At 65.3% G+C, this 55,412-nt stretch carries 56 protein-coding genes and 1 riboswitch (1 of these 57 cut by a window edge); of the genes, 16 read left to right on the plus strand and 40 right to left on the minus strand.

The features are described from left to right. Positions 1 to 61: 61 nt before the first annotated feature. The 6 genes from B2W55_RS04255 to B2W55_RS04280 form a co-directional block, all read right to left on the minus strand. Entirely contained in the window at positions 62 to 355 is a 294-nt protein-coding gene (locus tag B2W55_RS04255; RefSeq protein ID WP_024578648.1) for a hypothetical protein, read from the minus strand. A gap of 243 nt (positions 356 to 598) precedes the next feature. Continuing rightward, positions 599 to 1,723, minus strand: coding sequence for a serine hydrolase domain-containing protein (locus B2W55_RS04260; protein WP_200894381.1), 1,125 nt, complete (start codon positions 1,721 to 1,723; stop codon positions 599 to 601). A 19-nt stretch (positions 1,724 to 1,742) separates the two neighbouring features. Further along, positions 1,743 to 2,315: a DUF1700 domain-containing protein gene (locus B2W55_RS04265; RefSeq protein ID WP_024578646.1), complete on the minus strand. Its 573-nt coding sequence runs from the start codon at positions 2,313 to 2,315 to the stop codon at positions 1,743 to 1,745. Then, positions 2,312 to 2,641, minus strand: a complete 330-nt coding sequence (locus tag B2W55_RS04270) for a PadR family transcriptional regulator (RefSeq protein ID WP_024578645.1) — start codon at positions 2,639 to 2,641, stop codon at positions 2,312 to 2,314. The genes B2W55_RS04265 and B2W55_RS04270 overlap by 4 nt, the downstream gene beginning before the upstream one ends. 115 nt (positions 2,642 to 2,756) lie before the next feature. Continuing rightward, entirely contained in the window at positions 2,757 to 3,209 is a 453-nt protein-coding gene (locus B2W55_RS04275; protein ID WP_024578644.1) for a MaoC/PaaZ C-terminal domain-containing protein, read from the minus strand. A 148-nt stretch (positions 3,210 to 3,357) separates the two neighbouring features. Next, on the minus strand, positions 3,358 to 4,221 hold the full coding sequence (locus B2W55_RS04280; RefSeq protein WP_024578643.1) for a bifunctional 5,10-methylenetetrahydrofolate dehydrogenase/5,10-methenyltetrahydrofolate cyclohydrolase: 864 nt from the start codon (positions 4,219 to 4,221) through the stop codon (positions 3,358 to 3,360). Between the two features lie 15 nt (positions 4,222 to 4,236). Then, positions 4,237 to 4,316: riboswitch (ZMP/ZTP riboswitch) on the minus strand. A 215-nt stretch (positions 4,317 to 4,531) separates the two neighbouring features. Between B2W55_RS04280 and B2W55_RS04285 the strand changes: the two genes are divergently transcribed. Continuing rightward, on the plus strand, positions 4,532 to 4,930 hold the full coding sequence (locus B2W55_RS04285; protein ID WP_024578642.1) for a hypothetical protein: 399 nt from the start codon (positions 4,532 to 4,534) through the stop codon (positions 4,928 to 4,930). Positions 4,931 to 5,058: 128 nt separating this feature from the next. On the opposite strand, the gene B2W55_RS04290 is transcribed toward B2W55_RS04285, so the two are convergent. Continuing rightward, the gene (locus tag B2W55_RS04290; protein ID WP_024578641.1) at positions 5,059 to 5,595 is read right to left on the minus strand and encodes a hypothetical protein; all 537 of its coding nucleotides are present in this window, start codon (positions 5,593 to 5,595) and stop codon (positions 5,059 to 5,061) included. Positions 5,596 to 5,812: 217 nt separating this feature from the next. Then, complete coding sequence (locus B2W55_RS04295; RefSeq protein WP_043855197.1) at positions 5,813 to 6,427, minus strand: hypothetical protein; 615 nt, start codon at positions 6,425 to 6,427, stop codon at positions 5,813 to 5,815. Between the two features lie 361 nt (positions 6,428 to 6,788). Here B2W55_RS04295 and B2W55_RS04300 point away from each other — a divergent pair, with 361 nt between their 5' ends. Further along, a complete protein-coding gene (locus tag B2W55_RS04300) occupies positions 6,789 to 7,172 on the plus strand; it encodes a VOC family protein (protein WP_024578639.1) in 384 nt (127 codons plus the stop codon). Between the two features lie 13 nt (positions 7,173 to 7,185). Here B2W55_RS04300 and B2W55_RS04305 read toward each other — a convergent pair whose 3' ends face one another. Continuing rightward, positions 7,186 to 7,626 carry a hypothetical protein gene (locus B2W55_RS04305; protein ID WP_244442105.1) on the minus strand — a complete coding sequence of 147 codons (441 nt, stop codon included), beginning with the start codon at positions 7,624 to 7,626 and terminating at the stop codon, positions 7,186 to 7,188. Positions 7,627 to 7,864: 238 nt separating this feature from the next. Here B2W55_RS04305 and B2W55_RS04310 point away from each other — a divergent pair, with 238 nt between their 5' ends. Further along, positions 7,865 to 8,215, plus strand: coding sequence for a GrlR family regulatory protein (locus B2W55_RS04310; RefSeq protein WP_024578637.1), 351 nt, complete (start codon positions 7,865 to 7,867; stop codon positions 8,213 to 8,215). Between the two features lie 55 nt (positions 8,216 to 8,270). Here the strand turns inward: B2W55_RS04310 and B2W55_RS04315 are convergent, their stop codons facing one another. From B2W55_RS04315 to B2W55_RS04360, 10 genes are all read right to left on the minus strand, one after another. Beyond that, positions 8,271 to 9,536: a DUF2254 domain-containing protein gene (locus B2W55_RS04315; RefSeq protein ID WP_024578636.1), complete on the minus strand. Its 1,266-nt coding sequence runs from the start codon at positions 9,534 to 9,536 to the stop codon at positions 8,271 to 8,273. 235 nt (positions 9,537 to 9,771) lie between these two features. Further along, on the minus strand, positions 9,772 to 12,453 hold the full coding sequence (locus B2W55_RS04320) for a PAS domain S-box protein (RefSeq protein WP_024578635.1): 2,682 nt from the start codon (positions 12,451 to 12,453) through the stop codon (positions 9,772 to 9,774). Positions 12,454 to 12,669: 216 nt separating this feature from the next. Further along, positions 12,670 to 13,578: a DMT family transporter gene (locus B2W55_RS04325; protein ID WP_024578634.1), complete on the minus strand. Its 909-nt coding sequence runs from the start codon at positions 13,576 to 13,578 to the stop codon at positions 12,670 to 12,672. 214 nt (positions 13,579 to 13,792) lie between these two features. Continuing rightward, positions 13,793 to 14,593, minus strand: a complete 801-nt coding sequence (locus tag B2W55_RS04330; protein ID WP_024578633.1) for an NUDIX hydrolase — start codon at positions 14,591 to 14,593, stop codon at positions 13,793 to 13,795. Positions 14,594 to 14,595: 2 nt separating this feature from the next. Further along, entirely contained in the window at positions 14,596 to 15,549 is a 954-nt protein-coding gene (locus tag B2W55_RS04335; RefSeq protein WP_024578632.1) for a dihydrodipicolinate synthase family protein, read from the minus strand. 66 nt (positions 15,550 to 15,615) lie between these two features. Next, positions 15,616 to 16,494, minus strand: coding sequence for an SDR family oxidoreductase (locus B2W55_RS04340; RefSeq protein ID WP_024578631.1), 879 nt, complete (start codon positions 16,492 to 16,494; stop codon positions 15,616 to 15,618). 182 nt (positions 16,495 to 16,676) lie between these two features. Beyond that, a complete protein-coding gene (locus B2W55_RS04345; protein WP_024578630.1) occupies positions 16,677 to 17,537 on the minus strand; it encodes a MaoC family dehydratase in 861 nt (286 codons plus the stop codon). A 211-nt stretch (positions 17,538 to 17,748) separates the two neighbouring features. Further along, positions 17,749 to 18,138 (minus strand): Zn-ribbon domain-containing OB-fold protein, encoded by a 390-nt coding sequence (locus tag B2W55_RS04350; protein WP_021080623.1) that lies wholly within the window; start codon positions 18,136 to 18,138, stop codon positions 17,749 to 17,751. Next, on the minus strand, positions 18,138 to 19,295 hold the full coding sequence (locus tag B2W55_RS04355) for a thiolase domain-containing protein (protein WP_024578629.1): 1,158 nt from the start codon (positions 19,293 to 19,295) through the stop codon (positions 18,138 to 18,140). Before B2W55_RS04355 ends, B2W55_RS04350 begins: the two co-directional genes overlap by 1 nt. A gap of 344 nt (positions 19,296 to 19,639) precedes the next feature. Beyond that, entirely contained in the window at positions 19,640 to 23,134 is a 3,495-nt protein-coding gene (locus B2W55_RS04360) for an indolepyruvate ferredoxin oxidoreductase family protein (RefSeq protein ID WP_024578628.1), read from the minus strand. 234 nt (positions 23,135 to 23,368) lie between these two features. Here B2W55_RS04360 and B2W55_RS04365 point away from each other — a divergent pair, with 234 nt between their 5' ends. Then, a complete protein-coding gene (locus tag B2W55_RS04365) occupies positions 23,369 to 24,595 on the plus strand; it encodes a c-type cytochrome (protein WP_024578627.1) in 1,227 nt (408 codons plus the stop codon). Between the two features lie 45 nt (positions 24,596 to 24,640). On the opposite strand, the gene B2W55_RS04370 is transcribed toward B2W55_RS04365, so the two are convergent. Beyond that, positions 24,641 to 25,282, minus strand: a complete 642-nt coding sequence (locus tag B2W55_RS04370) for a trimeric intracellular cation channel family protein (protein ID WP_024578626.1) — start codon at positions 25,280 to 25,282, stop codon at positions 24,641 to 24,643. 142 nt (positions 25,283 to 25,424) lie between these two features. Here B2W55_RS04370 and B2W55_RS04375 point away from each other — a divergent pair, with 142 nt between their 5' ends. Then, positions 25,425 to 25,853 carry a hypothetical protein gene (locus B2W55_RS04375; RefSeq protein WP_024578625.1) on the plus strand — a complete coding sequence of 143 codons (429 nt, stop codon included), beginning with the start codon at positions 25,425 to 25,427 and terminating at the stop codon, positions 25,851 to 25,853. A gap of 69 nt (positions 25,854 to 25,922) precedes the next feature. On the opposite strand, the gene B2W55_RS04380 is transcribed toward B2W55_RS04375, so the two are convergent. The 3 genes from B2W55_RS04380 to B2W55_RS04390 are packed head-to-tail and all read right to left on the minus strand — an operon-like array spanning position 25,923 to position 27,485. Continuing rightward, positions 25,923 to 26,741 (minus strand): isocitrate lyase/PEP mutase family protein, encoded by an 819-nt coding sequence (locus B2W55_RS04380; RefSeq protein WP_024578624.1) that lies wholly within the window; start codon positions 26,739 to 26,741, stop codon positions 25,923 to 25,925. 56 nt (positions 26,742 to 26,797) lie between these two features. Continuing rightward, positions 26,798 to 27,145: an antibiotic biosynthesis monooxygenase family protein gene (locus B2W55_RS04385; protein ID WP_024578623.1), complete on the minus strand. Its 348-nt coding sequence runs from the start codon at positions 27,143 to 27,145 to the stop codon at positions 26,798 to 26,800. 31 nt (positions 27,146 to 27,176) lie between these two features. Beyond that, the gene (locus tag B2W55_RS04390) at positions 27,177 to 27,485 is read right to left on the minus strand and encodes an NIPSNAP family protein (protein ID WP_024578622.1); all 309 of its coding nucleotides are present in this window, start codon (positions 27,483 to 27,485) and stop codon (positions 27,177 to 27,179) included. A gap of 198 nt (positions 27,486 to 27,683) precedes the next feature. Between B2W55_RS04390 and B2W55_RS04395 the strand changes: the two genes are divergently transcribed. Continuing rightward, a complete protein-coding gene (locus B2W55_RS04395) occupies positions 27,684 to 28,379 on the plus strand; it encodes an ArsR/SmtB family transcription factor (RefSeq protein WP_024578621.1) in 696 nt (231 codons plus the stop codon). A 304-nt stretch (positions 28,380 to 28,683) separates the two neighbouring features. Then, positions 28,684 to 28,932 carry a GCG_CRPN prefix-to-repeats domain-containing protein gene (locus B2W55_RS04400; protein ID WP_080890895.1) on the plus strand — a complete coding sequence of 83 codons (249 nt, stop codon included), beginning with the start codon at positions 28,684 to 28,686 and terminating at the stop codon, positions 28,930 to 28,932. Positions 28,933 to 29,032: 100 nt separating this feature from the next. Here the strand turns inward: B2W55_RS04400 and B2W55_RS04405 are convergent, their stop codons facing one another. Continuing rightward, positions 29,033 to 29,278 carry a GCG_CRPN prefix-to-repeats domain-containing protein gene (locus B2W55_RS04405; protein ID WP_024578619.1) on the minus strand — a complete coding sequence of 82 codons (246 nt, stop codon included), beginning with the start codon at positions 29,276 to 29,278 and terminating at the stop codon, positions 29,033 to 29,035. A gap of 67 nt (positions 29,279 to 29,345) precedes the next feature. Further along, entirely contained in the window at positions 29,346 to 29,639 is a 294-nt protein-coding gene (locus B2W55_RS04410; protein ID WP_024578618.1) for a twin-arginine translocation signal domain-containing protein, read from the minus strand. A 275-nt stretch (positions 29,640 to 29,914) separates the two neighbouring features. Here B2W55_RS04410 and B2W55_RS04415 point away from each other — a divergent pair, with 275 nt between their 5' ends. Continuing rightward, positions 29,915 to 30,265, plus strand: a complete 351-nt coding sequence (locus B2W55_RS04415) for a cupin domain-containing protein (RefSeq protein WP_024578617.1) — start codon at positions 29,915 to 29,917, stop codon at positions 30,263 to 30,265. 357 nt (positions 30,266 to 30,622) lie between these two features. Here B2W55_RS04415 and B2W55_RS04420 read toward each other — a convergent pair whose 3' ends face one another. From B2W55_RS04420 to B2W55_RS04430, 3 genes are all read right to left on the minus strand, one after another. Next, the gene (locus B2W55_RS04420; protein WP_024578616.1) at positions 30,623 to 30,892 is read right to left on the minus strand and encodes a BA14K family protein; all 270 of its coding nucleotides are present in this window, start codon (positions 30,890 to 30,892) and stop codon (positions 30,623 to 30,625) included. Positions 30,893 to 31,158: 266 nt separating this feature from the next. Then, positions 31,159 to 31,506, minus strand: a complete 348-nt coding sequence (locus tag B2W55_RS04425) for a hypothetical protein (protein WP_024578615.1) — start codon at positions 31,504 to 31,506, stop codon at positions 31,159 to 31,161. A gap of 106 nt (positions 31,507 to 31,612) precedes the next feature. Continuing rightward, positions 31,613 to 33,145: an acyl-CoA carboxylase subunit beta gene (locus B2W55_RS04430; protein ID WP_024578614.1), complete on the minus strand. Its 1,533-nt coding sequence runs from the start codon at positions 33,143 to 33,145 to the stop codon at positions 31,613 to 31,615. Between the two features lie 158 nt (positions 33,146 to 33,303). On the opposite strand from B2W55_RS04430, the gene B2W55_RS04435 reads away from it, so the two are divergent. Then, the gene (locus B2W55_RS04435) at positions 33,304 to 33,714 is read left to right on the plus strand and encodes a DUF4260 domain-containing protein (protein WP_024578613.1); all 411 of its coding nucleotides are present in this window, start codon (positions 33,304 to 33,306) and stop codon (positions 33,712 to 33,714) included. Positions 33,715 to 33,874: 160 nt separating this feature from the next. After that, a complete protein-coding gene (locus B2W55_RS04440; RefSeq protein ID WP_024578612.1) occupies positions 33,875 to 34,543 on the plus strand; it encodes a PEPxxWA-CTERM sorting domain-containing protein in 669 nt (222 codons plus the stop codon). Positions 34,544 to 34,579: 36 nt separating this feature from the next. Here the strand turns inward: B2W55_RS04440 and B2W55_RS04445 are convergent, their stop codons facing one another. Continuing rightward, positions 34,580 to 35,515 (minus strand): DMT family transporter, encoded by a 936-nt coding sequence (locus B2W55_RS04445; RefSeq protein WP_024578611.1) that lies wholly within the window; start codon positions 35,513 to 35,515, stop codon positions 34,580 to 34,582. A gap of 154 nt (positions 35,516 to 35,669) precedes the next feature. Between B2W55_RS04445 and B2W55_RS04450 the strand changes: the two genes are divergently transcribed. Next, on the plus strand, positions 35,670 to 37,025 hold the full coding sequence (locus B2W55_RS04450; protein WP_024578610.1) for a PLP-dependent aminotransferase family protein: 1,356 nt from the start codon (positions 35,670 to 35,672) through the stop codon (positions 37,023 to 37,025). A gap of 258 nt (positions 37,026 to 37,283) precedes the next feature. Here B2W55_RS04450 and B2W55_RS04455 read toward each other — a convergent pair whose 3' ends face one another. The 5 genes from B2W55_RS04455 to B2W55_RS04475 all read right to left on the minus strand — a co-directional run bounded on the left by B2W55_RS04455 (position 37,284) and on the right by B2W55_RS04475 (position 41,594). Further along, on the minus strand, positions 37,284 to 37,940 hold the full coding sequence (locus tag B2W55_RS04455; RefSeq protein ID WP_024578609.1) for a carboxymuconolactone decarboxylase family protein: 657 nt from the start codon (positions 37,938 to 37,940) through the stop codon (positions 37,284 to 37,286). 80 nt (positions 37,941 to 38,020) lie between these two features. Beyond that, a complete protein-coding gene (locus B2W55_RS04460; RefSeq protein WP_024578608.1) occupies positions 38,021 to 38,833 on the minus strand; it encodes a penicillin-binding transpeptidase domain-containing protein in 813 nt (270 codons plus the stop codon). 70 nt (positions 38,834 to 38,903) lie between these two features. Then, positions 38,904 to 39,167 carry an EscU/YscU/HrcU family type III secretion system export apparatus switch protein gene (locus B2W55_RS04465; RefSeq protein ID WP_024578607.1) on the minus strand — a complete coding sequence of 88 codons (264 nt, stop codon included), beginning with the start codon at positions 39,165 to 39,167 and terminating at the stop codon, positions 38,904 to 38,906. Next, complete coding sequence (locus B2W55_RS04470; protein ID WP_024578606.1) at positions 39,164 to 40,744, minus strand: flagellar hook-length control protein FliK; 1,581 nt, start codon at positions 40,742 to 40,744, stop codon at positions 39,164 to 39,166. The genes B2W55_RS04465 and B2W55_RS04470 overlap by 4 nt, the downstream gene beginning before the upstream one ends. 64 nt (positions 40,745 to 40,808) lie before the next feature. Next, complete coding sequence (locus B2W55_RS04475) at positions 40,809 to 41,594, minus strand: ATP12 family chaperone protein (protein ID WP_024578605.1); 786 nt, start codon at positions 41,592 to 41,594, stop codon at positions 40,809 to 40,811. A 70-nt stretch (positions 41,595 to 41,664) separates the two neighbouring features. Here B2W55_RS04475 and B2W55_RS04480 point away from each other — a divergent pair, with 70 nt between their 5' ends. From B2W55_RS04480 to B2W55_RS04495, 4 genes are all read left to right on the plus strand, one after another. Then, positions 41,665 to 42,120 carry a hypothetical protein gene (locus tag B2W55_RS04480; protein ID WP_024578604.1) on the plus strand — a complete coding sequence of 152 codons (456 nt, stop codon included), beginning with the start codon at positions 41,665 to 41,667 and terminating at the stop codon, positions 42,118 to 42,120. A 493-nt stretch (positions 42,121 to 42,613) separates the two neighbouring features. Continuing rightward, complete coding sequence (locus B2W55_RS04485) at positions 42,614 to 44,266, plus strand: multicopper oxidase family protein (protein WP_204368028.1); 1,653 nt, start codon at positions 42,614 to 42,616, stop codon at positions 44,264 to 44,266. Then, positions 44,266 to 46,446 carry an alkaline phosphatase family protein gene (locus B2W55_RS04490; protein WP_024578602.1) on the plus strand — a complete coding sequence of 727 codons (2,181 nt, stop codon included), beginning with the start codon at positions 44,266 to 44,268 and terminating at the stop codon, positions 46,444 to 46,446. Before B2W55_RS04485 ends, B2W55_RS04490 begins: the two co-directional genes overlap by 1 nt. A gap of 139 nt (positions 46,447 to 46,585) precedes the next feature. Beyond that, complete coding sequence (locus B2W55_RS04495; RefSeq protein ID WP_024578601.1) at positions 46,586 to 47,044, plus strand: GNAT family N-acetyltransferase; 459 nt, start codon at positions 46,586 to 46,588, stop codon at positions 47,042 to 47,044. Positions 47,045 to 47,095: 51 nt separating this feature from the next. Here B2W55_RS04495 and B2W55_RS04500 read toward each other — a convergent pair whose 3' ends face one another. The 6 genes from B2W55_RS04500 to B2W55_RS04525 all read right to left on the minus strand — a co-directional run bounded on the left by B2W55_RS04500 (position 47,096) and on the right by B2W55_RS04525 (position 54,003). Beyond that, positions 47,096 to 48,067 (minus strand): amidohydrolase family protein, encoded by a 972-nt coding sequence (locus B2W55_RS04500; protein WP_024578600.1) that lies wholly within the window; start codon positions 48,065 to 48,067, stop codon positions 47,096 to 47,098. An 86-nt stretch (positions 48,068 to 48,153) separates the two neighbouring features. After that, positions 48,154 to 48,459 carry a hypothetical protein gene (locus B2W55_RS04505; RefSeq protein WP_024578599.1) on the minus strand — a complete coding sequence of 102 codons (306 nt, stop codon included), beginning with the start codon at positions 48,457 to 48,459 and terminating at the stop codon, positions 48,154 to 48,156. Between the two features lie 86 nt (positions 48,460 to 48,545). Beyond that, the gene (locus B2W55_RS04510; RefSeq protein WP_024578598.1) at positions 48,546 to 49,760 is read right to left on the minus strand and encodes an amidohydrolase family protein; all 1,215 of its coding nucleotides are present in this window, start codon (positions 49,758 to 49,760) and stop codon (positions 48,546 to 48,548) included. Between the two features lie 122 nt (positions 49,761 to 49,882). Beyond that, positions 49,883 to 51,169: an RluA family pseudouridine synthase gene (locus tag B2W55_RS04515; RefSeq protein WP_024578597.1), complete on the minus strand. Its 1,287-nt coding sequence runs from the start codon at positions 51,167 to 51,169 to the stop codon at positions 49,883 to 49,885. 130 nt (positions 51,170 to 51,299) lie between these two features. After that, complete coding sequence (locus B2W55_RS04520; protein ID WP_024578596.1) at positions 51,300 to 52,634, minus strand: replication-associated recombination protein A; 1,335 nt, start codon at positions 52,632 to 52,634, stop codon at positions 51,300 to 51,302. 10 nt (positions 52,635 to 52,644) lie between these two features. Further along, positions 52,645 to 54,003, minus strand: coding sequence for a DegQ family serine endoprotease (locus B2W55_RS04525; protein WP_100555272.1), 1,359 nt, complete (start codon positions 54,001 to 54,003; stop codon positions 52,645 to 52,647). 350 nt (positions 54,004 to 54,353) lie between these two features. Here B2W55_RS04525 and B2W55_RS04530 point away from each other — a divergent pair, with 350 nt between their 5' ends. Then, positions 54,354 to 55,412 carry the 5' portion of an OprO/OprP family phosphate-selective porin gene (locus tag B2W55_RS04530; protein ID WP_024578594.1) on the plus strand. The gene runs 540 nt beyond the window's last position, so the window shows 1,059 of its 1,599 coding nt (coding positions 1-1,059); it begins with the start codon at positions 54,354 to 54,356; its stop codon lies beyond the right edge, outside the window.

The raw sequence follows: 55,412 nt of genomic DNA on the forward strand, positions 1-55,412 counted from the left end.
TCTTGCGGTGATGTCGGCGCAGTCGCCGTCACGAGGGCGATGGCGGTGCCGGGCGCTTCGCTCAGTGCTTGCTCGGCTCGAGCGCGATCAGCACGCCGGTCGGCTCGGGCTCGTGCGGCCGAAGCGAGGTCAACTCCGGATCGCTCCACTCGGCAAGACTCACCACCTCACCGGTCTGCCCCGGCATGTCGGAGGACTGGGCGGGTTCGAGGACCTTGAGTCCGCTGGTGTCGACAAAGAATGTGTGTTCGCCGAACACGCTGTTCAATTGCGGCACGGCCGGATGATCGTCCGGAAGCACCTGGGCATTGAGTTGCGTCATGGTCTGTTTGACTTGAGTCGAATTCAGCTTCATCCGCTGCTCCTTCGTGTTGGTTCCGGCCTTGATGTTGGCTGGTTCCTCCCCGCCCGCGCCCTTTGTCGTCAGGGCCTCGAATCCTCGAACCGATCCGGCACCGAAACGTTCCCGAATGCGACGCATTGACCGCATAGGCGTGCAGTTTTGACCGCACGCGTTGCAGGTTCCACATGTAATCGTGGTGATGACCAGTCGATGCGTAAAGGCGCGACAGGCGTGCTGCGTTCCTCTCGCAGCAACTCAGGCCAGGACGGGCAGCACGACCTCGTCGATAACGACGTCGTTGATGCGCCGCTGTTCCGCGGCGGGCTTGTCGTAATTGCCGCAGCACTGCACGACGACGAGGTCGAGCGCAGGGAACAGATAGAGACGCTGTCCGCCCCAGCCGATGCCTCCAGCCCAGCGCTCCGGATGCGGCAACGCGGCGGCGAACGATGCGCCGAGATACCATTGGTAGCCGTAGCGGCGGCCATCTTCCATCATGACCGCCGGCGCGAGCATGCGCGTCAGCCAGTTGCGCGGCACGATCTGCCGGCCGCCCCACGCACCACCGGCGCGCACCAGCTGACCGATCTTGAGCAGATCGCGCGGCAGCAGACGCAGCCCCGACGCCGCGCGATACTGGCCATCGCCCACGCCCTTCGCCCAATCGACGCGACCGAAGCTCAGCGGATCGAACAGCACGCGGCGGCAATAGGCGAGCAGCGGCTCGCCGGTGCCCTGCGAGATGAGATGTCCCAACAGCGCGGTCGCGCCGCCGCAATAGCTCCATTTGGTACCGGGTTCGGCGATGATCGGCCGCTCCAGGATGAAACGGAAGCGCTCGGGCGCGGCCTCCATCGCGATCTCCGAATTACGCAGGTCGCGCCCATAGGGGACGGTGAGTTCGTCCCATTCGATGCCGAGCGTCATCGACAGCACATGATGGATCGTGATGCGGTCGCGGCCCGGCTGGCGCGCGAGATCGGCATATTCGGGAAACTGGTCGTACAGCTTTGCCTCGGGCGGCGGCACCTTGCCGGCGGCGAGCGCGATGCCGTAGACGAGACCGACCACGCTCTTCGACACCGAACGCAGATCATGCGGAACATCGGGACCGAACACGACGTCGTGCAGCGCTCCCCCGATTTCGGATTCGTCGTCGCCCTTGCCATAGTGCTCGAACAGCAGCCGGTCGCCCTGGCTCACCAGCAGCGCGTGCAGTCCGCTGATCCGATCTGCGCCCTCTGCTTGCGCGAGACGGTGGGCGATGTCCTCCGCCGACGGCAGTGCCGACGCGGCCGATGGCATGAGCAGGCTCGCCCCCAGCCCGGCCAGAACGCGACGCCGATCGATCCCGATCCTGAAAGTCTGAGGCACACGCATGGTCACCCTCCTCCGGTATTCAGCCGGCGTGCTGCTCGGGCTTGAGCAATCGGTAATGCAGCCGCGCGTAGCTGCCGAGCCTGCCGACCGCGACATTGACAGCGAACAACAGCAGCAGCGCGATGCCGCCGCTGGCGGATAGCAGTCCGATGCCGGCGACAGTGCGCAGCATCAGCTTCGCAATCGACGCGACCGCGGCGAGCTTGAAGACGCTGATGAGCAGCCCGATCCCGACGATCCCGAGCACGAACATCACGAGACCTAGAACCAGCACGGTGATCAGCGCCGCAAACAACAGCGGCAGCAGCACGACGATGTCGACGGCGGCAAGACCACCGATGGCAAGCAGCACCGATGCCGAGTTGCGCAGGCTGTGATCCTGTTCCCAGCGCTTCAGGCCGGTCTCGGCACGCAGCTCGCGTGCCAGCCACGCCGGATCGCCGAGCGCCGCCGCGACATCCTCTTCGCTGCGTCCATCTGCGAAACCCTCGTCGAAATACGCGTTGTAGTCATCGAGGATGTCCTCGGCTTCACGTGCCGGGAGGCCCGCCAGTCCATCCGAGAGACGTCGCAGGAAGGCCGCCCTGTTCATTTGCGCTCTCCGAGCAGTTGGTCGACCGCGTCGGTAAACACCTGCCATTCGCGCTTCTGGGCGGCGAGCGCGGCACGGCCAGCCGCCGTCAGCCGATAGTATTTCCGCGGTGGCCCGCTGCTCGACTCGACGAGGCGCGTGTCGACCAGCCCGTCATCCTGCATGCGGCGCATCAAAGGATAGATCGTGCCCTCGCCCATCCCGATGCCCGAGGCGAGCGTGCTCGCGATCTCATAGGCATAGCTTTCCCCACGGGCCAGCAGCGCCAGCACGCACATCTCGAGCGCTCCCTTCTTGAGCTGAACCTGGATCGTCGATTCCGCCATCGAACTCCTGCACGTCACAGGAACTGTATATAGCAAGGTACCATGCAATGCAAGGTACTAGTGCAGGCGCAGCGCTCGGGCACGAGCGGCCGCGGGGAATTCCGCGGTGCGGAGGTTAGGACTGCCCGTGCGCCGTAGGCCGCATATGGATCAGCGCATCGAGCAGGAGGACGAGAACGGGGCGCTGCTCGTCGTTGACGAGTTCGGTCTTGAAGATCACCACGGCGTCGCGCCGCTCCGGCCTGAGGGTGATCTTCTGGATTTCCGATTGGCCGGTGAGTGTCGCTCCCGGCCGAACCGGACTGGGAAGCCGGATCTCGAAGCTGCGGCCGACGATGCCCGCCACCTTGGTCCAGATCGCCTCCACGACGAGGCGCTGATAGATCGCCATGGTATTGAAGCCGCTTGCGATCAGCCCTCCGAACGGCCCCACGGCAGCAGCGGCCGGATCGGTATGGATCGGCACCGGATCATATTTTCCGGCGAACGCCAGAATCTCCGCTTCTCCGATCGTGTAGGTGCCAAGCTTGAATGTCTGGCCCTCGGTGAGATCTTCCGCATACAGCATCGCGCGCCTCCATCTGCCGCGCGACGATAGCCGAACGTTGCGGGCTTTCCATTACCTCTGGGGTCATGAACTTCGCGCGCGACCGCCATGCGCGCATACGAGACGCAAGCAGCACCGGCCGCGCGCGTCTCCGAGCGCGCATCCCGCGCTATTGCAGCCGCGCCGCCCTCGCCTTCGCGGCCTTCACGGTGTTCTCCATCAGGCAGGCGATCGTCATCGGGCCGACGCCGCGCGGCACCGGCGTGATCGCACCGGCGACCAGCAGCGCCTCGTCGAACGAGACATCGCCGCACACCATGTAACCGCCGTCCGGCTTCTCGACGCGCGTGGTGCCGACGTCGATCACGATCGCCTGCGGCTTGATCCAGTCGCCGCGCACCAGACCAGCCTTGCCCACCGCGCTCACCAGAATATCGGCCTGCCGGCAGATGGCGCTGATACCGCGGGTGTGGATGTGGGTCTGCGTCACGGTCGCCTGCTCCTGCAGCAACAGCGCGGCCATCGGCTTGCCTACGATGTTGGAGCTGCCGATCACCACAGCATGAGCGCCGGCGAGATCTGGACGGATCGACTTGATCAGCCTGAGGCACCCGAGCGGCGTGCACGGCACCAGCGCATCGTCGCCGTGAAACAGCCGGCCGGCGTTGAGGGCGTGCAGGCCGTCAACATCCTTGGCCGGATCGACCGCGGCCATCACCCGCAGGGCGTCGATATGCGCCGGCAACGGCAGCTGGATCAGGATGCCGTCGATATCGTTGCGGGCATTGAGCGCCTCGATCCTGGCAAGCAGGTCGGCCTCGCCGGCGTCGTCCGGCAGGCGCACGACCTCGCCGCGCAGGCCGAGCCGCTCGGCCATCCTGACCTTGCTCTGGACGTAGATCTGGCTCGCGGGGTCACATCCGACCAGCACGACCGCAAGTCCCGGCGCGCGGGGCAGCCGGTCCAGTTCGCAGGCAACCTTGTCGATGACAATTTGGGCATGCAGATGCCCATCGAGAATATTCGCCGTCATGGCACCTCCATTTCGAAGCGGTGCCCAGGCGCGCGGCGATCAGTCTCTGCGCTCCCCGATGGTGGTCCATCCAAGCGCCAGTCGCGCAGATGGCATCGTCATAGCCGTCCGGTGCGGCAAAGGCAAATCACACGCATGACGATCCAGCGGCGGCGAATTGCCTGTATTTTTGCCGGTGGATCGCGGCCAGGCGGGCCGCCGCTGGGGGTAGGATTCGGGCAAGACTTGCGATAAGCCTCGGCGCTTGCCGGGCTTTTCCGATCCCCGGCGCCATCCTTCCGGTCATCACGCCATTTCGGACATTTTCGACATGAAGCATATCATCCTCGCGCTGGCGCTCCTGTGCCCGGCGGCTGCGCTTGCTCAAGGCATCACCCCACCCCCGGCCGCGGACAAGCCGGCGGCGGCCCCTCAGCCGATGGTCGGCGACAAGCCGCTGGTCCAGGTCGGCAAGAAAGGGGCGAAGAAGGGCGAAAAGCCGGCGCCGGGCAAGCCGCAATCGGTCGCGCAAAAGCTGCAGGCCTGCGGCGACATCGACGATGCCACCAAGGAGCGGCTGAACTGCTACGATGAGATCTTCAAGCCGCAGCCGAAGCCGAAGGCGGCCCCTGCCAAGGGCGTCAACGAGTGCCGGTTCGTCAAGGAAGAGGACGAACGGCTGACCTGCTACAACGGCTTCGCCGACAAGATTCCGCGCCTGCCGCGCTAAGGCGCATTGCCGGGTTCTGATTGAATCGGTACCGCGCTGGCTCCATCACGCGGTCTAGCACCTCGAACATGAAAATGCCGCCGCAACCAAGTTGTGGCGGCATATCGATGCGGACTGCGGGCGCCTGCTTACCAGGTCCCGAAGCCGCTAAAGAAGCCCATGCGCGGCTGCTGCTGTGCGACACGGTAAGGCTGATACATTCCGGGCTGCACCAGCCGCATCGGCTGCTGCTGATAGGGGTGGCTGCGCGCAACCTTGCGCTTCTTCGGCGCCGGCGGCGGGACCAGCGCCGGCTGCTCGGCCGGCTCCGCCTCGGCCACCACCGGCCCCTTCTGTGCGTCAGCCGCCTTCTCCGGCGGGATGAACTGGGCAAACGTATCGCGGACGCGGGACTGCGCGGACGCCTCATGCGGGGCCGACGAAGCTGCCGCAGCCACCACATTCACCTGCGGCGGAACGATGGTCGGCAGGCTGGTGTCATACACCACCCGTTCCGGCAGCTTCTGGGTCGACCTGATGCGCACCATCGTCTTGTCGACTCCGGGCGACGACAGGCCCTGGGTCTGGCCGGGAGCAACCGCGTCCTGCGGCACAATGGCGTTAACAACGAAGAGCAGCGCGAGCAGCACTCCACCAACGAACAGGAAATAACGCGCCACAGGCATCTTGGAAGCTCCCCCCGCGCCACGGGCACGGTTCATCTCGGCGCGACGACAGACGTCATCGCGCAGCGAATTCTTCGTCTGCGCATGATCAGCCGGAAGGTCGCCATCCGCGCTCCTCCGGTCATTCACTAACGGTCGGCTTAGTAGTTAGTTCCTGCCTCTCCGTTACGGTTCACCCGGCCGGTCAATTCCCGGTCACTTTTTCGAGATCAAGGGTTTAGACCCGGCTGGCGGTCACGACCGAACATTTCGCCTTATTCGCGTTAACGTTTACGAACCCGATTAACATCCGTGAATAGGTCTTGCGGCTCCTCCTCGCGATGGTGTCGGGGATCAGTCGCTTGCGCTCGGTCACGGGGCTGCCGTCGCGGCGGATGAAGGCGCAGGCGATCTCGATATCCTTGACCGCGAAATCATTGGCATTGCGCAGCGTCAAGGTGACCAGGACCTTCGAACCCAGCCCGCCGCGCCGCCATGATTGCGAGGCGATCCGCAGCTTGTTCAGCGGCGACCGCTCGGAGCCCGGCTCGGACGGCCGTACCTCCTCCGCCGCCTGCGAAGCGGTAGCCACACCTACCGTGGCCGGCTCATCGGCCGGCACAGCCGGAGTATCCTTTCTCGCCTCGGCAGGCTGCGCCCCGGTCGAGGTGTCTTGCGCGCTCTGGATGACGGTGGAGGACATTGGCCAGACGTCCTCATCTCCGGCGTCACTCGGGTCCGGGAGCATGAACCATGCGGTAGCCCCGGCGATCGCGATCACCGGCAACAGCAGGCCGGCATAGAAGCCGCGCTCACCGAAACGTTCAGCGGCAGATCTCCAAAACGACGACAATCCGGTCCTCATCGTCGCGCCCTCACCCTGGCAGCCCAATCACGCCACCACGCACCTTGCAGCCTTCAAGATGACCGCAGGCCCTACGGCCACGCGAGAACAACCGCCCACCGCCGGAATGGTTTCGGTTCGGGACGACGATCTTGCGGGCACGTCTTGGGCTGGCATCCCAGTCGATCACTCGCCAAAGCGATGCGATCAGGGTGAATCGCCATCGCGCCTTGGACCCCTGTTCAGGCATATTCGGACATGGTGCTCTCGGAAATCCGCTTCGCACTTTTCCGGATCATGTCCTAGATTTGCACCACTCGAGCGCGAGTGCCACGCAGCCGAGCGGCACGAGAATAACAAGGAGTTCGCAATGCCTGTCGTCACCTGGGACCACGTCCATCTGCGCAGTCCCGATCCCGAGGCCACCGCGACCTGGCTGCGCGATATTCTCGGCGGCGAGATCATTCGCGGCCCCGGCCGCATCGACGTTCAGCTCGGCGGCGCCAGGGTGTTCATCGCGGAGGTGGCACAAGGCGACGGCGTCAATGCCCCGCCGGTGACGCCTTATCAGGGGCTCGATCATTTCGGACTGGCGGTGAAGGACATCGACGCCGTCGCGGCCGAGATCAAAGCCAAAGGCGTCGAGTTCACCAAGGAGCCGACCACAATCCGTCCCGGCGTGCGGATCTGCTTCATCCGCGGCCCGCAGGGCATCTCGATCGAGCTGCTCGAGCGCGACAAGAAATACGCGTGAGTGGCGCGCCGCGCTACGTCATGCTGCCCGGCATGAAGCAGCGGATCGTCACGCCCATGTAGCTCTTGATCGGCCAAACCATGGCCCGGCCGGCCCGGTTGGGCTCGGTCACCACGGCCTCGTCGGGGACGTCGATCCACGCACCGTCGAGACGCACACGATAGTGGCCGTCCTTCGATTCCCAATCGACATCGCTGACGGCGCTGCCGTCGGCGTCCGAGCAACACGGTCCCTTGCCGCTGCGCAGGCTGTCGAACCACTCCTTGAGCGGCGAATTGGCGTAGCGGCCGTCAGGATCGCGCGCCTGCGCAAGCTGCACAGCTGCGACCGATACGAGGGCGACCAGACCAAGCGACAGAAACACGCTCGTCCGGCCGCGGCGACGGCCAACCAGGGTTCCGGGATCGTCATTCCGGCCTGCCAAGCGGCCGCCAGCTTCCAACCTGTCTGTCATGTGTGTTGCTCCAGCACTCACCGGCCAGTGCAACCAGAGCTATGCATTTCGCGGGCCAGTTCGATTCGCGCGCACGGTCCGCTGTCATCGCGCCGTCACACCGCCTGGCAGGAACCGAGGGTTCACGGCCTCTCCGGACACCCCGGAATCAACCTGCCGCATTGCACGAGGTTGCTCGCTTTGGCATAAAAAACCAATCCGGATTGCTGCGGGCGCGGCAGCCGGTCCATGGGACGTTATGAAGAACGGGCTGTACTCAATCCACGTCACCCTGCTGGACGGGCGTGTCGGCAAGGGCAGCGGCGTGATTCTGTTTCGCGACGGACAGATTCTCGGCGGCGATGCCTATCTGTATTACACCGGCAGCTACACGGTGAAGGGCGACACCTTCAAGGGCGAGGTGCTGGTGCAGCGCCACACCACGCCGCGCGAGACCGACAATCCGCTGTTCGGCGGGCCGGCGCCGGTCGGCATCGGCGTCTCCGGCACCTTCACCGACACCCGCGGCAACATGAGCGGAACCGCGCTGGTCGGCAAGGCGAGCCTGATCTTCGGCGCGACGCTGCACTGGCTCGCCGATATCAATTAAGGCAACGACCGAGTGGCACGGATTCGGAACGTCAAGCGGGGCTTGCTATCAGGCGTCACGTGCGTCCGACCGCTTCCGAAGCACGCCTTATGCGCTCCTTGTCACCCGCGAACGCGAGCTGAAGCTCCGCACGACCGAGCGCCTCGACTGAATGCCGCCTCGCATTCTGCCGGAAGCGGTCGTCGTCGTATAGCGACAGTACCCGCAGCGCCTTTTGCAACTGCAATCCGACCTCGATGATACCGGCGCCATCGCGTGCGATCGGCACAAAGAGATCATCGAACAGACCTGCGAGATCGATCGGCGGAACATGAACGTTGGGATAGAGAATTTCGGCCTCGAGAGGGTCGACGGGCTCCGCCCAGACCGACAGAACGCGTATGGCTCGCGTGATCACGTCGATCGCAGTGCCGGGATCGTTGACCGCTGGAGAAAGCGCGCGTGATGCGATCTCGGCGAGAACGCAAGCGCCAAAGCGAGGATCCTGATCGAACGAGCGTGTCTCGCCAATCGAGAAGCAACTCCTGATCGCATCCTGATCGAGATCGTGATCCCGCAAGCCGACGCTCCAGGCGACGGGTTCATTGGTCCCCGTCAGTTGTCCCGGGATTGTGCGAACGAATATTTGACCGCCGCCGGCCGTTGCTATCGCCGAGAGTCCGCCGGTGTCGAGATGCTGAACGTACCCAATTGCGGACGGAAAGATCGGACGCGCCGTCGCTGGAACGTCGAAGCTCGCGTCGTTCAGCGGCCGGCAACCGAGAAAGGGGCGCTTACGCCGCGATCGCATCGCCTCGATCGTCACGACTTCGACGCGCGCTGTCGTTTCAGTCACGCGCCCCAGGCTCGAAAGATGATCGATCCATCGCAACAAAGTTACGATGATCAAGACGATCACCGCAATCGTCACCACGAAGAGAACGACGCGACCGCTTTCTCCGTAGGCGCCGGTGCTGAGCGCGATGATCCCGACAAGACTGAACAGAAACGAGCCGACAAAAGTCGCCAGCACATTCTGGGTCGTGCTGTCCTGCATGATAAGCCGTGTCGCGCGCGGCGTCACGCTACTGGTCGCGGCGGAATAGGCCGAGACCATTGTGCTCAACGAGAACGTGGTAACCGTCAGCATGCTGGACGCGATGATGCTCAGGACATTGTCGACGGCGTCCGCGCCTATGCTCGTGGTCCAGTTGCTCGGAATATAGGGTCTGACAAAAATGGCGACCAAAGCCGTGGCAATCGCCAGGAGGGAGAAAAGAGACGCTCGAAACCAGATCCGATGGATGATTTGCGAAGAGAGCCAGATCCAGCGTGACGTCATCGAGAGTTTTCCGTTCCCGCGGTTGAAATCAACTCGACGCCTTCCGCAGCCACCGACCGCAGCCGTCCTGTCGGCGCAAGACCGACCCCAGCGAACATTTCAGGACGATGCTGTCAACCGCACTGCGGTACGCCAGTGTGGATGGCGCCGCGTTTCCGCTCGCTTGCCCGGCGGATACGCACGCAACTCAAGCCGCTGCTGCTTTGCATCCTGCGGTCCGGAACAGCAGGCCAATCTACTCCGCGGCTTGCTCGAGTGGCGCGACGCGCGGCAGGATGATCTGGATGCGCGTGCCGTTGCCGGGCGCGGAATCGAGCGAGAGCCGGCCGCCCAGCCGCGTCGTGACGATGCTGTAGACGATGTGCAGGCCGAGCCCGGTACCACCCTGATCGCGTCGCGTCGTGAAGAACGGATCGAAGGCGCGGCGCCGCACGTCGAGGCTCATGCCGCAGCCATTGTCGGCGAAGATCACCTCGACATTGTCGCCGCCGGCGGCGTGAACCTTGATCTCGACCTCGCCGGGCTTGCCGTCCGGGAACGCATGCGCCACCGCATTGAGGAACAAATTGGTCAGCACCTGGCCATACGGTCCGGGGTAGGAGTTCATCATCAAGTTCGGCTCGCAATCGACGTTGAGCGTCAGATTGTGCTTGCGCAGACCAGGCCGCAGGCTCATCACCACCTGCTCGGTGAGATCGCCGAGATCGAAGGTGCGCTGGTCCGAATAGTTGCGGTCCGCCGCGACCTGCTTGAACGACTGGATCAGTTCTGCCGCGCGGTTGAGATTGGCGACGAGTTGCGACGACGCATCCCGTGCGGTGTTGAGGAAATCGTTGAGGCTCGAACGGCGCAGGTCGCCGCGCTCGACCTGGGCCGCGAAGATCGCAGTCTTGCGCTCCAGCGCCGAGGCCACCGTCAGGCTGATGCCGACCGGATTGTTGACCTCATGGGCGACGCCGGCGACCAGGCGGCCGAGCGCGGCGAGCTTCTCGGCCTCGATCAGCGAGTTCTGCGTCTCGCGCAGGTTGCGCAGCGCGGCCTCGGCGGAATCCTTGGCCTTGCGCATCTCCTGCTCGGAACGCTTGCGCTCGCCGATATCGAGCGCGACCGTGACGATGTTCTCGATCTCGCCCTGCTGGTCCAGGATCGGCAGCTTGTTGACCAGCCATTGCCGCATGTTGCCGGCGGCGTCCTTGTATTCCTCTTCGTAGAAGCCGAGCTCGCGCCGCACCGACAGCACGCGCTTGTCGTTCTCGTCGGTCTTGGCGGCGCCGTAGCGCTGCATCAGCTCGGCGGTGGTCCGGCCGATCGCGTCCTGCGGATCGACACCGAATATGCCCGCCATGTAGCGGTTCATCATCACGTAGCGCAACTCGTTGTTCTTGACGTTGATGACGGCGGGCACCGTGTCGATGACCATTTGCAGCATGCGGCGGCCTTCGGCGATGGCGTCCTCGGCCCGCTTCTGGTCGGTGATGTCGCGCACCGTGCCCTCGTAGCGGATCACCTCGCCCTCGTCGTTGCGCACGACGGTCGCAGAATCCGACAGCCACAGCACGGTGCCGTCACGCGAGCGCACCTGGTATTCGTAGTCGTGTACGGTGCCGTCGCGCTGCATCAATTGCTGGTACTGCTCGCGCGCCGCCGGATCGACGTAGACCGTGGAGGCGATGTCGTCGGTGCCCTTGATCAGGTCCTGCGGCGTGGCATAGCCCATCATCCGTGCCAGCGCCGGATTGGCGTTGAGCAGCGCGCCGCCCGGGGTCGTGACGTAGATGCCCTCGACCGATGCCTCGAACAGCTTGTGATAGCTCTCCTCGGCGAGCCGCTGCTCGGCCAGCGCGCGCAGCGCGGCCTCGCGCGCGCTGTCGGCGTCGACCAGGGTCTGCCGGAACACCTCGGCGGCGCGCGCGATGTCGCCGATCTCGTTGTCGAGATCGGCGCCGGGGATGAAGGCGTTCTTCTCGCCGCCGGCGACCCGGCGGATCGATCCCGCGATCCGGGCGAGCGGTCGGACGGTGCGGCGAACCACCAGCACCGAGGCGAACAGGCCGATCAGCACGCCCGCCGTCCCGAGCACGATGCTCTGCCATTTCGCCTCGGCAAGCGTCCGGGCGAAATCGCGCGACAGCACATGGCCGCGGCGGCTCGACAGCTCGCGCAGCAGCTCGGTCACCTTCTGGATCAGCCTGCCTTCGGCGCCGAGCACCTCGCGGTCGATGTCCGCGATCTGGCCCTCGCGGACCGAAACCGCGGTGATCGCCTCGGCATAATTGTCGACGGCGCTGCGCAGCGCCGGATCGGCGATGCTCATCGCCCGCATGCTTTGCGCGGCCTGCTCGGCGGCGGAGGTGTTGTGCGCCAGCAGCGCGGTGGCGATGCGGCTCTGGATCTGCGACAGCGTGCTCGCCAGCGCCGTATCGTTGCTCTCGGCGACCGCCTTGTCGAAGGCGTCGCGCAGCGGCGGCAGCGCGGCGACGATCTCGGCGCGGCGGCTGAGCAGCGCCGAGATGCGTTCGATCCCGCTGCGATAGGTCGCCAGCCGCTGGGTGACGCCGTCGATCATGTCCTGCTGCTCGGGCGCCAGCTCGATACGGGTCTTCTTCAGGATCTCGCTGAGCGACTGGGCCGCCTCCGCGACCTGGGCGGACTGGGTGCCGGGCTCGGTGACGAAATCGCGCGCCGCGAGCCGCAGCTCGTTGGTACGGCGGTCGATGTCCTCGGCAATGTCGCCGACGCTCTGCAGCCGCTGCAACTCGGCGAAGGTGGTGTCGATGTGGCGGATCGCGATGACGCTGGCCGTGGACGTGATGATGATCACAGCCAGCACCAGCAGGAAGCTGCCGAACGTGAGCTGGCCGATCGAGAGGGAGAACGCACGCGGCGGATGCGAATTCGGCGGCAAGTCAGCGGTCATGTCATCTAGGCCGGGGTCCAATGCACCCCAATATACGGGAAATTACGGGCCTTGGGAAAACATGCTACAGGCCTTGGAGGGTCGGCGATGTGACCTGTGTCACCCGACAACGTTAACGACCGATTCCGGCCCGCCCGCAGGGCGGGCCGGCCGCCGTTCGCAAAACGTCAGGCCGCGGCGGCCTCCCGTGCCGGAATCGTCATCGCGGCGATGACCTCAGGCCGTCGCGACCCTGCGCATGGGAATTGTCATCGCGGCGACGCCGATCACGACGCAGGCGAGCCCGATCCACGCCGTCGGGCTCAGCCGTTCGCCGAGGAATGCGACGCTGAGCGCAACCCCGATCGGCACCCGCAGATAGGCCTGCGCCGTGGTGCCGACCGAGCCGAGGGTCTGGATCAGCCGGAAGTAGATCACGAAGGCGATCGCGGTCGAGAACACCGCAAGCGCCAGCAAGGCGGCGAGCGAGCTGGCCGACGGCGACAGCGTCCAGGGCCGCTCGACGGCGAGGCTGAGCGGGATCAGGATCGCGGCGCCCGCGAGCAGCGAGCCCGCCGCCGGCGCCATCGGATCGAGCCCCTTGAAGCCGCGGCTGAAGATCGCGGCGCAGGCGTAGCAAATGGTGGCGGCGACGATCGCGACCTCGGCCAGGATCCCCTGCCCGACATCGCGGAATGCGTCGACCCCGACGATCAGGCAGATGCCGGCCATGCCGGCAATCACCCCGAACAGTTTCCGCGGGCTGGCGGCCTCATGGCGGGTGATCGCGACCGTGAGCAGGAAGGTGAAGACCGGCGAGGCCGAATTGAGGATCGTCGCCAGCCCGGCGTCGACGAAGCGCTCGCCCCAGGCGATCAGTGTCCAGGGGATCACGCTGTTGAGGCAGGCCTGGAAGATGAAACGCCGCCAGGTCGCCCCGTCCGTCGGCATCGTCACGCCGCGCATCCACATGATGACGAGGAGCAGCAGGCCCGCGATCGCGGTCCGCGCCGCGATCAGCGTGATCGGCGGAATGGTGGCGACGCCGAGCTTGATGAAGGTGTAGGAGCCACCCCAGAGGGTGGCGAGCGCCAGCAGCAAGGCGAGCTCGAAGGCCATGTTGGCCGGCCGCGGGGTAGTGGTCATGGGCTCAGGATTCCGTCTCGATGGTTGAGACGAAATTTACAGCAACGGTTGCCGATGATATTTCGGTACTGACCGAAGTGTGAAAAGAGTGAGCCGTCATCCTGAGGAGCTTGCGAAGCAAGCGTCTCGAAGGATGCATGGCCCGGCTGGTGCCCGTCGATCCTTCGAGGCGCGCGAGAGCGCGCACCTCAGGATGACGGGACGAACGACGGCTCTACCCCATCGCGCCGACGTCGAACACCTCGCCGTCGTAGCCGGCCTCCTTGGGGATGCGGAGCTGGCGGCCGGTGGCGGTCTTGGTCATGACGGGGGTCACGGTTACGATCGACATCTTCCTGGCATCGCTCAGCGCGGCTCCGACATTCGGCTGCTTGCCGAGCCGGATCAGATTGCGCGTGGTCGGGAACGGCAGCTTGAAGCGGCCGCTCTCGCCGCCCTCGAGCGCCTCGCGTGTCGAGACCCAGATCGAGTCGGTCGATTCCTTGCCGTCATGGGCACCGAGCTGTTCGGGCGGCGCGGCGGCCAGGAAGAACCAGGTGTCGAAGCGCTTCGGCATGCCTTCGGGGGTGATCCAGTGCGCGTAGGGCACGAGCTCGTCGAGCGCGAGCACCATGCCGTTGTCGGTCAGCACCTTGAGGAAGCTGATCTTGCCTTCGTTCAGCGCCGCACGATGCGCGGTCGCGATCTCGTTCGCATGCTTCGCGTCGACCAGATCCTTCGATCCGGCCGGTCGCGCCAGCAGGATGCCGCTCTCCTCGAACGTCTCGCGGATCGCCGCGATCCGGAAACCCAGCGCGTCGCCGTCGAGCCCTGCTCCGCCCGAACAGAGCGCGGGATTGGCGGCGATCTCCTTGTCGTTCTTGTCGACGCTGCCACCGGGAAACACCAGCGCGCCCGAGTTGAACTCGATCTGGTGATGGCGGACCATCATGAAGACTTCGATTTCGCGCGACGGCGTTCCATCACGCAGCAGCAGCACGGTCGAGGCTAGGCGTGGAGCAACGATTTCGGTCATCATTAACCTGCTGCACTGGATTGCGGTTGCAGATGGGCGCGGCGGTCGACGCGTGCCACGCGCGACAGCAGATAGTCGACCTCGGCCCTCGCCTGCGGCGTGATCACGGCACCCGGCTTGCGCTGGGCGCTGGAAGAGATGATGCCGCGCTTCTGCAGCACGTATTTGCGCACCGTGAGACCGACGCCGGGCTGCTGCTCATAGCGGATCAGCGGCAGATGCGCGTCGAACAGATCGTGCGCCGCATCGCGTTTTCCCGCCTTCGACAGATTGACGACATCGATCAGGAGCTCAGGGAAGGCATAGCCAGTCATCGCGCCGTCGGCGCCGCGCTCCATCTCGAAATCGAGGAACAGGCCGCCATTGCCGACCAGGATCGACAGCGGCCGCAGCGAGCCGTCCTTCTGGAAGTTGCGCAAGGTCGAGATCTTCTCGAGGCCCGGCCAGTCCTCGTGCTTGAGCATCACGCAGGACGGCGAATCCATCACGATCTTGCGGATCACGGCCGGGGTGAACACCACGGTCAAGGTCAGCGGATAGTCCTGCAGCACCCAAGGAATGTCGTCGCCGATTGCTTCCTGAGCCTGCTTGAAATAGCCGATGATCTGGTCGTCGGTACGCAAATGCGGCGGCGGCGCGATCATGACGCCGGCGGCGCCCGCATCCATCGACTTCCTGGCCAGCGAGCGCATCGTGGCGAAGCCCGGCGCCGAGACGCCGACGATCACCTGCAGCTTCTTCGCCCGCTTGACGAAGCGCAGCGCGACCTGCTCCGCCTCGGCCGCATCGAGCTTCGGCGCCTCACCGAGAATACCCAGCACCGTGACGCCGTCGCAGCCGACTTCGGTGTAGAAATCGGTCAGCCGGTCGATCGATGCTTCGTCGATGCGGCCGTCGTCGTGGAACGGAGTCGGCGCAATCGCGAAGGTTCCTGCGGCCTGGGCGGTGAGTTTCATAATGGGGTCCTCATTGGGTATCCGGGGCGGGCCATCCGGCACCACCCCGGCCCCTATAGCATGGGGTCAGAACCGCCGCGCGCCCATCTTGATCTGCTCCTCGGAGAAGAAGATGTCCTTGGCGTGGGTGGCGATGTCCTCGGCCTTCCAGCCGGTGAAAGGCGGCTTCCAGCCCTCCATTTCCATCATCCGCATCTCGCGGACGCCACGCGGGCCCGAGACGCCGAGCACCTTGCCGGTCTGGTCGCCAGAGAGGTCGCTGACCATGTAGAGCACCGCCGGCGCGATGCCGTCCGGCCCGAGCGCCGCACCCGGGTTCTCCTTGTAGCGCGGCAGGTCCGCGGTCATACGGGTCAAGGCGCCCGGCGCCAGCGTCCAGATCCGGATGTTGTACTTGCGGCCCTCGATCGCCAGCACGTTGGAGAGGCCCCAGATGCCGCCCTTCGCCGCGCCGTAATTGGTCTGGCCGAAATTGCCGATCAGGCCCGAGGTCGACGAGGTGTTGACGATGACGCCGCCGCCATTGTCGCGCATCCATTTGAACACCGGCTGGGTGCAGCAGAAGGTGCCTTTGAGGTGCACCTTCATCACCCTGTCCCAATTGGCTTCCTTGGCCTTGTGGAAGGTCTCGTCGAGCAGGATGCCGGCGTTGTTGACCAGGATGTCGGCGCGGCCGAAATGCTTGATGGCGTCGTCGAACACCGACTGACCGCCGGCCAGGGTCGAGATGTCGGCACCGTTGGCGACCGCACGGCCGCCCTCGGCCTTGATCGCGTCGACCACCTTGTCGGCCATCGACTTGTCGGAGCCCGAGCCGTCGCGCGGCCCGCCGAGATCGTTGACCACCACGGCCGCGCCCTCGCGCGCGAACAGCTTTGCGTAGGCCTCACCCAGTCCGCCGCCCGCGCCCGTGATCAGCGCCACCTTGCCGTCGAGTAATCCCATGGTCGTTTCTCCGTTGTTGTTTCTTCTTCGCCTCTCCTCGCTTGCGGAGAGAGGTCGGATCGCCCTTGCGATCCGGGTGAGGGGGTACCGGTCTCACCACTGTCACGACAGGCGGTGAGAGCCCCTCACCCACCCTCCCCCCGCAAGAGCGGGGCGAGGGAGTCGACGGCCGTCGGATGTGGCTACGCCAGCACCGTCCTGCCGCTCTTGATCACGGTGACGCCGCGCGATTTCACCTTGGCCTCGAACGACACCACGTTGCCGTCCTTCCACAGCTCCATCGTCACGGTCTCGCCGGGAAACACCGGCGAGGAGAACCGTGCCGCATGCTGCTTGAAGGCCGAGGGATCGTAGTCGGCATAGGTCTGCAACACGCCGCGGCAAGTGATGCCGTAGGTGCACATGCCGTGCAGGATCGGCCGCGGGAAGCCGGCCTTCTTGGCGAATTCCGGGTCAGAATGCAGCGGGTTGCGGTCGCCGCACAGCCGGTAGATCAGCGCCTGGTCGGGCCGCGTCGTGATGTCGACCACCTTGTCCGGCGCCCGCTCCGGCACCTTGTGCGGCTCGGGTTGGCCGTCGGACGGGCCGCCGAAGCCGCCATCGCCGCGGGCGAAGCGCGAGGCGACGAGGGTGGCGAGCTTGTCGCCCTTCTCGTCCTTCAGCACGGTCTGGTGACGGATCACCGCGCCCTTGTCCTTGCCCTTGTCGAACACGTCGAGCACGGTCGAGTCGGCCGTGATGTGGGCCGCGGTCGCGAACGGCTTGTGGAAGGTGATGTCGCGCTCGCCGTCGACCACCATCACGCGGTTGAGGTTCATCTCGCCGGGACCGGCGCCCCAGGCTGCGACCGACGCGAACGTCGGCACCACCTTGAGCGGACGCGGTGTCAGCACGCCCTCGTTGACGAAGGCGAGTTCCTTCTCGTCCATCGGATCGGCGCCGAGCCCGATGCCATAGGCATAGAGCATCACGTCGCGGTCGCCGTAGCTGTACTTCTGGCCGAGATTTTTCAGGGCCATCAGCTGTTCGTACACGATTGGCATTGTTGTTTTCTCCCCGAACTCTGTTCTTTCTTCGCCGCTGCCCGTTACTGCGCCCTCTCCCCCTGCGGGAGAGGGCTACACCGGCTTCAAACGCAAACTCGTTTGGGAGAGGGGTTGCCTCCGCAGATGCAGCTCTCCCGTGGAGAGACACCCCTCTTCCGGCAGCCTTCGGCTGCCACCTTCCCCCGCAAGGGGGAAGGTACTCTTGAGGCTAGGCCGGCGTGAAGAACGGCAGCGGGGCGCCATCGGTCGGCTTCCACACCACCTTGACCTTCTGGCCGATCTTCACCGTCTCCAGATCGCAATCGACGATGTTGGTCTGCAGCGACGGACCTTCCTTCAGCGTCACATAGGCGATCGCGTAGGGACCGGTCGGCGACTTCCGCATCAGGCTGTAAGTATAGACCGTGGCCTCGCCGCTCGACTCTTCCCACACCGTCTTGTCGGAGAAGCAGAATGGGCAGATCGCGCGCGGGAAGTAGTGCGCCTCGCCGCAGGTGGTGCAGCGCTTGATCATGAACTTGCCTGCCTTCGCCGCTTCCCAGAACGGCGCGGTCTCCGGATTGGTTACAGGGGCATTGTACTTCTTGGCTTCAGACATCACGCACGCTCCAGAATACAGGTTGAGGCGGCGTGGCGAACGCCGAGCAGGCCGCCGGTGCCGTGGGCGATCGCGAGGTCGCAGTTCTTCACCTGCACCTTTGGATGCGCTTCGCCGCGCAACTGGCGGACGGCCTCGAGGATCTTGGTCATGCCGCCGCGATTGACGGGATGGTTGCTGCACAGGCCGCCGCCATCGGTGTTGAACGGCAGCTTGCCGACGCCCGAGATCAGATTGCCGTCGGCGACGAACTTGCCGCCCTCGCCCTTCTTGCAGAAGCCGAGGTCCTCGAGCTGCATCAGCACCGTGATGGTGAAGCTGTCATAGATCGAGGCGTACTTGATGTCCTTCGGCGTCACGCCCGCCTCCTCGAAGGCACGCGGGCCGGACCACACGCCGGCGGAATAGGTCAGGTCGAGATCCTTGCCGCCGCGCGGCCCCTTCGCCGCCTCGCCATGGCCGATCAGCCGCACCAGCGGCTTCTTCAGGCTCTTGGCGATCTCCGGCGTCGTGACGATCATCGCGCCGCCGCCGTCGGTGACGACGCAGCAATCCATCCGGCGCAGCGGATCCGAGATCATCGGCGAGTTCAGCACGTCCTCGACGGTGACGACCTCCTTCAGCATCGCATGCGGATTGTATTGCGCGTGATGCGAGGCCGCGACCTTGATCCAGGCGAGCTGCTCGGAGGTGGTGCCGTAGTCGTGCATATGGCGCATGGCACACATGCCATAGGCATTGTGCGTGGTAGCCCCGTAAGCCAATTCGAAATCGGCCTCGGCGCCGGAGGCGCGCGGCGCCATCGGGCCGGTGCGCGGCTTGCCTGCCAGCGTGACCAGCGCGACCGAGCACTTGCCGGCGGCGATCGCCTCGGCGGCGTGGCCGAGATGGATCAGATAGGAACAGCCACCGGTCTCGGTGGAGTCGACGTGACGCAGCTTCTTGGTGTTGAAACCGAGATAGTCGACCATCGGCCACAGCCCGCCCGGCGCATCGCCGGCGCAGAAATAGCCGTCGATATCGTCCTTGGTGAGCCCGGCATCCTCGATCGCGCCCTTGGCGACCTCGGCGTGAAGCTGTGCTGTTGATTTATCGGGTGCATGCCGGGTGGGATGCTCGTAGATCCCGGCAATGTAGGCCTTGCCCTTGATGGTCAAATCGCTCTCCGCTGGCGTTTTTCGCTCCAGCGTTTTTCTGAACCGGCGACGCGACCTTGGCAAGCGCGGAAATATTCCGTCAGGCGAGACCGTGGTGAAGGACGCGACCCGATACGATTATAGACCGCAATCGTATCGGGTCGGTGTCACTGAATCGTAGCGCGTGGAGCGCACAGCATTTGCCATAAGACAAGTGTCGTCCCGGCGAAGGCCGGGACCCATAACCACCGCTGTTTGCTGCTGCGCGACGCTGGGGCCACAGCTTAATGCAACAGGACACCCCTGTGGTTATGGGTCCCGGGTCGCGCTTCGCTTGCCCGGGACGACATCTACTATGTGGCGCTCTACTCCGCCGCCATCTGCCGCGGCGCCGGCGGCGGGTTGGCGAGGTCGGCGGCGAGTTGCGTATAGCGAACCTTTGCCTCGTTGACCGCCTTCTCCTTCACCGGGCCGTAGCCGCGGATGCGCTCGGGCAGCGACAGCAGTTCGACCGCGATGTCGTGATTGAGCGGCGACAGCAGGCTCAACACGGTTGCCACATCCTTCTCGTAGCCCGCGATCAGGTCGCGCTCGAGCTTGCGGTCGGCGTTGTAGCCGAAGATGTCGAGCGGCGTGCCGCGCAGGAAGCGGAATCGCGCCATCACCTTGAAGGCGGACATCATCCACGAACCGAAGGCGCGCTTCTTCGGACGGCCCTGGGCGTCGAGCCCTCCGCCCAGGATCGGCGGCGCCAGATTGAAATTGAACTTGAAGTCGCCCTCGAACTGGTCGCGCAGCTGCTTCTCGAAGCGGCCGTCGGTGAACAGCCGCGCCACCTCATACTCGTCCTTGTAGGCGAGCAGCCTGGCGTGGTTGATCGCGACCGCGCGCGGCAGCGCCTCGCCATAGCCGCCCTTGATGGCGGCGTCGCGCACCTGATCGACCAGCTTGCGGTAACGCCTGGCCAACCGGCCGTTCTGATAGTCGGTCAGCAGACCCATGCGATGGGTGATGATCTCGTCGAGCGACATCGCGTCCAGCGACTTGACCGGGGCTGCGTCGTCGTCCTGCCCCTTCATCATCGCAGCGAGCCGCGCCGGATCTGCCGCGGCCAGACGTCCGAGCTGGAACGCCTGCGTGTTCATCTTGATCGAGACGCCGTTGACCTCGATCGCCTGCTGGATCGATTCCGCCGACAGCGGCAGCAGCCCGCGCTGATAGGCAAAGCCCAGCATCATGATGTTGGTGGCGATGGAGTCACCGAGCAGCGCTTCAGCCGGCTTGGTGAAGTCGAAGAACGCGGAGTCCTTGCGCAGCTCCGTCTCCAGCACGCTGTTGACCTTGCGGGTCTGGAAGTTGAAGTCGCGATTGAGGATGAAATCCGCGGTCGGGATGATGTGGCTGTTGATGATGCCGACGGTGCGGCTGGCATCGCAGAGCGTGATGGTGTCCTTCGAGACCGCCACGACCTCGTCGGCCGCGAGCACCAGATCGGCGGTGCCGGTCACGATACGCGAGCAGGTCACGTCTGCCGTATGCTCGGAGAGCCGCACGTGGCTGAGCACCGCACCGCCCTTCTGCGCAAGGCCGGACATGTCGAGGATCATCGAGGCCTTGCCCTCGATATGCGCGGCCATCCCGAGCAGCGCGCCGATCGTCAGCACGCCGGTGCCGCCGACGCCGCCGACCGCGATGTTGTAGGGCCGATCCAGCACCGGCTTCGCTGCCGGCTCCGGCAGAGCGCCGATATCGCCGAGTTCGGTGCGTGCGCGGCGCTTGAGGGCGCCGCCGTCGACCGTGACGAAGGACGGGCAGAAACCCTTCACGCAGGAATAGTCCTTGTTGCAGGTCGACTGGTTGATGGCGCGCTTGCGCCCCAGCTCCGTCTCCAGCGGCTCGACCGAGATACAGTTCGACTGCACCGAACAGTCGCCGCAGCCTTCGCAGACCGCCGGGTTGATCAGCACGCGACGCGCCGGATCCTCCATCAGGCCGCGCTTGCGGCGGCGGCGCTTCTCGGCCGCGCAGGTCTGCACGAACACGATCGCCGAGGTGCCCTTGGTGTCGCGGCACATCTTCTGGACGTTCTCGAGCTCGTCGCGGTGGAACAGCTTGACGCCGGGCGCGATGGTATCGGCCGGATAGGCGTCGGGATTTTCCGAGACCAGATAGATCTCGCGAATGCCCTCGGCATGAAGCTGGAAGGTGATCTGCTGCGGCGACAGGTCGCCGTCGTGACGCTGGCCACCGGTCATCGCGACCGCGTCGTTGTAGAGGATCTTGTAGGTGATGTTGGCCTTGGAGGCGATCGCCTGGCGGATCGCGAGAATGCCGGAATGGAAATAGGTGCCGTCGCCGAGATTGGCGAAGATGTGGTTCTCATTGGTGAACGGCGCGACGCCGACCCACGGCACGCCCTCGCCGCCCATATGGGTGAAGGTCTCGGTCGAGCGGTTCATCCACAGCGCCATGAAGTGGCAGCCGATGCCGGCCAGCGCGCGGCTGCCTTCCGGCACCTTGGTCGAGGTGTTGTGCGGGCAGCCCGAGCAGAAGTACGGCGTGCGGCTGACCGGTGCGGTCGCCTGCATCTGGGTCGACTGGCGGCCGTTGAACCAGTCTGCCTTGGCGCGCAGCATCTCGGCGATTTCGGGATTGAGATTAAGTCGAAGCAGCCGTTCGGTGAGCGAGCTCGCCAGCGAGGCGACGCTGAGCTCGGCGGCGAAGGTCAGGAAGCGCTTGTCGTGATCGTCCATCTTGCCGACGATGCGCGGGCGCACGTCGTCGCGCCAATTGAACAGCTCCTGCTTGACCTGGTTCTCGACGATCTCGCGGCGCTCCTCGACGATGAAGATCTCCTCGAGGCCGACGGCGAAATTGCGTACGCCTTCCGGCTCCAGTGGCCAGGGCATGCCGATCTTGTAGAGCCGGATGCCGATCTTGGCTGCGATCTCGGGCGTGATGCCGAGCTCACGCAGCGCCTGGCGGATGTCCTCATAACTCTTACCGGACGCCATGATGCCGTAGCGCGCGTTCGGCGAATCCATGGTGATGCGGTTGACCTTGTTGGCGCGGGCAAACGCGATCGCGGCGAAGCCCTTGTAGTCCTGCAACCGCCGGTCCTGCTCGAAGCGGTCGTCGGGCCAGCGGATGTTGAGGCCGCCCGGCGGCAATTCGAAATCGGTCGGGATGATGAAGGGTGTCATCTCGTCGGTGAGATCGATCTCGGCCGTGGTCTCGACCGTCTCGGTGATCACCTTCATGCCGACCCAGCAACCCGAGTAGCGCGACATCGCGATCCCCAAGAGGCCCATCTCGATCATTTCATGGATGCTGGAGGGGTAGAGGTAGGGCATCAGCGCAGAAATGAAGGCGTGGTCGGACTGATGCGGGACGGTGGAGGACTTCGCGCCATGGTCGTCGCCCGCGAGGCAGAGCACGCCGCCGTTCTTGGCGGAGCCCGCGGCATTGCCATGGCGGAACACGTCGCCGCAGCGATCGACGCCGGGGCCCTTGCCGTACCAGATGCCGACCGCGCCATCATATTTGGCGCCGGGCGACAGCGCGAGCTGCTGCGAGCCCCAGATCGCGGTGGCCGCGAGATCCTCGTTCACGCCGGGCTGGAATTTGATGTTGTATTGTTCGAGGTGCTTGCGGGCGGCGAACAGCTGCTGGTCGTAGCCGCCGAGGGGGGAACCGCGATAGCCGGAGATGAAGCCTGCCGTGTTGAGGCCTGCGGCGCGGTCACGCCTGATCTGCGCCATCGGCAGGCGGACCAGCGCCTGGATGCCGGTCATGAAGACATGGCCGGTGCCCTGGGTGTATTTCTGGTCGAGGCTGATAGGCCCTTGGTTGATTCCCATTTAGCCCTCTTTTCGCTGGTCGCGACGACTGCATTTTAGCTAGTCATCCGCGCTTGTTAGAACCAGTCTATGTCGGATTTTCCGGCCCGCGCGACACAATTCTGGGCGGCAAGGCCGGCCGCTCAAAAATCGCAATTTCGTGCCGGGAATATTGCAGGCCCGTTTCGGTTTCTGTCGCAGGACAGGCCCGCGGCGAAATGGCGTAACGCGTCTTGTGGACCGGAAGGTGATTGGATGCGGCGACGACATCGGACGACGCGTGCGATTCTGGCTGTCGCGCTGTTGTGCAGTGCGTTCACGGCCGGCGAATGCGCCGCCGCGACGACCGACGACATCGTCACCCGCGGCAAGGCGCTCACCATCGCCGGCGACTGCGCGAGCTGCCACACGGCCGACCCGGCAAAACCGTTCGCCGGGGGCAAGCGGATCGACACCCCGTTCGGCGCGGTGTTCTCGCCGAACCTGACCCCCGACCGCGATACCGGCATCGGCGGCTGGAGCGATGACGATTTCGTCCGTGCGCTGCGCAGCGGCGTCTCGCCTGATGGGACGCATTACTATCCGGCGTTCCCCTACCCTTATTTCACGAAGCTGATCCGCGACGACATCCTTGCGATCCGTGCCTATCTCGCGACGCTGGCGCCGGTCAGCAACAAGACGCCACCGCCGGAGCTGCGTTGGCCACTCGACTATCGCGGGCTGATGCGGGCCTGGAATGCGCTGTTCTTCACACCGGGGATCATCCAGCCGGACCAGAGCAAGGGTGCGGACTGGAATCGCGGTCGCTACCTCGTCGAGGCCCTCGCCCATTGCGGCGCCTGCCACACGCCGAAGAACGCGTTCGGCGCCGACAGGCACGACCAGCCGTTCGCAGGCAGCATGATCCAGGGCATGTTCGCGCCCAGGCTCGACGGCGCGGCGCGCAGCGGGCTCAAGTCCTGGAGCGCTGACGATATCGCCGAATACCTCCAGAGCGGCCGCAACGGCCATAGCCACGCCGGCCCGCTGATGTCGGAGGTGGTGGTCAACTCGACCTCGCAGATGAGCGACGCCGACGTGCGCGCGATCGCGGTCTATCTGAAGAGCCTGCCCGCCGGCGCACCGGAGCCCGAGGTCACGCCGCCCTCGCCCGCGCAGATGGGCGACGGCGAGCGGATCTATCGCGGCGCCTGTGTCGCCTGCCATGAGCTCGACGGCTCGGGCGCACCACGGATCTATCCGCCGCTGCCCGGCAACGCCAATCTGCAATCGGCCAATCCCGCGAGCACGCTGCGCATCATCCTCGACGGGGCGCAGACCGTGACCACGCTGCGCGCGCCCAACTCAGGCTCGATGCCGGCCTATCCCAAGCTCAGCGATCAGGAGGTCGCCGATGTCGCGACCTATATCCGCAATTCCTGGGGCAACGCCGCGCCGGCCGTGACGGCCGACGAGGTCGCCAAAGCGCGCGCAGCGAAGTGAGGGCCCCGCGCAGCGAAGTGAAGGTGCGGACGGCAAAATGACGGTTCAGCGCTCCTCGCCGCTGAACACGAATTTCGGCATCTCCCATTTGTAGCGGATCGCCAGCATCCGGAAGCTGAGGCCGAGCGCGAAGGTCAGCAGGGTCCAGATCGGCGGGTTGAGGTTCAACCCGAAGGCGGTGGCATAGAACAGTCCCGTCACCACGGAGACGCTGGCGTAGAGCTCGCTACGGAATAACAGCGGCACCTCGTTGCAGAGGATGTCGCGCAGCACGCCGCCGGCGCAGCCGGTGATCATGCCGGAGACGATCACGATCGGCAGCGAGGCGTCGACCTGCCAGGCCACGTCGCAACCGGCCATGGTGAACACCACGAGCCCGATCGCATCGAGCACCAGGAAGGCGAGATTGAGCCGGTGAACCAGCCGCGCCAGCAGGATGGTGGCGAAGGCGCCGGCGGCAGCGACCGCGAGGTAGATCGGCTGCGCGACCCAGAGCAGCGGATAATGCCCGAGCAGCACGTCGCGGATGGTGCCGCCGCCGAGCGCGGTGATTGCGCCCAGCATGCAGACGCCCGCCCAATCCATGCTGCGCCGGCCGGCCGCCAGCGCCGCCGTCATCGACTGCGCCGCAACCGCGATGAACGAGAGCACGTGCAGCACCGAATCGGTGGGCGGCATGGTCCACATTGAAAGGGCCTCATGGAGGTTCGGAACCGCCGGGAATCGCGGTTCCTGCATGAACAGGTTGCAACATTGGCGCGGAACATCCTCACGCGCCAGCCATTGTCCCCCGCGTTTAGCTTTGGGGTGCTAACGGAGGAACCTTGCAATGGCTTACAACCCTGACGATCCGTATCGCGCCAACCCGACCGATGACGAAATCCGCCGTCAGGCGCGCTTCAACAGCCTGGACAACGAGTTGCAGCCGGATCCGGAACTCCAGGAGGGACCGGCCAGCGGTACCAAGGTCGCGATGTTCGCGGTTGCGGTGGCCGTGGTGCTGGGCGCGCTGTTCTATGGGTTGAACAACACGTCGGTCAATCAGGCTGGCACCACACCGCCGACCCAGACCGCGCAGCAGACATCGGCCAATCCGGCCGCGCCGCCTCCGGGCATGCGCGACGTGACGCCGAAGCCGAACAGCCAGCCCGGCATGACCACGGGCGCGGCGCCGGCGCAACCGGCCAGCCCTCCGTCTGATATCAACAAGTCGGACATGAACAAGCCGGCGGCCCCGCCGGCCGACAACGCGAAGTAAGACGCAACGACACTGACCAGGCGCAAGCGGCGAGCCCAAATGGCTCGCCGCTTCTTTTTGGTGTGAAGTCTATTTGAACATCTTGTTGAGCTCGCCGCCGGGATAGCCGTTGGCGAATTCGCCGAAGGTGCCCTTCTCCGCCATCTCCTTGGCCGCCTTCATGACGCCGCTCCACGCCATCCGCGCCAGCGCTCCGCCGACGCTGATCCGGCGCACGCCGAGGTCGCCGACCGCTTGCAGCGTTAGTTCGGAGGCGCCGCCGATCAGGAGATTGACCGGCTTCGGCGCCACTGCCTTCACGACCGCCGAAATCTCCTCCTTGGTCGCGATGCCCGGCGCGTACAGGACGTCTGCTCCGGCTTCCGAATAGGCTTGCAGCCGCTCGATCACCAGGTTGAGGTCCTTCTTGCCCCACAGGAACGCCTCGCAGCGGCCGGTCAGCAGCACGCCGCTGTTGTCCGCGTCGATCGCCTTGCGCGCCGCCTTGATGCGCTCGACCGCGAGCTTGTGCTCGAACAGCACATTGGCCGCATCACCGGTGGAGTCCTCGATCGAGAGCCCGGCGACGCCGGTCTTGACGCCACGCGCGACATTGGCCGCAACCTTCTCCGGCTCAACCGCGAAGCCGCCCTCGAAGTCCGCGTTGACGGGAATATCGACCGCCGCGCACAGCGCGGTCAGGTGATCGCAGACGTCATCGACGGTGACGCGGTTGTCGGCCTTGCCGATGGTCCAGGCAAAACCCGCGCTGGTCGAGGCCAGCGCCTTGAAGCCGAGATGTTGCAATGCGCGGGCGCTGCCGACATCGAACGGGTTCGGAATGATGAAGCATCCGCTCTCGTGCAGCTTCTTGAAGGCTGTGCGTTTGTCAGCAGTTGGCAGTGGCATTGGTCGCTCCCTGTGATCGTTGGCCGCGCAGAGATAGGCACGCACCATTCGTGCTGCTAGTGCTCGTGCACCGCGCGACTGTCTTTTGGCGCCTGCTCACGTTCGTTCAAACCGTAGTCGCGCATCACGCTGGCAACGCGCAGGCGGTAGTCGTCAAAAATCCGCGCGCGGCCCTTGGCCTGGGTGCGGCGATGTTCGATCGTGTTGCGCCAGGCTTCGACCGCAGCCTCGTCGCGGAAGAACGACAGCGACACGAACTTGCCTTTTTCGGTGATGCTCTCGAACCGCTCGACCGAGATGAAGCCATCGATCTCCTGGAGGATCGGCTTCAGCTCGGCGGCGAGGTCGAAATATTGCTGGCGGTGTTCCGGCTTCGGCCAGACTTCGAAGATCACGGCGATCATGGGCGCCTCCGCGTGCTGATGTGGTGCGCCACTATAGCTCGACCTTGCGCAGAAATGTCCGCTCCTCGGCGAGGATGAAGCGGTTTTGCTCCGCGAAGTTGAAGTTCGCCATGCCCTCACTGTCCTGGCGCAACCGCGCGCGATAGGCCTCGTAGGCGGCGAGGCTCTCGAACGAGATCAGCGCCGACGCGATGTTGTTGGTGCCTTCATGCGGCATCCAGTAGCCGAGCAGATTGCCGCCGCAGCGCGGGATGATCGAGAGCCAGTTCCGCGCATACTCCTCGAACAGCGCGCGCTTGAACGGATCGAGCTGGTAGCGGATGAAGACGGTGATGGTCATTGACGAACTCCTGCTGGTTCCGTCATTGCGAGCGACAGCGAAGCAATCCATCGCACCGCGCATGCGGAGGGGTGGATTGCTTCGTCGCGGAGCCTGTCATCGGGCGCGCGTTCGCGCGACCCGTTGGCTCCTCGCAATGACGAGGTGGAAGCACACTACCCGCTTGTCCGACCACAATGCTTCGGCTATCATCGAACTATGAAAGCAGGACCCGACATCTCCCGGATCGCCGCCCTGGTCGGCGATCCCGCCCGCTGCAACATGCTGACCGCGCTGATGACCGGCCGCGCGCTGACGGCGAGCGAGCTGGCACAGGAGGCCGGCATCACGCCGCAGACGGCGAGCTCGCATCTCGCCAAGCTCGAGGCCGGCGGGCTGATCGAACCCGAGAAGCAGGGCCGCCACCGCTATTATCGCCTCAGCGATCCCGACGTCGCCGACGTGCTGGAAGGCCTGCAGGGTATCGCCGCCCGCGCCGGCCATATGCGCGTGCGCACCGGGCCGAAGGATCCGGCGCTGCGCCGCGCCCGGATCTGCTACGACCATCTCGCCGGCGATCTCGGCGTGCAGATGCTCGACAGCATGAAGCGGCAGAAGCTGGTGCGACAGAGCAAGCAGGCGATCGAGCTCACCGGCGAAGGCAAGCGTTTCATGGCCGAGCAATTGCAGATCGACGCCGACGCGCTGACCCATCCGCGTCGTCCGGTATGCAAGGCCTGCCTCGACTGGAGCGAGCGGCGGCACCATCTCGCCGGCACGCTCGGCGCCGCGATGATGGACCGCTTCACCGAATTGAAATGGGCCGCGCGCGACGCGGCGCCGGGCAGCCGCGTGGTCAATTTCTCCCGCAACGGCGAGAAGCGGTTCGCAGCACTGTTTGGCGCTGCCGAGTAAGGTCGCGTATTCAAACGGTCGGCGAGATCATTCGCGAGTACGCGATTTCGCTTGTCTCGCTCTCCGATACATTCGGTGCCCTCATCGCTCCGCGCCGTTGCGTTTCAGAAATGTTTCGAATTGATGCTGCGCTTTGCTTGCGGCGCACTGACGCAGGCAGAGCACGCGGCGTTCATGTCGCATTCAGCGGGCAACACTAAGTTCGGCGACAGCGGGCGCGGCTTCTGCAATGATCTGCCCGGGCGAATCGGTAAGTAAATGTTTGTTGCGGTGCCGCAGCGCGGCCCAAAAAAGAGGAGAGACTATGAAGTATCTTTTTGCAGCAGCAGTTTTGGTGACGACCGCATTCGCCGGAATCAGCGCCGCTGACGCGGCTGGTGGCTGTGGCCCCGGCTGGCATCGCGGCCCCTATGGCGGCTGCGTCAGGAACCGCGGCCCCGTCGTCGTCGCTCCGGGTCCCGTCGTTGTGCGCCCGCCGGTCGTGGTGGTGCCGCGTGGCCGCGCCTGCCCTTACGGCTTTGCCTGGCGCTACGGCCGTTGCCGCCCGATCTGATCGCGGCAGAGACGATCAAACAAAACCCCGCCTCGCGCGGGGTTTTTCTTTTGTGACGCGATGATCGCGGCAGCGTGCGTGCCGGACCGCGATCATGATCCTACCAGTTGCGGAAGCAGTGGCGACCGAACGGACCCGAATGCCAGCCGAGCGGACAATTATACATCGGACGGCAACCGCCATAGGGACCGCGGTGCCAACCCGGACCGCAGCCGCCGGCAACGCGAATGGTGTTGTCGGAGGCGGCCTGGGCCTGGTCGAGCGACGCCACCGGCATGGCCTGGGAGGCGGATATCGCCACTAGGCCGAGACCGAGCGCCAGCACGGAAGCAGCAATGATCTTCATGAGCAGTCCTCGCCGTTGAAACCATCGCCCCTTCAAATAAGTCTCGCTCAAACATCCAGCGGTTCAATCACCAGCGGCGACGGTGATGATGGCGCCAGTGACGGCGGTGCCAATGCCTGCGGTGCCAGTGCCGATGATGATGCCAGCGCCGATGGCCATGATGCCAGTGCACCTGCTCGGGCTTCAGGTGATCGACCTCGTCCCTCGTGGTGACGGCCGGATGTGCATCGCTGTTCGCTGACGCCGGCGTATCCTGGCTCAGCGGAAGCGGCGCGAGCGGCGCCGCCTGTGCAGTCACAGCGAGCGTCGCGACACCGGCGGCGACACCGAATGCCATCTTCAGAAAGTCCCTGCGTTCCATGAGAGTTTCCCTTTGTTGCTGAGTTGGACGTTGCTGGGTTGGACCAACTGCATCGCAAGCTTTTGCGCGGCGACCTGAACGCTTGCTGAACCGCGCGATCACGTTTCATGGAACCCGATGGATCGTTGCTCACATTCGCGGTGGTGGCGTCGCACAACGATCACGCCGCCGCATCGTGGCCGTCATGCCGATTCCGCTGATGTGTCCCATGACGGAACGGGGCTAGCATGGTCGCGTCGCGAACCGATCGAACACCGCATCGCAGGGAGGCCACCATGAAGCCAGGACAACCGGTCAAGGATGCCAGTCACCTCTACGAAGTCGAACGTCGCGCCATGCACGCCGCCCGCCCAGGCTTCCGCATCATGGAATTGCAACTCTCGCCGACCCAGAAGGTGCCGTGGCACACCCACAACAACATCTCCGACACCTTCTATGTGCTGGAAGGCCAGATGCGGCTGTTCCTGCAGGAGCCGAAGGAGGAGGTGAATTTGAAGGTGGGCGAGGTCTATGCCGTGAGGCCAACGCGCCCTCACCTCGTCACCAATGCCGGCACATCCTCGCTGACCTTCCTGATCCTGCAAGGCGTCGGCGAATACGACTACGTGCCGCTGGCGTCGAAGTAGCGCTGCCCCTTCGTCTGTCGTCCCGGCGAAAAAGCGGAACCCGGTTGCGAGAAGGCGAAGCTGTATTCCCCCTCTGCCGTCATCGACCGGCTTCGACCGGGCGATCCAGTACGCCGCGGCTTCTCCGCTCACGCACTGGCGTCTGTGGAATACCGGATCACCTGCACGCGCATGCACGGGTGATGACATCGAGCAAGCTGCATCACCGGGCAATATGCGAGCCGTCCGCGTGAAGCGGTGCCTCAATCCGAACGAGTCTGCATCAATCGCTCGGCGGCTGGACGAAACGGAGCGCGCATGCACGACGCGCTCCGCGTCACATCTCATTGCGTCGCCTGTCAGCGAACGATCGTCAGCCTACTGGCAGGGATAGCGCCGGCCGTCCTTGCCCTGGAACGTGCCAGTGCCGGGATCGTAGGACCGGTAACGCTGGGCGCAATATGCGTTGTGCTGCTGCGCGGCTGCGGCCGCCTCCTGCTGAGCAGCCGCGTTGGCAGCGCCGGCAACGATGGCGCCGCCGATCAGGCCGCCGATCAATCCACCAACCGCACCGCCGCCTCCACCACCGTCGCAATAGCCATGATGGCACCAGACCTTGTGCGTGGCCGACGGAACCTGTGCCTGCATTTCGCTCGGCAGCAATGGTGCGGCATACGCTGGGAGAGACGACGCGAGCACTGTGACTGACATCACAACAACAGATAAACGAGAGGGCACGAGACAACTCCATTTCCAAAAAGCAGAACATCCCGATTACCGTACTCGTACGGATAATCAACCCCGGAAGTTTGGTTCCATGGGGACGAACTTCCGATTGCATCGTGGCGCGATGTTTGCTCGCAAGCACGCGGCCGCAAATGCACGGCTCCGAGCGACGAGTTACGTGACCCCGATCACATCAGCTTCAGCGGCGCGTCGTGAACCAAACGAAGATCGATGTTACCGATCAAGCGCGCACGGCGCGCTTCGGCGGCGCTGATGGCGGCCTCGGTCTGCCGCAGCGTGCTGACATTCGATCCGAGCGACACGATACCGCCGAGCACCAGCGCGATCGATCCGAGTGCCGCGGTCTCTCCGGAGCCCAATAGGCCGAGCAGCGTGACGAGCAGCAGCACGAACCCGCCCGCGATCGCCACCTTCGAACCGAGGATGATCCTGCGCGATCGTTCGGCGCTCTCGGCGAGTTCCTCGATCTGCGTCTCGATCTCGGAGATCTCGTCGATCGGATCGTCATCGGTCATCAGACTGAAACCTGTAGGGCGGCTTACGCGGAAGCCATAACCCGCCGCCGATCATGCCGGGCGAAGTGGGTGGGTCACGCTTGCGCTCACCCACCCTACGCTGCCGTTACAACGGCAGATTGTCGTGCTTCTTCGCCGGGATCTCGACCTTCTTGTCCTTCAACATCGCCAGCGCGCGGGCGATGCGCTTGCGCGTCGAATGCGGCATGATGACGTCGTCGATGTAGCCGCGCTCGGCGGCGATGAAGGGCGACAGGAAGCGGTCTTCGTATTCCTTGGTTCGCGCCGCGATCTTGTCGGGGTCGCCGATATCACTGCGGAAGATGATCTCCACCGCGCCCTTGGCGCCCATGACAGCGATCTGCGCGGTCGGCCAGGCATAGTTCATGTCGGCGCCGATCTCCTTCGACGCCATGACGTCGAACGCGCCGCCATAGGCCTTGCGAGTGATGATGGTGACGAGCGGCACCGTGCACTGCGAATAGGCGAACAACAGCTTGGCGCCGTGCTTGATCAGGCCGCCATATTCCTGCGCGGTGCCCGGCAGGAAGCCCGGCACGTCGACGAAGGTCACGATCGGGATGTTGAAGGCATCACAGAACCGCACGAAGCGCGCAGCCTTGCGCGAGGCGTCGGAGTCGAGCACGCCCGCCAGCACCATCGGCTGGTTGGCGACGAAGCCGACGGTGCGGCCGGCAATGCGTCCGAAGCCGGTGACGATGTTCTTGGCGAAGGTCTCCGAAATCTCGAAGAAGTCACCCTCGTCGACAACCTTGAGGATCAGCTCCTTCATGTCGTAGGGCTTGTTGGGATTGTCGGGGATCAGCGTGTCCAAGGACATGTCGACCCGGCCGATGTCGTCGAAGCTCGGCCATTCCGGCACGCCGTCGGTGTTGTTCGACGGCAGGAAGTCGATCAGCCGGCGCATCTGCAACAGCGCATCGACGTCGTTCTCGAACGCGCCGTCGGCGATCGAGGAGCGCGTCGCATGCACCGATGCGCCGCCGAGTTCCTCCGCCGTCACCACCTCGTTGGTCACGGTCTTCACCACGTCCGGGCCGGTGACGAACATATAGCTGGTGTTCTTCACCATGAAGATGAAATCGGTCATCGCAGGCGAATAGACGTCGCCGCCGGCGCAGGGGCCCATGATGACGGAGATCTGCGGGATCACGCCTGACGCGATGACGTTGCGGCGGAACACATAGGAATAGCCCGCGAGTGCCGCGACACCCTCCTGGATGCGCGCGCCGCCGGCGTCATAGAGGCCGATGATGGGCGCCCTCGCCTTCATCGCCATGTCCTGAAGTTTTGTAATTTTCAGCGCGTGGGTCTCGGACAGCGAGCCACCAAACACGGTGAAATCCTTGGCGAAGACGAAGGTCTTGCGGCCATTGACGGTGCCCCAGCCGGTGACGACGCCGTCACCGGGAACCTTGTTCTTCTCCATGCCGAACTCGGTCGAGCGGTGCTCGACGAACATGTCGAATTCCTCGAACGAGCCCTTGTCCAGCAAAAGCTCGATGCGCTCGCGGGCGGTCAGCTTGCCGCGGGCGTGCTGCGCCTCGATGCGCTTTTCGCCGCCGCCCAATTTCGCGCCGGCGCGCCGCTCTTCGAGGGTGTCGAGGATGTCTTTCATTTGTTTCCGCCCGTGTTAGCTACAGTCCGCGCCCCGGCCGAGGCCGGGATGCTTCGTTCGGAATGGCTTTAGCACGGCCATTTCGGAACCGGAAAGGCGCTTGTGAACGGTACCCGGCGCAAAAACGGTAGGATTTTCCGACATCTGGGGAGACGGCGATGACTGACACGACCACCACCGAGACCGGCGCGGCGACCGGCGGGGTCCGCACCCTGCTCCGGCTGGAGGGGCTGGTGCTGTTCGTCGGGATGACCGTGCTCTATTACAAATGGGAGGGCTCCTGGCTGATCTATGTCCTGCTGTTCCTGGTGCCGGACTTGAGCTTTGCCGCTTATCTGATCAGCCCGCGGGCCGGCGCCATCGCCTACAACGCCGCCCACACCTACCTGGCGCCGGTCGCGTTGATGACGCTCGGTTTTGCCGGCGAAGGGCCGCTGGTGCTCTCGATTGCGATGATCTGGCTTGCCCATATCGGGATCGACCGTGCGCTCGGCTACGGACTGAAATATTCCAGAGGCTTCGGCTACACCCATCTCGGGCGGATCGGGAAAGCGAACGAGCCGGCGTAGCGACACGGCATTGTCTTGAAAGCGTCGTGCGCGGCACGGCGCTGCAAGCAGGCGCGGCGCAAATTAGCCGTTGTTGATTTTTCGTTAAGGGTCTAGGTTCGCACTGCGCAGCTTTTTTCTAAATTCGTTCTACAGCAGCTTTTCATTGACGGAGGTTGGCATGAACGCACGCATTTCCTGGCAGCGCCCATTTGCGATCATTCTGTCATTTGCGTTTCTATCGCTTGGCCACCAGGCGCAAGCTGCGACCTACACGAGCTCCTCGGCGTTTGCGGCGGCCACCACCGGGCTGACGGTCGAGAATTACGGCAGCTACAGCGCCGGAACGTTGGTTCCGCAGGGATCGACGCTGGGCGGCCTGACCTATTCATTCAGCACCGCAGCCGGATTGGGTGGCATCATCACCAACCAGTTCAATTCGTTCTCCGGAACGAGCCTCGGTGCAGTGCAGAGCAACGGGGATCAGTACTTCTACGGCAATGACGGCTTCACTGTCACCTTTGCGAGCCCGATCACGGCGGTCGGCATTTTTGCGAACGTCAATCCCGGCACGACCTTTCTGTTGAGCACGGCCGCCGGCTCCGTGGGTCAGACGGTGAATACCTACGACACGATCACCTTCGGTTTCTTCGGCATCACGTCAGCGACACCGTTCACCTCGGCGACATTCTTCTCGCAGAACGTGGACTCGACCTTCAATATTCCGGAGATCGAATTCGCCGTCGCCGCGGTGCCCGAGCCCGCCACCTGGGCGATGATGATCCTCGGCTTCTGTGGGCTCGGGTTGATGGCGTACCGGCGCCGGCGCACCACGTTGCGTTTGACCTGACCGCCGAGCGTCGCCGCAGCCGGCAGCCGGCGGCGGTCACGCGAACCGCCTTGCGAACACCACGCAGGCCACGACCAGCAAGGTCGCTGCGATCATCGACCACGCCACCGGCTCATGCAGCAACAGTCCGGCCAGCGCGAGGCCGAAGAACGGCTGCAACAACTGCAACTGACCGACGCTGGCAATGCCGCCGATCGCAAGGCCGCGATACCAGAACACGAAGCCGACCAGCATGCTGAAGATCGACACGTAAGCGAGCCCGAGCCACGCCGGCACGCCGATGCCGTCCCAGCTCGGCGGCAACGTCATGATCGTCAGCAGCAGCGTGACCGGCACTGAGAGCACCAGCGCCCAGGAGATCACCTGCCAGCCGCCGAGCCGCCGCGACAACGCCGCGCCTTCGGCATAGCCGAGGCCGCAGGCGATGATCGAAGCCACCATCAGCAGGTCGCCGGTCAGCGAGGCCGATCCGTCGTTCGACAGCGCGAACGCGCCGACCACGGCACTGCCGATGCAGGAGAACAGCCAGAACAGCGGCTTCGGCCGCTCGCCGCCGCGCAGCACGCCGAAGATCGCGGTCGACAGCGGCAGCAGCCCGATGAACACGATCGAATGCGCCGAGGTGATGTGCTGGAGCGCGAGCGCGGTCAGAAACGGAAAGCCGATCACGACGCCGAGCGCGACGATGCTGAGCGACACCAGGTCCCTGCGCTGCGGCCAGGGCTGCCGCAGCACCGCAAGCAGCACGGCGCCGAGCACCGCCGCGATCACAGCCCGCGCCGAGGTCAGGAACAGCGGCGAGAACCCGCCGACCGCAACGCGGGTGGCGGGCAGCGAACCACTGAAGATGATCACGCCGAGCAGGCCGCTGCCCCAGCCGTCCAGCGACGCGCCGTTGCCTGCCGTGCGCCAATTCGTCGGCCGCGTCCTGCCCTGCCAGGTCTTTCCCGGCAGCGTCTTCGAATCGCTCATCGCACACCTCGTCTTTCGCAAGGCAGGATAGCGGCGTCGGACTCGCCAAGGCAGAGACGGATCAGTACAATATCGCCACACTGTATGGGTAAAGATAGGCATACACTTGCGATCACAGTCCAATGCGCCGAAGGCGACCCGTACCACTGAGGTGATGAACGCGATCCGCGCCAAGGTGGCGAGCCGGGCGCTTGCCGCCGACGACCGCCTGCCCTCGATCCGCAGCTTCGCCGCGACCATGGGCGTTTCGCCGTCGACCGTGGTCGAGGCCTATGACCGGCTCGCCGCCGAGGGCTTGATCCGGGCGCGGCCGGGCTCCGGCTTCTATGTCTCGTCCGCCGCGTTGCCGCCGCTCGCGCTCACCAAGGACCAGCCGCAGCGCGACCGCGCCGTCGATCCGTTCTGGGTGTCGCGGCAGTCGCTCGACGCCGGCAGCGGCACGATGAAGCCGGGCTGTGGCTGGCTGCCGGCCGACTGGATGCCGACCGATGCGCTGCGGCGCGCGTTCCGCGGACTGGCGCGGGCCGATGACGCGATGCTCGCCGACTACGGAGCGACGCGCGGCTCGCTGACCTTGCGCCGCATGCTGATGGCGCGGTTCGCCGACGAGGGGCTCGAGGTCCCATCGGAGCAATTGCTGCTCACCGCCTCTGGGACGCAGGCGATCGACCTGATCTGCCGCTTCCTGCTGCGGCCGGGCGACACCGTGCTGGTCGACGACCCCTGCTATTTCAATTTCCGTGCGCTGCTGCGCGCCCATCAGGTCAGGCTCGTCAGCGTGCCCTACACGCCGTCAGGGCCCGATGTCGAAAGCTTCGAGGCGGTGCTCGCGGCCGAGCGGCCGCGGCTCTACATCACGGTGTCCGGACTGCATAACCCGACCGGGGCGACGATGTCGCCGCAGACCGCGCACCGCGTGCTGAATGCGGCGGCCGCCTTCGATCTCACCATCGTCGAGGACGATATCTTCGCCGATTTCGAGCCGGAGCCGTCGGCACGGCTCGCCGCGCTCGACGGCCTCAACCGCGTGATCCGGATCGGCAGCTTCTCCAAGACGCTGTCAGCCTCATTGCGCTGCGGCTTCATCGCGGCGCGCGCCGACTGGATCGAGGATCTCGCCGACTTGCAGGTGGCGACCGGGTTCGGCGGCCCGAGCGCCGTCGCCACCGAGATTATCGCAAGCGTGCTGGCGAGCGGCTCCCATCGCAAGCATGTCGAGGAGCTGCGCCGGCGGCTGGCGCGCGTCCGCCGCGACGTCGGCGAGAAGCTGCAACGCATCGGCATCGAGCCGTGGCTGATGCCGCGCGGCGGCTTCTATCTGTGGTGCCGATTGCCCGCCGGCTGCGACTCCGCCGACGTGGCGCGCTCGGCGCTCGCCGACAACCTCGTGCTGGCGCCCGGCAACGTGTTCAGCGCCTCGCAATCCGCCGCCGCCTTCATGCGCTTCAACGTCGCGCAATGCCGCGATCCGAAGCTGATGCCGGCATTGCAGCGCGCGCTTCGGCGCTGAGTCGAATGGCGACCGCGACGGCGCTGCGTTCCCTCGCCCACTCTTGCGGTAGGGCAATCGCGTATGCGCTCGATCTCCCCGCAAACTCCGTCATGCCCGGCCTTGTGCCGGGCATCCACGTTTTGGTTTCCGCGTGACAAGGACGTGGATGGCCGGGACAAGCCCGGCCATGACGAACGTGGAGGTAGCAAAGCAAAGCCGCTCGCGGCCATATGCGATTGCCCTGGCTCTTGCGGGGCGAGGTGAAGTGGCAGCGCGCTATTTCTCCCCGACCTTGAAAGGCTCCTCCTTGCCGGGCGGCACGGTCTCCTCGGCCATCGCCAGGATCATCGCGACCATCACGTAATTGCCGGCGACCGCGGTGAGGTCGACGATCTGCTGATCGTTGAAGATCTTCTTGGCGCGCGCATAGGTCTCGTCGGAGACCTTCTTGGTGGTGGTGAGCTCGGTGACGAAGTCGTACACGACGGCCTCGTCCTCGGCCATTTTCGTCGGGCGGTTGCCAGCCTTGAGCTCGGCGATCACGTCGGCCGACAGCCCGGCCTTGGCCGCGAGCGGCGCATGCGCGAACCACTCGACCTGCGAGCGCCACTGCCGGCCGATGATCAGGATCGCGAATTCATTGAGCCTGGTCGGGACCGAGGTCTGCCAGCGCAGGTAATAGAACAGGTCATAGAGCCGCTGGCCGAGCACCGGGCTCCTGATCATCGGATTGTAGGGACCGCCGATGCCGACGCTCGACACCTTCATGATCGCTTCGCCGAGCGGCTTCTGCTGGTCGTTGAGCTGGTCCATGGTGAGCTGCGGAAAGCGCGGCTCCTTGCTGGTGGCCGGTGCCGCGAACATCGTGGCGGCGAGCCAGCCGCCGGCCGCGGCCAGCGTGAGCGACGACAGCCAGACCGATGCTGAATGCATGATTTCCTCCGTTTGGTTTATCGGAGGATGCTAGATGCGGCGCACCTCGAACGCAAAGCGTTTGGGCGCAGGTCAGCTCGTCACAGCGCGACGATATCGGTCAGGCATTGCTGCGTGACGCTCATCCGCGCGTCGATCTGCGCCTGGGTCTTGCAGTCCATGTTCATCGCGAACACGGTGATGTCGTTGCCCTTCTCGGACCAGCCGACCAGCCAGCCGAGCGAGCCGTGCTCCTTGTCGGTCAAACCGGTCTTGACGCGAATGACGGCGTCGCCGACCTTGGTGACGGGGAGAATGTCGCAGACCAGCTGCTGGCTGCGCTTGCCGACCGGCAGCACGCCACGCCGCAGCCGGTCGAGGAAGTCGATCTGCTGCACCGGATCGATGCGCAGACTGCCCGTCACCCAGAACTGGTCGATGCCGCCGCCAATGTCGCGATTGCCGTAGTCGATGATGTCGACATACTTCTTCATCCGCTCCTCGCCGATCCGGCGCGCGATCTCCTGGAACACCGGAAACGCCGACGCCGCGATCGCCGAGCGCAGCGTGTGATCCTTGTTCCAGGCCTCGATGCTGCGGATGACGCCGTCCCACTTGAAGACGTCCTTGTCGGGATCCTGCACCACGCCGGTCTCGAGCGCGATCAGCGCATTCGGGATCTTGAAGGTCGAGGCCGGCAGCTTGCCCTGCCCCGAGCGAACCTTGTCGCTGGCGATGATCAGATAGTCGTCGATCTTGTAGCCGACGAAGGTGCCCTCGGTGCCGAGATCGAAGAACCGCTTTTGCAGGTCCTCGCGAAACTCGCTGCGCTGGTACGACACATTGGCGAAACTGCGCGACGGCAGGACGGCGGCAGCAGCAAACAGACCGAGCGCATGGCGGCGATGGATCACGGGAAACCTGGGCTGGTTCGGGTTGGCGACGATGGTGGATGCCATCGTGGTGAAAGGATGGCAATGAGGATTAGCGCGCCCGGCCCGACATCCGCAGCACGAACACCAAGACCTCGGCAACGGCCTTGTAGAGGTCGGCCGGGATCTCGTCGCCGAGCTCGACATTGGAGAGCGCGCCCGCCAGCACCTCGTTCTCCTCGACCGGGATGTCGTTGGCCTTGGCGACCTCGATGATCTTGGCGCCGATCGCGCCCTTGCCCTTGGCCACCACGCGCGGCGCGCCGCCATGGTCGTAATGCAGCGCGACCGCGAGCTGGTTCTTGGTCTCGCTCATGACGCGCGATCCAGGAAATGGCCGGCGCGCGCGGGCACCGGCTGCGGCGGGCTGCCGTCGCGGATCTCGATATCGCCGGGCGTCAGCTCGGCCCTGGTCAGCGCCTGGCTCAATTCGGCGGAGCCGGCGCGCAACTGCGCGGCAGTCGACGGCCGCTCGGCCCACATCCGCACCGAGGTGCGCTCGCCGTTCAGCGAAACCAGCGCATGCACCGGTCCGGCCGGCTCGACGTCGAGCGTGAAGCGCGCCCGCCACACCCGGTTGGCGGCTTCGACCTCAGTCCCGCCGCCGTCGCGCGAAATCTCGAACTGCGCCATCGCAGTGCCCTGCTGGGTCAGGAACGGGATCTCGAAATTCCAGCGCGGCAGCATGGCGTCGAGCTGCGCCCGCGCGGCATCATTGTGGCCCGGCAGCGAGGCGACCTGTAGCAGCGTCTGCCGCGCCAATGCGGCATCGGTATCGTCCAGCAGGCGGTGCACAGCGGCCGCGAGCGGCGTGCCCGGCGCGATCGAAGGCTCCGCGACGGCCTGGGCCGACGGCAGCGCGCCGTGAAACGGCGGCGGCGGCGTGTTGCCGCGCGCGGGCACGTCGCCGGGCAGCATCACCTGCGGCCCGGCGCCCTGCCGCGCCGGATTGCCGAGCTCATGCAGCGCTTCCTGGATCAGATTGAGCGCGCCGCCCGACGATGGGCCGGCATCGAGCGCATCCGCGAGCGCGCCGGCAAGCCCGGTGGCGCCGCGGGCGAGATCATCGGCGACCGGTACGCGGGCCTGCGGCAGCAGGATTTCCTGAACCTCGGGTTCGGGCGATGCCGGCGGCACAATGCTCGGGGCAGCGCCGGCGCCGGTGGACGCCGGTTGCTGGAGCGGCGTGGATGCGGGCTTGGCCGCATCGCCAGCGCCGAGCGAGGTCAAAGCCTGGCGCAGCATGATCAGCGCGGCCTTCAGATCGGGCGCGCTGCCGCTCGCGGGCACGGCGCCGGATGCCAGCGTCGCCTCGAACAACAGGCCGGATTTCTGCAAGCCGGCCTTGATACCATCGCCACGCAGGTTCTCGTCGAGGCTGGTCTGTTGCGCCAGCACCTGCGCGATCGCGGCCTGTAGCCTGGGCGGCAGATTGGCCGCGGCAACCACAGCGAGATTGGCAAACAGCGGCGCCTGGCTGCCCTGGATGGCTGCCGCATGCTGGGCCGTCGCCGTGATCGTGATGCGCTCCAGCGGCGTCAGGACGACGTTCGGCGTCGCGGTGACAGGCTGGGAAGTCGCGTTGACGACGGCTGCTCCCGGCGACAGCCGGACGGCATCGCCGGCGTTGGCGCCCGGTCCGACCAATTGCAGCCGAATGCCGTCACTGTTCTGCGACACCGCAAGTTGCAGGTTCTGGCCCTGCTGCAACGGCACCTCGGTCTGGACGTCGATCGACAGGCTTGCGATCGCGATCCGCACCAGATCGGCGGACAGCACCTTGAGCACCTGCGCATTGACGACGCTGCCAGCCTCGAGGTTGAGCTCTGGCGCGACGCTGCCCGCCTCGCTTGAGGCACGCACCGGCAGCACGGGATTGATGGCGACAGCCATGTCGGAGGTCTCGGCCAGGCGGCAGGATCGGGCCGCAGGCTAGCCCGGTGCCGTAAACCCCTCGTTAACCCGCGGCCGGATTGAGCTCCCTGAGGACCCCGGCGGCAGCCTTGAAATCGACCAGGCGGGCGGCGCGGCGGGCCGCGACCTCCTCGTCGACGCCCCATTTCTCGGTGTTCCAGTCCTCGTCGACATGGGCGGCAGCCCAGACCTGGTCCTCGTCGCGGACACGATGGGTCAGCGCCAGCGCCAGCAGCGCCGAGCCGGTCAGCGTCGTCACCACGTGGAGCGCGGCGACCGACCAGGGATCGGTCGGGAACGCGGCGCGCGCCGCCTTGATCGCGGGCTCCGGCTGGCCGACATACATGACCCCCTCGGCCATCACGAAATGGGCGCCGAGCGCATCGGCCGCCCAGAACAGGATCGGGTCCCAATGCTCGGCCTCGCGCGCCACCAGCGTATCGGGATGGCCAGCGCGATAGAACAGCAGGTCGCTGCCGAGGAATTTGGCGGCGTCGTCGGCCACCTCACCGGCCCGATCGATCACCCCCTCGATCACGCTGTTGGCAAGCCGGGTCATTGGCATGGTCGTGGGATCGATGCTCTCACCCTGCGCGTTCCATTCCGCCGCGACCGTATCCGCGATGACGCGGGTCGGCACCACGATCGGCTTGCCGGATGGCGAGCGGATCGGCTTGCCGTCGAGCATGATCGAAAATCCACCGTCGGTCTCAGCGACGCCGGCACTGCTATAGAACCGCTTGCGCTGCGGCGTGCGGATGTGGCGCCGCACTGCCTCCTGCGGGTCGAGCGGAGATTGGTCTGGGACGTCATCGAACAGTTCGCGCATCGCGCCGGCCGGCTTTCGTTTCAAAGGGTTTCCCTGCAAGATAGGCCACCGGCAGGGGCAAATAAAGCTGATGGGACGCAGCAAATTCCTCGCGGGTTTTGCGCTCGTTACGGCGAGTTTGGCCGCCGCCACGGCCTGCGCCGGGTTCCGCACGCCGGAATCGCTGATCCGCAACGTCTACGCCCATTATGGCAAAGGCAGCGCCGCGTTCTCGAATGGCCTGCCGCGCGACGAGGACACGGCCCGGCAATTCTTCGATCCCAGCCTGCGCGGCGCCTGGACCGCCCTGCACGACGCGCCCTATGATTTCCTGGTGCAGAGCCCGAGCTGGCGGATCGGCCCGATCTCGATCGCAACGCCGCGGCGGCAGTTCGACAGGACCGACGTCACTGTGACGTTCGACAATGAGGGCCGCGCCGTCTCGCTCAACTTCATCGTCGTCAACACACCCGAAGGCTGGGTGATCGCGGATGTCGAGAGCGCGCATGATTCCTTACGGATGTTTCTGGCGCAGTTCAGGCGTTGATCGCGATCGGCGGCACGGCACATGACACGATCGGCAACATCGAAAAAATTTCTCACGATTGCCTGCGTGTCTTCGTATCTCCGCAATTCAGTCCGGGAATGGCTCATCCGATTGATCGCTCAGCAGGTTTGAACACCGCGCGCAGTTCTGCGTCGAAGTGCCGCAAGTTTCTGTCATCTGCGCGTTAAATACCTGCCAGATTACCGCAACAACGCGCGGCTAGCCTCACATCACCAAACACAAGCTTTGTCGACCATCGTGGTCGCAAGACGTGGAACGATGTCATGCCTGACGTCGGTCCCGCGCTTGCGCGCCCGTGGCGACGCATTGGCGGGGCGGCGTGGCACGACGACTTTCGACCGTTAGTTGTGTCATTGCCGCGGCATGCCTCGGGCTCGCAGCCAGCGGTGTGACGTCCTGGCTCCGCGCAGCGGGCTTGCAGGATGCGGCGCAGACGCGACAGGACGTCTGTGCCCGGCCCGAGATCGGAAGCGTGATCGCAGAACCGGTGGAATTGCGCAGCCGCGACGGCGTGCTGGAAACCGACCTCACCATCCACGACGAGCGGCGGCCCGATGGAACGGCCCGCTACTGCTACCTGACAACGGATGGCAAGCCGTCACCGACGCTGCGACTGAAGCCGGGCGACCAGCTCGTCATCCATTTCAAGAACGACCTGGTCGACCTCGACACGACGCCGGCGATCGACCGCGCGCTCGCCGGCGCACCGATCTGCACGACGCGAAAGCAGGTCGACGCCTGCACGAGCGGCGCGATGACGCCGATCTCCACCAATCTGCACTTCCACGGACTGACCGTGCCGCCGGTCTGTCACCAGGACGACGTGCTGAAGACCTCGATCCAGCCCGACGACGCGCCGTTCGACTACCGCCTGCGGATTCCGGACGACGCGCCGCCGGGCCTCTATTGGTATCACCCGCATCTGCACGGCTTCAGCAAGACGCAGGTGCTCGGCGGAGCCTCCGGCGCCATCATCATCGAAGGCATCGAGCGCGCCGATCCACAGCTCGCCGGCCTGCCCGAGCGCGTGGTCGTGATCCGCGACCAGGATCTCGTCAACCCGGACGCGCCGCCGTCGAAATTCGAGCCGGTCATGACCAAGAGCCAGCTCGACAGTGACGGCGACGTCGCCAATTCCGGCACCGGCTTCGGCAAGCCGTCGAAGGATCTGTCGGTCAATTTCGTGCCGGTGCCCTATCCGGACTATCCGCCGGCTCAGCTCAAGATGAAGCCGGGCGAGCGGCAGCTCTGGCGCGTGCTGAACGCATCCGCGATCACCTATCTCAACCTCGCCCTGCTGGTCGGCCGCGCGCCGCAGCGGATCGGCATCGTCGGCCTCGACGGCGTGCCGCTGCAATTCCAGGGCAGCCCGTCGCCGCCGGTGCAATGGGTCAACCATATCGGCCTGCCGCCGGGATCGCGCGCGGAGTTCATCGTCGAAGGTCCGCCAGCCGGTGCCTCGGCCTTGCTGGTGACCCGCGCGGTCGACACTGGTCCCGCCGGCGAAAACGATCCCAACCGCGCGCTGCTGACCATCACATCCGCCGTCGATGCGGCCGAACCGCAGGCCGCCCTCCCCGTGCACGCCGAACCACTGCCACGACCGGAACGGCCATGGGTCGGCGACGTCGCGCCGGTACGCGTCCGCAAGCTGTTCTTCTCCGAACAGCCGGAAAATCCCAACGACCCGAACAGCCCGACCAGGTTTTTCATGACCATCGACGGCGAGACCCCGAAGCCGTTCGATCCAAACTCCGACGTGCCAGACATCATCGCGCGACAGGGCGACGTCGAGGACTGGATCATCGAGAACCGCTCGACGGAGCTCCATGATTTCCACATCCACCAGCTTCACTTCCAGCTGCGCGACTGGTCCGGCATCGCGGTCAACGAACCGTTCCTGCGCGATACCGTCAACGTGCCCTATTACAACAGCCGCATGCTGAAATATCCGAGCGTGCGCCTGCGCATGGATTTTCGCGATCCCAACATCGTCGGCACCTTCGTCTACCACTGCCACGTCCTCGAGCACGAGGACGGCGGCATGATGGGAACGATCCGGGTGGTGCCGCGCGACACCGCAAGTTCGACCAAGCCTATCAACCAGCAAAAAGGAGAGCTTTGATGCGCGACAAGCGGAAGTCACGTTGGCTGCAGGGTTGTCGTCTGACCCTCAGCGCACTGGCGCTGGGCCAGTTCACCGCGAGCCCCGTCCTCGCACAGGAATGGGAACACCACCACGGTGGGCACGAGACCCTGACGCCGATCAAGCACGTTATCGTCATCATCGGCGAGAACCGCAGCTTCGACCACGTGTTCGCGACCTACGTGCCCGAACGCTCCGGCGAGAGCGTGATGAACCTGCTGTCGCAGGGCATCGTCAAGCTCGATCCCAGCAAGAACGCGATTCCCGGGCCCAATTTCGAGAAGGCGCATCAGCAGGCGGCCATGGATAACGGCCCGAACGACGCGTTCTTGCTCAGCCCGCCGAAGCAGAACTTCCCGAAGGACCAGCTGCCGTCTCCGCTGGTCGGCGGTCCCAAGGTGTCCTACATTCCCAACAAATGCGGCAGCTCGCCGATCACCACCTGCGAGGCATCGCTCGTGCTCGCGCAGCAGTCGGAATCCGGCCTGCCCTCCGAGTACTACCAATATCTCCTGACCGGCGGCACCGGCCAGACCTCGCATACGCCCGACCAACGCATCAACGATGTCAACACGCTGCCGGCCGGTCCTTTCCAGATCACCAACGGCGGGACGATGCCCTACGACGCCTATTCGGCGAGCCCGGTGCATCGGTTCTACCAGATGTGGCAGCAGATGAACTGCAACCACTCGGCGGCCAGCCGCGACAACCCGTCCGGCTGCGGCCACAATCTGTTCGCGTGGGTCGAGGTGACCGTCGGCGCCGGTGCCGACGGCGCGACGCAGCCTTCCAACTTCTCGACGGAATACTCGCCGACGGCAACGACCACGGGCGAAGGTTCGACGGCGCTCGGCTTCTACAACGTGCAGAAGGGCGACGTGCCGTATTTCAGCTCGCTCGCGCAGAAATATGCGATGAGCGACAACTTCCACCAGTCCGTCAACGGCGGCACCGGGGCCAACCACATCATGTTCGGCCATGCCGACATGATCTACTTCAGCGACACCTACGGTCACGCTGCCGTGCCGCCGAACGGCACGCAGGTTTTCGGTGGCACGCCCGATGCCGGTATCGTGCATGAGATCGAGAACCCGAATCCGGCGCCCGGCACCAACAACTGGTACACCGAGGACGGCTACGGCTCGGGCGGCAATGGCGGCTATCCTCCGCCCTACTCCACGAGCCCGGTGTCCGGTGGCGGCTCCTACAGCGACTGCTCGGATGCGACCCAGCCCGGCGTCAAGCCGATCCTGGACTATCTGAAGAACATCCGGATCAACCCGAATTGCGAACCGGGCCACTATTATCTATTGAACAATTACAACCCGGGTTACTTCGGCAACGGCAAGAACGCCTACACCGACACCAACCCATCCAACACGCCGTTCACGATCCCGCCGTCGACCCGCAAGAGCATCGGCGACAGCCTGAACGAGCGGGACATCTCCTGGAAGTACTACGGCGACCAGTGGAACAACTACGTCAACGACCCCTATCAGCTCAACTGGGGCGTCGCCGGCCCGACCGCGGACGAGTACTGCAACATCTGCAATCCGTTCCAGTACGACACCTCGATCATGTCGCACCCGGAGCAGGTCGCAGCCCATATCAAGGACTCGGTTGATCTGTACTCCGACCTCTCCAAGCACACGCTGCCGGCGGTCTCGATCGTCAAGCCGAGCGGGTTCACCGACGGTCACCCGTCGTCGTCCAAGCTCAATCTGTTCGAAGGCTTCGCCAAGAAGATCGTCGACCAGGTCCAGGCCTCCGACTACGCCAAGGACACCGCAATCTTCATCACCTTCGATGAAGGCGGCGGCTACTACGACTCCGGCTATGTGCAACCGCTCGACTATTTCGGCGACGGCACGCGGATTCCGCTGATCGTGGTCGCGCCGTTCCTGCGCAAGGGTCACATCTCGCATGAGTATGCCGATCACGTCTCGATCATCAAATTCATCGAGCGCAACTGGCGCCTTGAGCCGATCACCCATCGCAGCCGCGACAACTACCCGAACCCGGTTGCAGCGCCGAACAATCCCTACGTTCCGGTCAACAGCCCGGCGCTCAGCGATCTGTTCGACTTCTTCGACTTCGACGATGGCGGCCATCACCATGGTGGCGGCTGGGATCAGGACGGCGGCGGCTGGGAACACTGACCTCCACGCCTGACGACACATTGCCGCCGGTCCGAAAGGGCCGGCGGTTTCTTTTGCGTCTGGCATGCCCTTGATCTTGCCCGCGCGGACCGGGACACTTGGCCGGCAATGCCGACCTCTGTCCGTGGAACCTGCATCAATGACACCTGTCACCTTCCGTCAGGCCATCCCGGCCGATCTTCCAGCGATCATCGCGCTCCTCGCCGACGATATCCTGGGTCAACAGCGGGAGGACCCGAGCCGTCCACCGAACCCCCGATATGTAGATGCATTCGAGGCCATCCTCGCCGATCCGAACCAGTTGCAGGCCGTTGCGGTGCTGGGCAATGAAGTGATCGGCGCGCTGCAGCTGACCTTCATCCCCGGACTGGCACGCATCGGCGCCTGGCGCGGGCAGATCGAGGCGGTCCGCATTGCCGAGGCGCACCGGAGCTCGGGCGTCGGGCAGCAGATGTTCGAATGGGCGATCGCGCAATGCAAAGCGAGAGGTTGCGATCTCGTGCAGCTCACGACGGACAAAGCGCGCCCCGACGCGCACCGCTTCTATGAACGGTTGGGCTTTGTCGGCAGCCATATCGGCTACAAGCTGACGCTCTGATGTCACCGCTGCCCGGCTCGCGGCCGTTCCGTAGCCCGCACGAGCGAACTCTCAAAGCCTGAACAGCTTCTCCGCATTGCCGTGCGCGATCAACGCACGGTCGGCTGCGGTCACCGGAATCTGGTCCAGGAAACCGCGTGCCTTGACCATCGAGGCATAGGGATAATCGGCCGAGAACATGATGCGGCCGACCCCGATCTCGAGCAGCAGGTCGAGGAACGTCGCGGGGAAATTGAAGCCCGCGAACGTGTAGTGCAGATTGTCGCGCAGGTAGGCGCTGACCGGACGCCTCAGCTTGGTCAATTCGACCGGCATGACGTCGACCCGCTGCATGAAGAACGGAAGGCCCTCGCCCATATGGCCGATCACGATCTGCAATTTCGGGAAGCGATCGAACACGCCGCCCAGCACCATGCGCAGCACGTGGACCGCCGTTTCGATGTGCCAGCCGAACCCCGGACCGGCCAGCATCTCGGTGACAAGAGGCGAAAAGCCGCCGAACGACGCCTCGATCACCGCCCTGGGCGGCCTGGTCGGATGCAGATAGATCGGCGCACTCAGCGCTTCGGCGGCCTCCAGCACCGGCCAGAAGAACTTGTCGTCGAGGTAGCGGCCGCGCTGATGACCGTTGATGACCGCACCGGCGAAACGCTGACCGCCGACGCGGCGATCGAGTTCCTTGGCCGCGAGGTCCGGTTGCGCGATCGCCAGCGCCGCGAAACCGGAGAGCCGCGTCGGATGCCGCGCGATCGCCTCGGCCAGCACGTCATTGGTGTCGCGCGCCAGCGCCACCGCGTCGACAGGCTCCAGTTGCTCGACGCCCGGCGCGGTCAGCGAGATCACCTGCATGTCGATGCCCGCGGCATCCATCTGGGCGATCCGGCCTGCGTCGAGGTCGCACAGGTCGCGCATCAATTGCTCGGCGCGGCCGCCGACCTGACGCGCCTGGTCCCTGAGTTCGCGGCCCGGGCCATCGAGAAAGCCCGGCGTGGCGAAATGCTCTTCGAGCGTGATGGTGCGCATGGCCTCGATGCTCCGCTGCGTTAGCGTGGATCGCCTCTATGTTTCGAAGCCAATGTTGGCGATTTTCCGGGCGGTCAGCCCACGCCTCAATCACGGTTGGCGCAGGATCGCGAATAGGCCGCGCGGTCGGCCTGGTTCAGGCCGGCGGCTGCGGCGGCGTCGAGGCATCGGCTGACCCGATCGCCGAACGAGCTGCGCGGCGGAGCACGAAGGCTCGGCTGCGGCGGTGCATCCATCTTGGGAATCGGCGGCACCTCGATCCGGGGCGGCGGCGGAGGCTGGGGTACCGGTGGACTATTGATCGAGCCACCCGGCGCAATGATTTGCGCGAAGGCGCTCGTCACGCTCATGTTCCACAGCAAGGCGCAGGCCAAGATCGAGGATCGTGTCATACGCCATATTTCGTGACGCCGCGGCCGCGTTCAAGTGACCGCGGCGCGCCGCAACGCTGGCCTGGGATACGCGGAATCCTCCGACCTCAAGGCTTCTGATAGATCACATGACCGGCGCGGATGGTGGTGCTCACTTTCGCGAGATTGCCGACGTCGCTGAGCGGATCGCCGTCGAGCACCACGAGATCGGCGTCGAAGCCCTGCTCCACCCGACCCTTCTTCGCGGCCTTGAAGAACCGCGCCGGATTGGTCGTCAGCGAGGCCAGCACCTGGCGCTCCGACAGCGCGCGGTGCATCAGCTGAACCTCCTGGGTGGTGTCGTACAGCTTGGTGAAGCCGACATCGGTGCCGAACAGCACGGTGCCGCCATTGTCCGAGAATTGCTTGAGCTGGTTGACGGTCGCCGCCACCATCCGGTTGGTGACGTTCGGATCGAGCACCACGGTCGTGAACAACGAAAGCGTCGGGACCAGCGCAGTCCCCTGCGCCTTGAACCGCGCCAACTGGTCGTCGGTGTAGCCGCGCTCGCCCGGCGTGGTGTGCGCGAGCACATCGACACCGGACATGATCACGGTCTCGACGCCGGTCTTGTTCTGCGGATGCGCGAACACCCGCCGGCCCTGCGCATGCGCGACATCGACGGCCGCCTTGGCGATGGCCGGGTCCATGTTGATGACAGGCTTGTCGCCCATGAACACGCCGGTGAACAGCTTGACGCCGTCCTCGCCCATCGCAAGCCAGTCATGCGCCCATTTCGCCGCCTCCTCGGGCGTCGCGGCCTCGGGTAGCTGCATCTCGGGCGGCAGGTACACCGGATGCCCACCCTTGGGAAAGACGCTGCCGGCCAGCAGAATGTTGGGACCGGCGACATCGCCTGCCGCGATGCGCTTGCGCAGCGGCAAGATATCTCTCGGATCGGACCCGAGATCCCAGACCGTGGTGAAGCCCCAGCGCGTCAGCATGTCCTGCATGTGCTGCGTCAACGGCGCGGCCGGCGCTTCGCCGGCGTTGTGCCAGACACGCTCCGTGAAATGCACGTGGCTGTTCCAGAACCCGGCCACCACGGTCTTGCCGCTGCAATCGACGACGCGCGCATCCGAGGGCACCGCGACATCGCCGGACTTGCCCACCGCGCTGATGACGCCGTCTGTCATCACGATCACCGCATCCGGAAGCGCCGGCGCATCGGCCGTCGCGTACAGCGTGCCGCCGCGGAGCACCACGGTTTCGGCACGTGCGGCCATTGAGGCAACAGCCGAGCCGATGAGGACGAGCATCACGCGCAGCGAGAGTCCGGTCATGGACAACCTCTTTGATGAAAGCATGCCGGCAATGCCCGGCGTGCGGCAACATAGCCGTCACGCCCCGGGCCGCTTTGATCATTCTTGCTGTCTGCGGTCGTTATTCAGGCGGCGCCCCGGAGTCACTCCTCGGGCGCGTTCTCGATCGGATCGAACCGGTCAGCCTCGAGCCCGAGCAGGTTCCAGGATTGCAGCATGTGCGGCGGCAGCGGCGCGCTGACATCGATCACGCCGCCGCGCGGGTGCGGGATTACGATCCGGCGGGCGAGCAGATGCAGCCGATTTTGCAGGCCGCCCGGCAACTGCCAGTTCTCCTTGTTGAAGTATTTGGGGTCGCCGACGATGGCGTGATCGATATGCGCCATGTGGGCGCGCAATTGATGGGTGCGGCCGGTGACCGGCTTGAGCGACACCCAGGCGAGCTTGGTCGCCGAGGCCTCGACCACGGCGTAATAGGTCACGGCGTGGCTGGCCCCCTCGTCGCCATGCGCCGCGATCCGCATGATGCTGTCCTCCTCGCTCTCCTCCTTGGCGAGATAGGTCGAGATCCGGCCCTGCTTCGGCTTCGGCACGCCGGCGACCAGCGCCCAGTAGATCTTGCGCGCGGAGCGATGGCGGAACGCACCGGTGAGGAACGATGCCGCGAAACGCGTCTTGGCGATCAGCAGGCAGCCGGAGGTCTCGCGGTCGATGCGATGCACCAGCCGCGGCTTCTGCCCCTTGGCGTCGCGCATCACCTCCAGCATCTGGTCGACATGCCGCGTCATGCCGGAACCGCCCTGTACGGCGAGACCGACCGGCTTGTTGAGCACCAGCACGTCGTCGTCCTCGTACAGCGTCATGTCCTTCAGCGCCTGCAGCGTCTTCGCCTCGGCCTCGGACAGCGCGGTCGCCGCCTTCGGCGTATCGAGCCGCAGCGGCGGAATCCGCACGCTCTGTCCCTCCTCCAGCCGATCCTTGGAATCGGCGCGCTTGCCATTGACCCGGAGTTCGCCCTTCCGGACGATGCGCTGGATATGGGAAAATGACAGGCCGGGAAACCGCGCCTCGAGGAAGCGGTCGACGCGCATGTTGTCCTCGTCAGCGGTGACGACGACGGTCTGCACCTTGGTCGGCAACGGCAGCTCGGCCGCAGGCTTTGCCGCGGCGGGCTCCGGCCGCGGCTCGCGGTCGCGGCGCGGCTCGGCGAAACGCGGTGGCTTGGCGGCGGCGCGCTGCGAGAATGGGCGGTCACCGGACTTGCGTTCCCCGGACTTGCGATCAGCGGACTTGCGATCAGCAGTCTTGTGATCGCCAGCCTTGCGGCTGCGTTGCGCCGATCCGGCCTTGTTGCGATCGCTGTCACGTCCCTTGTCACGCCCCTTGGCGCGATCGCCCGGCGATGTGGTTCTCTTGATGCGGCGGCTCATGGTGATTTTTGGCTCCAGACCTGCGTTGTGCCTAGCGCAAATGCCGCGAATCGTCACGGCGAAATCGGCCCGAATCCGCTGCAATATCGGCCGGTTCGGCCGAATACGGCGGGCCGAGCGCACAGTCCGCCTATTCCGAAGACCGCTCCTTGCGCAGCCGCTGCCAATAATCCAGCCGCTTGCGGATCTCACGCTCGAAGCCGCGGTCGGGTGGATCGTAGAAGGTCTGGCGGCCGAGCGCTTCCGGGAAGTAGTCCTGGCCGGAGAACGCGTCGGGCATGTCGTGATCATACTGATAGCCGGTGCCGTAGCCCTCCGACTTCATCAGCTTGGTTGGCGAATTCAAGATGTGCTTCGGCGGCAGCAGCGAGCCGCCCTGCTTCGCGGTCTGCATCGCGGCGCCGAACGCGGTGTAGACCGCGTTCGATTTCGGCGCGGTGGCGAGATAGACCACGGCCTGCGCGATCGCGAGTTCGCCCTCCGGCGAGCCGAGGAAGTCGTAGGCATCCTTGGCCGCGTTACAGACCGCGAGCGCCTGCGGATCGGCGAGGCCAATGTCCTCGACCGCCATCCGTACCACGCGCCGTGCCAGGAACAGCGGGTCCTCGCCGGCATCGAACATGCGCGCGAGATAATACAGCGCCGCATCCGGATCGGAGCCGCGCACCGACTTGTGCAGCGCCGAGATCAGATTGTAGTGGCCGTCGGCCGACTTGTCGTAGATCGGCGCACGGCGCTGCAGGATGGCCTGCAACTGCTCGGCGTCGAACACCTCGCCCTTGCGCGCGGCGCGCCAGACCTCCTCGGCCAAGGTCAGCGAGGCGCGGCCGTCGCCATCGGCCATCCGCACCAGCACCGCGCGCGCCTCGGCATCGAGCGGCAGCTTCCTGCCCTCGACCTTCTCGGCATTGGCGAACAGCCGTTCGATCGCCGCCGTATCGAGCGAGTGAAACACCAGCACGCGGGCGCGCGACAGAAGCGCCGCGTTGAGCTCGAAGGACGGATTTTCGGTGGTGGCGCCGACCATCACCACCGTGCCGTCCTCCATCACGGGCAGGAAGGAATCCTGCTGCGCGCGGTTGAACCTGTGCACCTCGTCGACGAACAGCAGCGTGCCCTTGCCCATCTCGCGGCGGGCGCGGGCGGCATCGAACGCCTTCTTCAGGTCGGCGACGCCGGAGAACACCGCCGAGATCTGCTCGAAATGCAGCTCGGTGGCGTCGGCCAACAGCCGCGCCACGGTGGTCTTGCCAGTGCCGGGCGGGCCCCAGAACACCAGCGAACCCAGCGTGCGCGTCTCCAGCATGCGGGTCAGCGCGCCGTCAGGACCGAGGATGTGATCCTGGCCGACGACGTCGGCCAGCGTGCGCGGGCGCAGCCGGTCCGGCAGCGGGTGTGGCGCGTCCTGCTCCATCCCCGCCGCTGCGAACAGGCTGCTGGCCTCGCGCGGTTGCTTTGCGCTCATTCCTTGGGGCTCATCCGCCGAGCGTCACGTTGATTTGCTGGCCGCCTCGCACCAGCGTGATGCGCCAGACCCGCGAGCCTGCCTTCGATGCCTTATCGAGGTCGCTGGTGCGCGCGATCTTCTCGTTGTTGACCGCGAGGATGATGTCGCCCTTCTGGAAGCCGACATTGGCAGCGGTGCCGTCATCGGCGAGATCGGTGACGACGACGCCCTCGGCGCCGGCATCGAGATGCAGCTCGTCGGCCAGCGCCGGCGAGATGTTGGCGACCCTCGCGCCCTGGAACGGCGAGCGCGCGGTCAGCACGATCTCATCGCGATTGGTATCGGGCGCAGTCTCCAGCGGCACGGTGAGCTTGACCGGCTTGCCGGCGCGCTGCACCTCGATCTCGGCGGTGCCGCCGAGCGGGCGGGTCGCGAAGCGATAGTCGAACGCATTGGGATCGTCGATCGGCGTGCCGTCGATCGAGACGATCAGGTCCGAGAGCTTGAGCCCGGCCTTCGCCGCAGGGCTGTTCGGCGCGACATTGGCGACCAGCGCGCCGGTCGGCAGCTTCAGCCCCAGCGTCTCCGCGATCTCCGGCGTGACCGCCTGTAGGCGCGCGCCGAGCCATGGCCGCTTCACCGCCTTGCCGCCGCTCTTGGCAGAGGCCACCACGACGCGCACCATGTTGGCCGGGATCGCGAAGCCGATGCCCTGCGAGCCGCCGGACCGCGAGAAGATCGCGGTGTTGATGCCGGCAAGCCGACCGGTCATGTCGACCAGCGCGCCGCCCGAATTGCCGGGATTGATCGCGGCGTCGGTCTGAATGAAGAATTGATAATCCGTGATCCCGACTTGAGTGCGGGCCAGCGCCGAGATGATGCCGTGCGTCACGGTCTGGCCGACGCCGAACGGATTGCCGATCGCCAGCACCACGTCGCCGACCAGGAGCTGGTCGGAATTGGCGAAGTCGAGCGTCGCGAATTTCTCCTTGTTGGTCCCCTTCAGGCGCAGCACCGCGAGGTCGGTGCGGCTGTCCTTCAGCACGATTTCGGCCTCGTACTCCCGCTTGTCGGCGAGCGAGACCTTCACCTGGTCGGCACCTTCGATCACGTGATTGTTTGTGACCACGAGGCCGGAGGCATCGACCATCACGCCGGAACCGAGCGAGCGCTGCATCTGCTCCGGCTGCTGCCCCGGCACGCCGAAGAAGCGGCGGAAAATCGGGTCGTCCAGGAACGGATTGCGGTTCTGCACCATCTTGGCGGCATAGACATTGACCACCGCCGGCTGCACCCGCTGCACGATCGGCGCATAGGACAATTGCAGCTCGGCCTGCGAGGACGGCACGCGGCGGTCCTGGGCCGCGGCCGGGGCAAGATTCCCCATGAAAACCAACGCTGACAGTGCGGATAGGGCAACAAAGCGGACAGGTCGGAGCATTCTCACCTCTCGTGGAAACGCCGGAATATAGGCGTGTTCGCCGGCCAATTGAAGGGCGCCCGGCCGGATAACCCGCCCCCTTCCAGACCGGTGCAAAACCGGCCGCCGCCGCGTTGAAGCGGCCCGCCGGGCTCCTATGATGCATATCATCTCACTGCGCCGCTCCGCTTGTTGCCAGCGGACAACAAGCGGCATGGCGATGCCTCTGTCGGGCTGCGCTGTCGTGCGTCAGTCACGATAGGCTCCTAACGACGTTCAGTGAGTGAGTGGGGACTTCAACACAACAGGGGTGCAAAATGAGTGCGACAAGAGTTGGTGCAATCGTCATCGGGCTGGCCGGGGCGCTCGCCGCCTCGCCGGCCCATTCGCAATCGGCCGGAGGCGGCAGCGACGCCGAGATCGCGCTGCTGAAGCAGCAGCTGAAGATGCTCGAGCAGAAGCTCGACAGATTGCAGAAGCAGACCAACGCCAACACTGCGACCGCGGCCAGCGCGAACGCCAATGCGAAGGCGGCGGACGCCAAGGCGGCGCGGGTTGCGAGCGCCAATGCCGCGATGCCGGTCAAGGGCCCGGTCGTACCGTCGGGCGTCGTGGTGTCGATGCCGAACAACCGGCCGACGATCTGCACCGCGGACGAACAGAACTGCGTTGCGATCACGAGCCGTGTGCACTGGGATGTCGGCGGCTACGACTATCGCCCGAACACCGCGGGCACCTCGCCGCAGAAGCTCGACAGCGGCGAGAACCTCCGTCGCGCACGCATCGGCATCGTCGGCAAGTTCTTCGGCGACTGGAACTACGCGCTGATCTACGACTTCGGCGGCTCGTCCGATGGCTTCGGCGGCGCAGCGCCGGGCTCGCTGCCCGGCGGCGGCACCTCCGGCGTCGAGAATGCCTATCTGAGCTACACCGGCTTCAAGCCGTTCGGCGGCAAGATGGCGATCGAAGGCGGCATCATGGACATTCCGTGGACGCTCGACGAAGCCACCAGCTCCAACGACATCCTGTTCATGGAGCGCGCCTCGGTCGGCATCATCGCGCAGAACATCGCCGCCGGTGACTTCCGTTCCGGCGCCGGCACCCGCTGGTGGAATGACCAGCTCTGGATCGGCGGCTATGTCACGGGACCGACCTCGGGCGCGATCCACTCTGCGTCGTCGGTCACGCCGGCCGGAAGCTCCGAGCAATATGGCGGCGTCATCCGCATCGCCGGCAATCCAATCAGCGGCAAGAACTACTCGGTGCATATCGGCGCCGACGCCGAATGGCTGGTGCAGCCGCCGCGCAACCTGGTCACGCAGGCGCAGACCCTGACGCTCAGCGACCGGCCCGAGCTGCGCATCGATCCGACGACG

Origin of the sequence: Bradyrhizobium sp. UBA2491 (assembly GCF_002341725.1) — a bacterium.
In the GTDB taxonomy this organism is placed as follows: Bacteria; Pseudomonadota; Alphaproteobacteria; order Rhizobiales; family Xanthobacteraceae; genus Bradyrhizobium.

Bases quoted from the DNA above. Each gene is read 5' to 3' on its own strand.
- B2W55_RS04255 (WP_024578648.1), bottom strand. From the start codon at position 355: ATGAAGCTGAATTCGACTCAAGTCAAACAGACCATGACGCAACTCAAT.
- B2W55_RS04260 (WP_200894381.1), bottom strand. From the start codon at position 1,723: ATGCGTGTGCCTCAGACTTTCAGGATCGGGATCGATCGGCGTCGCGTT.
- B2W55_RS04265 (WP_024578646.1), bottom strand. From the start codon at position 2,315: ATGAACAGGGCGGCCTTCCTGCGACGTCTCTCGGATGGACTGGCGGGC.
- B2W55_RS04270 (WP_024578645.1), bottom strand. From the start codon at position 2,641: ATGGCGGAATCGACGATCCAGGTTCAGCTCAAGAAGGGAGCGCTCGAG.
- B2W55_RS04275 (WP_024578644.1), bottom strand. From the start codon at position 3,209: ATGCTGTATGCGGAAGATCTCACCGAGGGCCAGACATTCAAGCTTGGC.
- B2W55_RS04280 (WP_024578643.1), bottom strand. From the start codon at position 4,221: ATGACGGCGAATATTCTCGATGGGCATCTGCATGCCCAAATTGTCATC.
- B2W55_RS04285 (WP_024578642.1), top strand. From the start codon at position 4,532: ATGAAGCATATCATCCTCGCGCTGGCGCTCCTGTGCCCGGCGGCTGCG.
- B2W55_RS04290 (WP_024578641.1), bottom strand. From the start codon at position 5,595: ATGCCTGTGGCGCGTTATTTCCTGTTCGTTGGTGGAGTGCTGCTCGCG.
- B2W55_RS04300 (WP_024578639.1), top strand. From the start codon at position 6,789: ATGCCTGTCGTCACCTGGGACCACGTCCATCTGCGCAGTCCCGATCCC.
- B2W55_RS04305 (WP_244442105.1), bottom strand. From the start codon at position 7,626: ATGACAGACAGGTTGGAAGCTGGCGGCCGCTTGGCAGGCCGGAATGAC.
- B2W55_RS04310 (WP_024578637.1), top strand. From the start codon at position 7,865: ATGAAGAACGGGCTGTACTCAATCCACGTCACCCTGCTGGACGGGCGT.
- B2W55_RS04315 (WP_024578636.1), bottom strand. From the start codon at position 9,536: ATGACGTCACGCTGGATCTGGCTCTCTTCGCAAATCATCCATCGGATC.
- B2W55_RS04320 (WP_024578635.1), bottom strand. From the start codon at position 12,453: ATGACCGCTGACTTGCCGCCGAATTCGCATCCGCCGCGTGCGTTCTCC.
- B2W55_RS04325 (WP_024578634.1), bottom strand. From the start codon at position 13,578: ATGACCACTACCCCGCGGCCGGCCAACATGGCCTTCGAGCTCGCCTTG.
- B2W55_RS04330 (WP_024578633.1), bottom strand. From the start codon at position 14,593: ATGACCGAAATCGTTGCTCCACGCCTAGCCTCGACCGTGCTGCTGCTG.
- B2W55_RS04335 (WP_024578632.1), bottom strand. From the start codon at position 15,549: ATGAAACTCACCGCCCAGGCCGCAGGAACCTTCGCGATTGCGCCGACT.
- B2W55_RS04340 (WP_024578631.1), bottom strand. From the start codon at position 16,494: ATGGGATTACTCGACGGCAAGGTGGCGCTGATCACGGGCGCGGGCGGC.
- B2W55_RS04345 (WP_024578630.1), bottom strand. From the start codon at position 17,537: ATGCCAATCGTGTACGAACAGCTGATGGCCCTGAAAAATCTCGGCCAG.
- B2W55_RS04350 (WP_021080623.1), bottom strand. From the start codon at position 18,138: ATGTCTGAAGCCAAGAAGTACAATGCCCCTGTAACCAATCCGGAGACC.
- B2W55_RS04360 (WP_024578628.1), bottom strand. From the start codon at position 23,134: ATGGGAATCAACCAAGGGCCTATCAGCCTCGACCAGAAATACACCCAG.
- B2W55_RS04365 (WP_024578627.1), top strand. From the start codon at position 23,369: ATGCGGCGACGACATCGGACGACGCGTGCGATTCTGGCTGTCGCGCTG.
- B2W55_RS04370 (WP_024578626.1), bottom strand. From the start codon at position 25,282: ATGTGGACCATGCCGCCCACCGATTCGGTGCTGCACGTGCTCTCGTTC.
- B2W55_RS04375 (WP_024578625.1), top strand. From the start codon at position 25,425: ATGGCTTACAACCCTGACGATCCGTATCGCGCCAACCCGACCGATGAC.
- B2W55_RS04380 (WP_024578624.1), bottom strand. From the start codon at position 26,741: ATGCCACTGCCAACTGCTGACAAACGCACAGCCTTCAAGAAGCTGCAC.
- B2W55_RS04385 (WP_024578623.1), bottom strand. From the start codon at position 27,145: ATGATCGCCGTGATCTTCGAAGTCTGGCCGAAGCCGGAACACCGCCAG.
- B2W55_RS04390 (WP_024578622.1), bottom strand. From the start codon at position 27,485: ATGACCATCACCGTCTTCATCCGCTACCAGCTCGATCCGTTCAAGCGC.
- B2W55_RS04395 (WP_024578621.1), top strand. From the start codon at position 27,684: ATGAAAGCAGGACCCGACATCTCCCGGATCGCCGCCCTGGTCGGCGAT.
- B2W55_RS04400 (WP_080890895.1), top strand. From the start codon at position 28,684: ATGAAGTATCTTTTTGCAGCAGCAGTTTTGGTGACGACCGCATTCGCC.
- B2W55_RS04405 (WP_024578619.1), bottom strand. From the start codon at position 29,278: ATGAAGATCATTGCTGCTTCCGTGCTGGCGCTCGGTCTCGGCCTAGTG.
- B2W55_RS04410 (WP_024578618.1), bottom strand. From the start codon at position 29,639: ATGGAACGCAGGGACTTTCTGAAGATGGCATTCGGTGTCGCCGCCGGT.
- B2W55_RS04415 (WP_024578617.1), top strand. From the start codon at position 29,915: ATGAAGCCAGGACAACCGGTCAAGGATGCCAGTCACCTCTACGAAGTC.
- B2W55_RS04420 (WP_024578616.1), bottom strand. From the start codon at position 30,892: ATGCAGGCACAGGTTCCGTCGGCCACGCACAAGGTCTGGTGCCATCAT.
- B2W55_RS04425 (WP_024578615.1), bottom strand. From the start codon at position 31,506: ATGACCGATGACGATCCGATCGACGAGATCTCCGAGATCGAGACGCAG.
- B2W55_RS04430 (WP_024578614.1), bottom strand. From the start codon at position 33,145: ATGAAAGACATCCTCGACACCCTCGAAGAGCGGCGCGCCGGCGCGAAA.
- B2W55_RS04435 (WP_024578613.1), top strand. From the start codon at position 33,304: ATGACTGACACGACCACCACCGAGACCGGCGCGGCGACCGGCGGGGTC.
- B2W55_RS04440 (WP_024578612.1), top strand. From the start codon at position 33,875: ATGAACGCACGCATTTCCTGGCAGCGCCCATTTGCGATCATTCTGTCA.
- B2W55_RS04445 (WP_024578611.1), bottom strand. From the start codon at position 35,515: ATGAGCGATTCGAAGACGCTGCCGGGAAAGACCTGGCAGGGCAGGACG.
- B2W55_RS04450 (WP_024578610.1), top strand. From the start codon at position 35,670: ATGAACGCGATCCGCGCCAAGGTGGCGAGCCGGGCGCTTGCCGCCGAC.
- B2W55_RS04455 (WP_024578609.1), bottom strand. From the start codon at position 37,940: ATGCATTCAGCATCGGTCTGGCTGTCGTCGCTCACGCTGGCCGCGGCC.
- B2W55_RS04465 (WP_024578607.1), bottom strand. From the start codon at position 39,167: ATGAGCGAGACCAAGAACCAGCTCGCGGTCGCGCTGCATTACGACCAT.
- B2W55_RS04470 (WP_024578606.1), bottom strand. From the start codon at position 40,744: ATGGCTGTCGCCATCAATCCCGTGCTGCCGGTGCGTGCCTCAAGCGAG.
- B2W55_RS04475 (WP_024578605.1), bottom strand. From the start codon at position 41,594: ATGCGCGAACTGTTCGATGACGTCCCAGACCAATCTCCGCTCGACCCG.
- B2W55_RS04480 (WP_024578604.1), top strand. From the start codon at position 41,665: ATGGGACGCAGCAAATTCCTCGCGGGTTTTGCGCTCGTTACGGCGAGT.
- B2W55_RS04490 (WP_024578602.1), top strand. From the start codon at position 44,266: ATGCGCGACAAGCGGAAGTCACGTTGGCTGCAGGGTTGTCGTCTGACC.
- B2W55_RS04495 (WP_024578601.1), top strand. From the start codon at position 46,586: ATGACACCTGTCACCTTCCGTCAGGCCATCCCGGCCGATCTTCCAGCG.
- B2W55_RS04500 (WP_024578600.1), bottom strand. From the start codon at position 48,067: ATGCGCACCATCACGCTCGAAGAGCATTTCGCCACGCCGGGCTTTCTC.
- B2W55_RS04505 (WP_024578599.1), bottom strand. From the start codon at position 48,459: ATGACACGATCCTCGATCTTGGCCTGCGCCTTGCTGTGGAACATGAGC.
- B2W55_RS04510 (WP_024578598.1), bottom strand. From the start codon at position 49,760: ATGACCGGACTCTCGCTGCGCGTGATGCTCGTCCTCATCGGCTCGGCT.
- B2W55_RS04515 (WP_024578597.1), bottom strand. From the start codon at position 51,169: ATGAGCCGCCGCATCAAGAGAACCACATCGCCGGGCGATCGCGCCAAG.
- B2W55_RS04520 (WP_024578596.1), bottom strand. From the start codon at position 52,634: ATGAGCGCAAAGCAACCGCGCGAGGCCAGCAGCCTGTTCGCAGCGGCG.
- B2W55_RS04525 (WP_100555272.1), bottom strand. From the start codon at position 54,003: ATGGGGAATCTTGCCCCGGCCGCGGCCCAGGACCGCCGCGTGCCGTCC.